Source organism: Bacillus sp. SRB_331 (assembly GCF_003264175.1).
Taxonomy (GTDB): domain Bacteria; phylum Bacillota; class Bacilli; order Bacillales; family Bacillaceae_G; genus Bacillus_A; species Bacillus_A mycoides.
Genome location: NZ_NADV01000076.1, coordinates 1 through 53,907, shown reverse-complemented (window position 1 = coordinate 53,907; position 53,907 = coordinate 1). Strand labels below are relative to the sequence as shown.

The following is a 53,907-nucleotide window of genomic DNA, read 5'->3' as shown; positions in this document are numbered from 1 at the left end:
TGCGATTTTTGCACCAGAACCCTCATTACGTTGATATACTGTATATTTTGTAAAGCACCTATTATAACCATGAAATACTACCTTTGTAGCTCGATCCTTTAATTTGTTTTAACTTATTACTCCCAACAATTTTTTAGCCACTTAATCCTGAAATTCAATCTCTCTATGCCATTTCATATATTGACGCTGCATTTCATTCATTTGGATCTGTAACTTATCATGTATATTCAAGAAGATTTTTAAAGTTTCGTCTAAACTGTTCGAAATTAAAATTCTCCCGTCGTCTCCAAAACTAATAAAACCTTTATCAAATAACGCATCATGGTTAGGACAAAGTAGTAGTCCATTGTTTATATCTAACCTTTCCCTATGATTAGATTGGCTCCAAGGTTTAATATGACTTGCTATTAGAAAACGTTTATCAGAGACTCCACATAGTTTACATTTCTCTTCATTCTTCAACAAACTCTTTTTAAAAATGGATTGTCCAATTCTAGATTTTATAACTTGTTCTTTTTCAGTTTGATCTAATACATACGACAAATCCTTCTCTATTTCTTCCAGAATAGTTTCTTCATCACTACCCCCTATGTTTGATAGCTTGTTCCAAGTATCCCTATTTTTTTCTTTAACTATTGTTAATAAATAATCAGCAAGTTCTAGAGTTACTCTAAACAGGTAACCAGTATTACCACGCCCAATCTTATTAAATGGAGCGTATTTTTCACCCTGTAGCTTTAATATGTTTTCTATGAAATTTTTATATATAATAGGAATCTCCAAATCATGGTATTCCACATTTACAATCCATCCTTCTTTTTCCCAGAGCTCAGTCTGTTCCAGTCCAATTGGCTTATCATGAACCTTATAATCTTCTTTTGCAACCAAAATTGATACTAGCCTTCCTTTAAAACTATTAAAAATGATGTCACCTTTTCTTATCATTTTCATATCTGTCCAGTGATGAAATGTTTGTCCCTTGTTATTTTTTTGTGGCGCCCAGAGAAATCCTCCCTCCCTCTCCTCCTTATAACTTTTATTTTGAAATACAAGAAAATAATTCATTTTTCTACTCCCCATATATTAGATTGGAAACTTATCTTATCAATATTTAAGTAACTGTTTATATTCAAATAAAATATTATCAAATCTAGTACTCTTTTTCACATGAAACATCTAAATTATTCCTTATTGCTTTTTATGGTACTTCATCCCATGCACAAAATAATTTAAATCATCTTGTCATAGACAATAACGAAGTAACAAATTTGAAATTAGGACTAAGTGAAGCAATTGCTGTGAATGGGAATGTAGATTCTTTTGAAGTTACCAATAACAAAATACATGATAACAACAACATCGGTATTGTTCTTATTGGACATGAAGGAGTGTCTCCAGTAGCTGCTTTAGATCAGGCACGGAGTGGAATTGTTCGTAACAATATCGTTCATCACAATTCATCATTCAATAATACTAGTTATAATGAATATTCAGCTGATGGTATTTACGTGGATGGTGGGAAGGAAATTATTATTGAGCAAAATCAAAGCTATGAAAACGCCCTCGGTATTGAAGTAGCAAGCGAACATGCAGGAAAAAGCGCAAGTCAAATTATTGTTAGAGACAATACAATATCTAACAATATTATGAGCGGCATTGCAATTGGTGGATATGACAGTCAGCAAGGATATACCGAAAATAACACGATTATGAACAATATTATTTATAAAAACGATACAAAAGATTAAGTGAGTGGAAAAATCGAATTAAATTACGATACCCGCAACAACGTAATTACCAATAATTATATCTATGCAAGCAATAGCCGTATTTTCATTAGCAATAATTTTAATAAAAACACCGGAAACAAACTTGATTACAATCATTACTATGGTGAATTTGATCAGAGTAATGGCTTATGGCAATGGAAAAGAAAAACGTATAAAGGATTTTCACCTTATCAAGCAAGTATGAACCAAGAAGGAAATGAACAAAATAGTGTATTTAGCAAACTCCTCCTTGATTCAAAGTAAATCTAAAATAGAGGAAATTCACTAAAACATCTCTACCTTAGTTCAATTCGCCTCCCTATTAAAGGTAAAGAAAAATTAAAAGTTGTAGTTTCAATTGAAACTACAACTTTTCCATTAATATAACTGTTTATGTGAAATAATATATTTCTTAGTTTATTAGGAACTTACTGTAAAATCCTCTAACATTACAATATAAACGCTTATGATAATAAAAGGGTTTATATTTACGAAAAACATAATTCGCCTTGTTCAAATAGATGATATTTTTTCTTATGCCAATTCTTTACCTAATTTTTCTTCATCAGGCTTCAAGATTAAATGCATATTTTTTTCAGTTTCAATAGAATAATTCATCCAATTTTAACTAATACATTTAATCTAGAACGATTCATATTCATTACTTCCATTACTTCTGAAGTTATTAAAATAAAACTCATTATATATAGAATCACATCTAATTAACCTTAATCCAGATATAGTCATCCTCATATTTAACATTTAATTTTAATCGAATCCCCTTCATATAAACCTCTAATTGTTTTATAAGGCCCTCATCAGCAGGTTGATCATATCTATCTAAGTCTAAATATAACTTAAACATATTTCCCTTCGTTAACTCAAACTCCCATTTTAGAAAGTTATGTAGCATATTTTCTTTATTCATATAATTGTTTGCTTCCATATAATCTAGTAATTCATATAAATTATAGTATACTAAGCTACTTGCTCTAAGACCTTCACATCTTGGGCAAAATTCTCTATATCTGTCTTGTAATTGCATAATCATTTCTGTTCCACATTGATTACAGTTATACATATAACACCCTCCTCTACTAGATAACTCAATTTCTCCCCCTTATTTCCTGTCCTTGAAATTATAAATTATACTATTTTGTTTAACAAATATTTTTCTTATGCAACTGAAAGTATAATATATTCTCCAGGTGAATTTCTATCTTAGTTTTTGGTTTTAATCCAAATATCAATATCCTGTTTGAGGCTTAAGTTACTGTGGTGTATAATTATCTAAAAATCTAGGGAGTTATATATATGGTTAATATAAAAATAATAGCTGAGGTTTTGAGGATAGGGTTACAAATTGATTTATTTTCAAAAACTGAAGTAATCGAGTGGGCTGATCATACAATTGAAACATTAGATAATCCTTCTATTGAAATTATAGAAGTTTCTTTATCCAGTAATGATAAGTTAGTTGATGTTGTATCTAAATTAAAAAACATAAAAGGAACGTATGATAAAAAATTACCCGTAAAAATTATACTAGGACTGTTATGGGAGAAATTTATGATAAATGAAGAAAATGTATTGAAAATAAAACCATTTATATCTAATTTGATATATTATAATTGCTGTGAGGGATTCGATTATGTAGATGAACAGCTGTATAACTTTAATGAAGAAATTAATTTAGCCGCAGATAATATATATGGGAATCTAGAAGATATTAGTCAAGAAATAAAAAGGTTTTTATCTGTTTATAAAGATTTTATTATATATTTTCATTTACCTTATGGTGGGCTGGATGATGAATAAAAACAACAGGTCTCAAAGACTCTTAAAACTTCTTGAAGCAAATAGAAAAAAGCATAAACCTACTCATGGTGCTTTATATGATGAATGCATCTGCGTGTTAGGTGCTGAAACTAAAGAATTATCTCCTGAAAGAGGATCAGAAATATACAAATTATTAAATGACTCTTACCCTTTTGAATGGTGGGGACGAATCAGTTGGAATAAGGTTTCCCTTAAACATGCCATTGACTCCATGGATCAAATATCTCATCTTATCCCATTGGAAAGTAAAGTCTATATCCTATGGAGTACTGGACCTACTCCTGTTCTCTATGCAAATTTAAACGATATATTACGTAATATTGACGATGTAACGGCGGTTGGTAGCGACACTTATCTTTTTTGTCCAAATAATTTTGTTATAGAATTTTACCATGAAGGTGAAATCATGATTGGTTTTGGAAAAGACCGTATTTAACAGCCAACATACAAAGAAATTTTTTTGTTTCTAGATATATTGATACTGATATTGATATTGATGTGTTATGTAAACTTAATATGAATACCTTATGCAATTAAAATACCTTTCATCATCTATATTTTTGATGTAGTACACTCTGGATAAAAGGTAGAGGGAGATAGACAATGAAAGAAATCATTAAAGAGATTGTTTCTACAAGTAAAAGATACAAAGTTCAAGTTATCAAACGAAATGATGGTTTTTACACTACAGAAGTTTTTGCGTGGTTTGAGGATTACGGATATGAGTATTGGGCTCCTATTAAGCAGGGGTTATCGTTAATTGATACAGAAAAACATGCCATATCTATAGCAATGGAACACTTAAAAGTGTATTCAGGTGAGAGTGATTAGTGGGGATCAACCGAGATTTATTTACTTTATCAAGGTTTACTTTAGTAAATAAAAGGCTAGTTAGCTCTTATAATGGACTAACTAGCCTTTTATTATTTTTTCCTTTTCACATATGTTTCTCATGCAATTTTCGTTCAAAGAATTCGATAAATTCTTCTAGCTTTTGTTTATCTAAAATCGATACGAAAATATACACTAACTAAATTTCGACAAAAAAGAATGGAATTGATTCTATTTTTAGTAAATGTTTTTATAAATATTACGATACACGAAATTACTATATTAATTTTAATAAAAGCCCCTGAAAGGAGCCACTTATTTTACAAGGTACTGTTCTACTTCTTTTATTAATAGTTCTGCACCTTCTGGACTTAATGTTATCTTACCGTTTGCTAATGATATGTTACGATTTGATACCTCTCCTGTTAATGCACAAACACCACCGGGCTGATATTTCTGTAAAATAATGTCTTCACCTTCTACAAAGATCTCTAATGGTGATTTTTCTTTAATACCTAGCGTATTTCTAAGTTCCTTTGGAATTACCACACGCCCTAAATCATCTACTTTTCTAGTCACTCCGGTTGCTTTCATCTAGCATCTTTCCCCATTTCATTATCAATTGTACCCAAGTTATTCTTTACTATTGTAACAAGCTTTTACCATATATGAAAATTCATTTACACTTACAAAAGAACAAGTGGAACAAATAGAAAATTATTGGCATGAAAATAGGCTAAGAATCAAAATGAAGCAATTCGTCAGCTCATAGAGAAAGGGTTAAGTCGTAAATAATGACTACCCTTTTTATTTTTCCTAAAAACCCTAAAAACGCATGTAAAGCCTGTATCCATCTTTACATGCGTTTTTATAATAAATAAGACCTATTGTATTAACTTCTTCATCAAAACGCAAAATAAACCGATTTGGAAAGCCGTTTTCAAATCAAACCTCATTTTTATACAATTCAGCCTTATTTACCGCTTCCCAGCGATTTTTCTGTCTTATATAATTGAATTAACAAGTCTTGGGAGGCTTTAAAATGAATAAACAAAACGTATCATCAGCACTCGACAACCCTAGATTGTAAAGATGTTTTATCTTCCTTTGTGTATTGCATTTCTAAGATTTCCATTGTCCTTTACCCCTTTATACTTTATTTGTACCAATACCTATTACTTCACCTTTTCTAAAACCATAAAGAACGTACTATCCGGTAGCGCAACTGCATTCCCAGACTCATCTTTAAACTCGATTTTCTCGCTAAGATGGCTAGTATATCCATCCTGCAAATAGTTCATAGCTTGAACAATGTTTACTTTATCTCCAAAGATACCCTTTACGAAATCCTTATAGTCGTTTGGCGTAAATATTCCAAACTGCTCCTGTACCTCATGAACAAAGGAATCTTCGCCCCAGGTATACGTATATAAGAACTCCATCGCATCGTTAACAGGCATTTTGACTGTATTGTCTGCAAGTACCTCATATTGGACTATACGACCCTTAAATTCATGTACATACTGCTCTAAGAACTTCATTCCGCCCACATCTTTAAAATGAATCACACGCATTAACCTTTTATCTTCGGTCATGATGCCATCACGAATGATAATACGACCTCCCTGCTTTAACACCTCGTAGGCACTCTGCAGACCCTTTTTAATTACTTCATGATTGAATTTCTTACCTTCATACTCGATATAAGAGAATAGTTCATGAAGGATAGAAGAATATACAATCGTATCAACCGATTCTTTATCAAACGAGCTGCTTAAGTTGATTGCATCCCCTTTAATGACGTCCCAAGAACGCCCCTCGGTCTGCTTCTTCTTTTTCAACGTTTCAATCACGTTTTCAGAAATATCGATACCGTAGATTCGTTTATCCTCGGTCTCTTCTTCAATCATGTCTAGCATGACACCACCACCGGCTCCGACATCTACAACCGTATCTCCCTTTATATAATCAAGAATAATTCGTTTATCATCAGCCGAACTATTCATATGCTCCAGATACACTTCTTCGTTATGGAATCTATCATACGCGTCCTTACGTAACCCGAAGAAATCAAACAACAGCACGTTTGCCCGAGCATGCATCATATCTACCTTTTCCGCCTCTACACAGAAGGTAATTAACGCCTCACCTACAGCAGAAAACTGAAACGACACATACGCAGTCTTCATATCTTCATCGACTTTAACCTCAAAGGAAACATGCGTTGTATCCGGCTTCTCGTTCTCACGGTACTCCCGTAGATACTTCTCAATAACCCGTTTACGATACACGTTGTCCTTCTTCTCGCCTTTAAAATCATAGTGCAACTGCTGCATCAATTTCTCGAAATGGATATGCTGAACCTTTCCAGTGCCTATTTCGTTCTTTAACATAATAAAAACTGTCCAGATATCCTCGAAGCTAAGAGCATGCATAGACGGTTCTACATACCATAAATCCTTATCAGATAAGAAGGTTTGAACGCCACTCTTCTCGCTCCCCATAATTATATCTTTTTCAAATGCTGACTCCTTATGTTTTGGCGTGAGTCTATGTATGCGAGAAGTAAATGGCTCCACATAGCCATCAAACAGACCATCAATTGTAATCTTCACATCGTTCTTCACTTCACTCCACAAGGATTTTGATACACCCTTAATAATACATTGGTTAAGATAGTATAGAATCTCCTTTAACCTATCCTCTCCGTACTCTTCTTTATACGTATTAATTAAATCAACATGAGAGTCCAAACGAGCCTCCCCGCGGATATACTGCCCGATTAATCCATGTGTTCTAATTAAATCTCGAACAAACAAATACTCAGTAGAGTTTAAGTTTGTTTCTATACGTTCGATAAACTGAATATCGCTAAAGATATCCGCAGAACCTTCGTTATGTACCAATAGATTAATCCCGTTTTTCTTCCATTGCTCCCGCTGTTTTAAAGAGCCTACCTTTGCAAGCTCACTATATGTTAATACCTGTTCAATAATGCGATACGCTTCTTCATCTAAAGACAACCCCTCTAATACTTGCAGCGTACGGTGTACATAGTACAACATCACATCTGTTTTTAATGCACCAAGTACCTGTACATTCTCATAGTTTTGATGTATCTCCTCTGCCTCGATTAGATGCTTTAACCATGTAGGGAGAGCATCAGAAAACCCTTCAATGTATGTATTTAGAACTTCAATGCTTTTCAACTTATTTACCCCCATATATAATCAATATCCTCGTATTACCCTAACGCCCGTAACACATTAAGTCCATTCTCTGTTAACTTTACCGCACCTTTTGGACAACCCCCACACCCTGTACTTTGCAATTAACCGTTTATTAAGCAGCGATTGTATCGTCCGTTTGTTGGGACCCCATAGCTCAGCAGGGAGAGCGCTACCTTGACAGGGTAAAGATCATGAGCCCGAGCCACCGGAGTCATACAACTACTTTCAAAACAGTTTATAACTTATAAAAATCTGTCTCATTATTTCTTATTTCAGACCTTAATTTTTAAACTTTAAACATAGAACTCCTACGGTTGGAAGATCCGCCGGGGCCCACTTTAACTCCAATAAATTATTAACATGAACCCATATCAACTCGGCATGCTCAAGCGCTTTAGGTATACCGGACTCTATGTATGCCTTATAAGTAGCAAGATGAACTATAATATTCTCATACTCATGATCCACTTCTTCTATTTTTTCACCAACAGTAATTAAACATCCTAGTTCTTCTTTGATCTCACGTATCAACGCATCTTGCGGCATTCCCCTTCATTAATTTTTCCACCTGGAAATTCCCAATAGTCGGTAATGACATTGCAGGAGAACGTAATGCACATAGTATTTCATTCTTCTCATTAAAAATGACCGCTCCAACAACCGATACTTTTTTCTTCATGAATCGTCACTTCTTTCACATCTTATTTAGTACATATACTCTCTATATCTCGTCTTTTTGCTTATATCGCGCCAGCTTTTTCTCTAATTTTGCAACATCTTCATGTAGATTTAAAACATGCAGCTTCCGATGACAATTCGCACATACTCCAACAGTATTAAAAATCGTATCTTCTCCATCCTCTGATAGCCATTTCACATGATGTGCTTCTAAGTATGGATTCCCTTTTTTATCTTGGAAAGGAGCATGCTGTTCACACAACTCGCATATACCTTGTGCACGCCTTTTAGCTAGCTCTGCTACATACTCATTTCGTTGATATGTTGTAGTTTTTGTAAAACGTTTATTATTACCGTAAGATATTACCTTGGTAGCTCGATCCGTTAATTTGTTATAACTTAACTCTCTTGCTTTTTTCTTTTCTTTCTCTTGACGATTTTGAATAACACTCTCAGAAAGAACCACATGCATATTTAATAAACGGATTGGAAAAATCCATACATTTCTATCTATTCCTTGTGTATCCTCTTGGATCTCTTGAAAAGGCTGCTTTACAAGCTCTACTCTCCCCATAAAGATGTGCTTTCCTGTTTCAAATGCTTCAAATAAGTAAACATCTACTCCATTTTCTGTAGATTCATATAGAGTCTTATTTTGATTCCCTTCTAAGACTTGATCTCCTTCTTGGCCCATCCCTGTGTAATATAATATATCCTCATCCCAGCGATCATCGTAAATACCTTTTGTATGATCAGAGAATAAAACTAGAGTGTTTGTTTTTTTCGATCGTCTCATCCCTCCCATATTCCCACATTTAAATATTCTAGAGATTTCTTTATTATCATATTCTTTATCAATGACCAGTGAATGAATTTCTTCTCTCATTCTTTGATACCATTCTTTTACTTGCTCTATATCATACTCTTTTTCACGATTTCCAATTCTCTTAAATGGAAGCCCCTCTTTTTCCATAGCAAGTAATGAATCTTTTGCTATATTAAAGTAGTCCATTAACTCTCTTTGGTTTACTATTTTTTTCTGTTCCAATTACTCTCAACCTACGTTACCAATTTTTTCATCTATTAATAAATAACCTATCTTAACTATAAACCGTTTTCAAGTAATTCCTATTATAAAGAATGTAAAAAGGAGTGGAAAATCCACTCCTTTTATCACGAGAACATATTTTTTCTTTTAAATAAAATCTAATCAAGTTAATACGAATAACCTTGATAAATATAATGCTTCTTCATCACTATTTGTAATTAAGTTCATTAATTTAGTTTTAATTGAATGCTCTATATCTAATGATAATTTGATTAATAAATATCTTAACTCCATATCTATAACTGCTAAACTTTTCAAACTAGCAAAATTCAAATTTCGGTATTTCTTTTCATCATCTTTTTCAAATTTTTTTCTATACGCTGTAAGCTTGTAGTAATACGAGTTTGTGGCTAAATAATTTTTAGCAGTACAAAAAAAGAACGTATGTTGATAACCTTTCTTTTAAACTCTATGTTAAGTCAATTTTCCCTAATTACTTTTATGATTTTAATGGTTATGTTTACAAAAGTTCAAGTAGATCGTATAGATGCATGTCTTGCTGGACCACGTTTATCCTTTCTTACAAACTGATGCGGTTATCTAATTTTATAACGGTGTAGTTTTAGTGTTAAATTATCAGAAAATACACTAAATAAGCACTCTACAAATAATAGTAAATTAAATCTCGTTAAAACAAAAAGGGATGTCCTAGTACCATGCCTAGGACATCCCTTTTACTTTACTTATCTACATTTCTAAATTCTATACAGCACTATCAATTAAACAATTATTAGATATATCTTCTACCTAAAACATCGTATTATCATTAGCTGCTTCACTTGGAATCTCTTGAATTACATCCCAATGTTCGACAATCTTACCATCATTTATACGAAATATATCCACTATAGCAACTCCCTTATCTTGAGAATTAGCTCGAGAATGTACATGAAGAGCAACCATATCTCCTTCAGCTACTACACGTTTGATCTCTGCAGAGGAATTAGGATTTTTAACAAAATCCCCCTTAAAGAAATCCATAAAGACTTTTCGTCCATCAGCAACAAAAGGATTATGTTGCTTATAATCTTGGCTTACATATTTAGGGATAATATCGATATTATGTTTGTTAAAAACTTCATTATAGAAATCAACTACCATCTTTTTATTCTTTTCATTTTCTGTCGCTTCTTTTGATACTGAGGCAACATTCTCACTCTTTATTGAGTTTCCTTTGTTATTACCGGTGGAAGCTTGAAATATCAAAGTCGACACAATTCCTAAAATAAACACAGAAATAATTATTACTATTAAATTTTTCTCTAATTTCATTTATGCCTACCTCTTCTAATCATATAAGTTATCTTCCATAACACGCTTGAGAAGTAGAAACCTTCCCAAAAATGTAATGTGAGGAAATTTCGTTTATCTTAACACTACCCCTTATACAAGGCATGTTAGAAACTAATAACTCTAACTTAATACCTCATTAACAGTTGCACTGTCCACAATTTGAATAAACTTCTTAACCTTATCGTTCTCATCAAACTCATACAGATGACAAAAATCTGCTATGAACGATTTCCCTGTATCTTTATATGTTCCACTATATTTTCCATAAACGATAACAGTATTGTTATTAAATGCATAAATTTCATCTTTAGCGCTATAGTTATCCCATTCCGTGCCAAGACGTTCATGTACATTTTTCACTACTTCATCTGGACCTATATAAGTACCTGCATATGGAAACCCAGCAGCTTCTGTCCATGATACATTTTCACTTAAATACGTTTTGAAAGCATCCAATTTTCCTTCGCCAGTTAACACATACGTTTCATGTAATAGTTTCTGATATTTATTCATAGCATTAACCCCAAGGCATTTCTTTTGTTACAACTTTTGCACTTAATTCTAATACACCTTTATTTGCATAGCCTGGATATGCTACATCAAGTTTCGCTACAAAATCTTTTGAAGTTTTACTTTCCTCAGAAGCTTGAATCGCAGTTCTTAGATAATCCATTGTCGCAGTAAGGGATTGATTATTTAAGGATTTTTCGATTGATCCATGGCTAGGTACAATTATGTCAGCATTTAATGCTTGTAATACTTTCAAGTTCTCAATCCATGCCTCCATAGCCGCTTTTGAGCTAGTATCCGCTAAGAATACATGTATTTCGTTAAATACATCAATACCACCAATTAATAATTTTAGCTCTTTATTAAATAAGCTAGTTCTGTAATGATCTAAGCCTACTAGTTCAAATGTTAACCCCTGAAAATCAATCGTTTTTTCTTTAAACACTTGAGGTAATACTACGTTGCTTGGTGCGTTTTCTCCTAGGGCGCCTTTCCAAACTTTTAATTTACCTAAGACAGAATGAACAATATGTTCAACAGTAGACTCTGTAGCATACGCTATGGCTTCTGGGTAAGCAGCTTTAATACTCTCTAATCCAAAGTAGTAGTCTGGATCTCCATGAATAATAAAAATTTTATCTAGAGATAAGCCGTTTTTTTTCAGATACTCAACAATTTCTTTCGAATCAGATTGAGTAAATTTTGAATTTATTAAAAATGCATGTCCCGCTTTCTCAACTAAGCTTGCAGTGACCATAAAACTTTTTTCGTCTGAACTAAACACCGTCAATTTCACATCTTTTTGATTTGTATCGATTGTTTTAAACATAGAATGTTATTCTCCTTTTGTTAAAGTTATTTACTAGTTAACATATTTTTATCTTGTTCCGACAGAAGCTCCCTCTTCAATTCACCTGAAAGTGTGATAGCACCAGCAAATAGGCGAGAGATGAATATCCGTTGGCTTAAGCTAACATGTTTGCTACTATAGCTGATAGTAAAATTAAATTTGGACTCTTTTAAAAAATAAATTGAAACCGACTGTTATAAAAAGGTTTAAGTCCATCCAATTCTAGTCTTTTTTAAAACGTTAAATGTTATATACTGTAACTTAAAATTCATTAATATAAATTTTTAAAACGCGCTTCAATTTTATCTGGCGTCATTACCCCACCACCAATAGGGATAATTTGATTATCCTTTTGTAAAAGTAATGAAGGATAACTATTAACACCAAGCTGTCGCACTTTATTGAAATCGTTTTGGACATCTATTATTGTTTCTTGAGCGTTTAAACGTTCTAGTACTTGTTCAGGGTCCAAACCATGCTCGATTGCAATCTTACGATATGTTTCAGGATCACTTAGACTTTGTCCCTCATAATAAAACGCTTTTTGCATAGCCGCAGTGAATTCTAACAAACGGTCTGGTGCTAATGAGCGTAAAGCTGAAAAGCCAATTGCAGCATCTTTCGAATTCATTTTAAAAGTCCCTTCTTCCACCAATTTTTGATATGAAGAACCAAATTCTGCACCTGTAAGTTGATTAATTCTTTTATTCCCCTCTTCTATATATGAGAAATTTTTTATTGGTAAATCATCTAAAAATAATCCTCCACATAAAACTGTTAACGGCATTTCAGTGTGTTCTTTGTAAAATCCTTTAATACTTTCTGAAAATCCATAGCACCATCCACAATATGCGTCCCATACGTATATAAGATTATCTTGTTTCGTCTTCATTTATATCTCCTACCTTTATTTTTATTAACCAGTCCAGCTATCACTTAAAATTCTCAGCTAACTTTTTGGTTTATATAAGTACATCTTTTTTATATCTTGTTCTTTTATGAGCTACCTTACTATATTTCCCCAAAACTAACCCTTTCAAAAAAATCAACTAAGATTTTCAACAAAAAATAACGCTACACATTATTGCCCAAAAGCAGAAAATACTATAGTTTGGAATATGCATTACCTTTAATCTTTTAGTGACTTTCTAGACTGAGCGACAATGTGTGGGCCACCTTCCTTAAATAAATATACTAACCGTATTTTTACATAAAGCAGAATTAATCGTAACCACTTTAGTTACAACCTTTATGTAACTATAATAGTTACAACCAAAACAGAAGTCAATTCTTTTTTAAAAATTTAATAACATAAACATAATTATAAGCTCTATCGAAAATAAATAAGTAGACCTTATCTCATTACACTCCTTTCAAATGTACAGAAATTCTATGAGCAATATTTTCTTATTTACACAGTAATCCTTATAAAATAAAATCATTATATATAAAAAAGTCTCCTGCTTTATAACAGGAAACTTTTTTGCATATTATTAACCTACAGACCTAAAATTCCTACAATCTGACGAGCTTTAGCATTATCAATATAATAATGCACCTCTAATCCTCTTCTTTCTGTACGGAGTACGGTTCTTCTCAATTTTGATAAATGCTGTGAAACAGTGGATTGAGGGAGTCTTAATATTTCCGTTAAATGTGTAACATTGCATTTTTTATGATGCATTAATTCATTTACAATTTGTAATCGTACTGGATGCGCCATAACCTTTAATAAATCTACGTTCTCTTCCGAAATTTCTTTTACATTTCGATCATTTTTTAATGCTATCATTTCACATTCTCCTTTATTATTTATTTCTATTTTCCTATTATCCTTATACATAGTACTTATAGATGAATACCTTTTATCCTGTTGAGAAAATAAATTACCTTTTCAAAACAAAAAGGGACACCTATCCCTAAAACAACTTTAATTACTGCTTCAATGAATTGGTGTCCTCTAGTTTTCTCAGACTATATTTTGTTTTCAAGGGATTATTTTTTCAATTTCTCTCTTAATTATTTGCAATTAAATCACTAAAATGCTCTACTTTATTTTTTTCTATAAACTTCATTATTTCCTTCAGCTCTCCCCATGTCCCCTCCTACATGTGTTCTTTTAATCCCACAATAATCTTTAACAGCATTACATGAACCACCTCTACTCTTTCTTTTATAATAAATTAAAAATCTGCACTACATAGAGGATGTTAATTTCGACTAAATTATTTACTATTTAAATCATAAATAGTAACAGCTTTTAAAGCCGGAAAATAATTAAAAACAGTAGTTAAATAATAGATACATAACAAAAAAGGATCTGCTCCTTTTTTGAATCGGTGTACATTTGTTAACTCTTACAAGCATTTAATGTGTTACATTTTTTACGTGCTTTAATTTCAGCCGGTTGAGCACCAAGCCAATAAGTTGGAAAGGCAGTCCCTTCAGTAACACCTCCATCACGATGCATGTAATAACGGTCATCATAGTCATTTTTAAAGTTCCCTTCAAGTGCAAGTTCTACCCATTCTGCACCAAAACGGAAAATTTCCGCAGCTACTCCACCAAGGGGATGAAATTCATTCTCATAGACACGCAGCTCCTTTGGTGCTTCTACAAGCTCATAAAGACTTAGTGCTTCTTCCAAACGGGTTAGTTCATCAAATTCTCCTATTCCCATAAAGACTGGACAAGTAATCTTTGGAACCAATTTCCATAGGTTCATCTGGTTACTCAGCTCGTTTTCAAAAGCAACCTCATCAGTGTAGCCAGACATGTACATAAAGTTTGCTTTGAAACTCGGCTGTGCTCGGTTGAAGATGGTATCAAATTCACCATAAACACCTTCAAAGGTTGCTAAAGCGTTTATACGATTATCGCTTGCAGCAGCCCGCATCCCCCAATACCCACTCATACTGATGCCAAAAAATCCAATCCGATTTGAATCAACTTCAGGTCGCTTGGAAAGAAAATCGATATAACAACTAACTGCACGCTCATAATTAGTCAAATCAACTTTTAGACCTCCTGACACAGATTCGCCTTGACCAGGACCTTCAATTGATAGAGCTACAATTCCACGAGACGTATAATAACGTTGCGCAATCTGTAAATAGTCCTCCTTAATCATATCCATACCTGGACCTAATATTACTGCTGGTGCATTACGAATTTCGCCTGAAGGTAAATGAAGCAATGCATATATCTTTTTTCCTTCAAAGTCTAATACTACACGTTGTACCGTTCCTCCTCCAAGTGACGAAATAGCTGCCACACATTCGTTACAACGCTCTCGAAACGCCAATTTTCGGGGATCATCATTAAAATATGAGTATTGCGCACGTCCCCACATAACAGCAGCTCGCTGATACAGGTCACGAGCAGTCACAGCGAATCCTTTTTGTTCATAGTGCTTTGCTCGTTCTTGAGCCTGAGCAGCAACCGTGGCCCATGCTTTTGGTATCATTGCCCCACTCTTTACTTGGGAAAAAACCTTATCAAAATCAGTATGATCGTGTCCTAACTGTTCCATAGTTGCCTTTGCTTCAGGGTGCAAAGCATCAAATCCACCAAGCGCAAGAGCTATGTCTAATGCCCATCCTTGAGATATTGAACGTTGAGTCATAATAATCATCCTTTACTATATCTTTAATAGTTAAGTACTTAATTATTAAGCACTTAACTAAAATAATGAAGTATACTATATGTTTTTGTCAAGTCTATAATCTAAGTATTTTATCTTTTTATAAGATAGCTCCAGATGATTAGATATACTATCGCTTGGAAAAAGAACAGTAAATTCCGCCTTAATTTGACTCTATTCTTTTCTATATGTTAATGTTATTTTTATATAATTAAGTACTTAACTAATGAGAAAATGGTGATTTTATGACAAATTCTGCAAATAAATTAAATGCAATAGACGTACTTAGTCAGGCTATATATAGCCTGACTGCAGCCGATGGACGTTTAAGAGGGCGAGCTACTCGTACATTGGGAGCTGTTTCAATGGTCCACGCTCGAACCCTCAAAGTATTAGCTGAAGAAGGTGAATTATCAGTCAAAGATTTAGCTGACCGAGCAGAAACTACCGCCGCGGGTGTTACCCAATTAATCAATGGACTGCAACAGGCTGGCTACGTTGAGCGTGTTCGTTCAAATAATGACCGGAGAGTTGTCAACGTCCGACTTACACCTAGTGGTTTAAATTGTCATTTAGAAAGAGAAAAAAAACTAAAGCATATTCTTAATTCGACCCTTTCAGACTTTGATGCGGAACAACTCGAGCAGTCTGCGGAAATAATAAGACGTCTAGTTCGTGTACTTGACCAATTGTAATATATTTCTAAATACTCCTTGATTTCTCCCATCATCAAGTTAAGTGATTTATTACTCTATAAAATAGAAAAATGAATTTAACGACCAAATATATCTGCAATGATATAAAATTTTCGTTATGGAGGTGTAATGTATCTCATAAAAAGAAGGCACTTTTTCAGTGCCTTCTTCTTATGAGGTAAAAATTATTTAGCTAGTTATGAAATAATTATTCTCTCAAATAGACTATATTTATATCAGAAGATATCATCAACTTATTGAAATTGTTTTCCATCTAATAAATAACATGTTATATAACTATATAAAAACTCTACCAAGTTACTAAAGGAATCTCCTTTCCCCTATCGAATTATTGTAAAGGGAAAGGAGATGAATGTATGGAAATTCTAGGATTAGATACTCGCGCATTAGCGACTTTAGGTGCACTTGAATACACAAATCGTCGCAATAAATTAGTCGAAGACTCAGACAATAACATATACGAGTGTAAAGAAATGAAAGAAATACTACAATCACTTCCTAAAGAGAAGCAGATTGAGATTCTTGAGAATCAAGCTTATTTTGAAGCAGTGGCAAAGATGATTGAACAAAACAATTTAATTCTTTTAGAACAGATGAAAGCTCTACAACTAATCCAGAAATAACAAACTTATGATTGATTAATCTTACATACGATCCCATAAATTATCTATCTTTATCTAGCATACTAGCCTCTGTTTTTACAGGGGCTTTTGTTATACTCTTTTTCATCTCTTAAATTTGAAGGGTTTCTTTTACATGTATAAATAAATTTTCTAATAAACCTGGTGTAGATTCTAATCCCTCCTTCTCACTCTCTTCTGTTACAGCACTTACAAACTCCCACATTACTTGTGGCCTAATAGTTCTACAAATCGTTTTTCACGCATTTCAAATGTTTTTATCTTCATTTTGAACACCGCCCTTATTTAATACTTTTCTTTCCTGCTAATGGTAATACCCGCGTTATTATCGCTTGTCAGTAGATTACAATATTATGTATAATGAAAATATCATTTTTCCAACAAATGTTAATAAAGAGATGCTATACGTACATACAAAACGTATCATCAGCAATCGATATATTAACAGATTTATTCTATGTACACTCAGATACATACATGGGAATCAAAACTATGGAATTTTATGTACAGATTGAATTAATACAAGATGGAAGATTGCTAGCAAATGTACTCAAGGAAAAAAGAGTGTTCGATTTGATTAATGTTATAAAACTACTTGAAGTGACATCTACCGAACAAATTGAAAACATATTCAGGGGGAATTTCAAATGAAAACATTTGGTAAAGTATTATTAGCAGGAACATTGGCTCTTGGCGGTTTAACAGCAATGAACGTGGAAACACCCAAAGCTCAAGCAGATGGAGCGAGCGAATTTTGCCGATACATTTGTGGTCCTAAAGAAACGTTGAACAATTTCACAATTCAACTTTCAAATACAGAATACAAAATGGGACAAAATATTATCCTACGAGCAACAAATGATAATGCATATGATGTACATTACCAAGCATCTGTAGAAAAACAATACGATACTGGTTGGGATTATTATGACGCTGATTTTCGCTATGGTTCACTATTACCAGCTGGAACAAACGTATATGAAGATTTTGATGCTGAGACTGGCAATGGTGGAGCAATTTCTGAACCAGGAACATATCGCATGATAATTGAAGTAACGCATGCTGATGGCCACGTTGACACAATGTACACAGCGCCAATTACATTAGTAAATTAAATAAGGAGTTCGCTTCACATCTTATAGTATATTTTTTAATAATGTCATTAAATATTTACATGGACATAATGGATAATGAAAGGAAGGTTTATACCTTCCTTTTTCTTATATTTTAGAATAAATAACGTATCCCCTCCTGAATGTTGTATATAAAAAAACAAGGCAACATCTGTCATGATAATTAAAAATACTTGATAATAATCAATCATCTGTAATACCCCCTTCATACAAAAATAAGCTCAACAAAATATTCACTTAATACACATGTAATAAGGTCAAAAAATGTAAAATTCAGCTACAATCTCATTCATAATTTTTAAAATTAATTCTCTCCTTCTTTTAAGAATACTTCTAAACTTGATAGATTACGTTATATCGCTACTCTTGTATGCAGAATTACATATCAAACTCTGTTGAAAATAATTCTCATTGTAACTATAATAGTTTCAGGAAGTGTTATTTTTATTTCCTTTTCAAATCTCACAATATATTAAAGGAGGAACTAACATTATGAAAAAAGTTATTTTAGCAGGGGCACTAGGAATTGCAGTACTATCAGGTATGAATTTACCAGGGGTAGAAGCACCAAAAGCGAGTGCAGCAACTACGAATTTAGAAATTCAAGAAGTTACAAAATATTACTCTATGAGTTCTTATGAAATGTCCCAAAAGGAAACATTTAATCTCAATAAAGGAGAAGAACTTACAGTCTTTGTACAAAATTCTGGGTTCCCAATTTCTTATACGGTCTTTGATGCAGATAATCAAATAATGGGCACCTACAATGCTAATTCACCATATGGTCGCGTATTCAAAGCACAAAAAGATGGTAATATTTCTGTACAATTTCAAGCAGGTGCAAATTCTTCGTACATGAAGAAGATGAATTTCACAGCTAAATTTGCAGTTTCTAAGCTTAACTAACAATCAAAATTTCATTATCCTCTTTCAAAAAATTAAAAAGGTATATCCCTTCAACGGGATATACCTTTAACTTTAGTGAATTTTATATTGACCAGATAATTGCTCTTGCGCCATACGCACTAAACGTTTGGTAATTTCTCCACCTACTGAACCATTCGCTCGTGCTGTTGAATCCGGTCCAAGTGTAACACCAAACTCCTGAGCAATTTCATACTTCATTTGTTCAATTGCACTTGCTGCAGCTCCTACCAAAATCTCGTTTGAATTATTATTTTCGCGAATTTGCATTCCTTACACTCCTCCACTGATTTTAGTAATATTATGTTTCATTCACAACAAAATATGTAAATAATCTCCAAAACAAAAAAGACACCTTAAGATGCCCTTTTTCAATATGTTCATGTAACGCTTAATTTGTTTTTAATTGTTAAAGCAAGTAAAGGGTCCACTGAAGTACTTTTCTCCTCATGATATAAAGTTACTACAATGTTCTCCAAGGTAATCATAGTTCAAAGATCTGTGCTTTTATAAGTCTAGAATTCCCATAACTTCTTTAGTAAATAGCTTAAAGTCTTTTAGATGTTTTTCAATAATTTGACGAACAATATCTAAGTTTACACTTTGATAATCATGAACAGCAATATTTCGAAACCCAACCATTGCTTTTAACTTACTTGCCAGTTCTGTACTAAGTAGATCTGCATCAACCAACAAATCAAATGCCTCTCTACTAGATTGAGGTAGTCCCAACTTCTTCCCTGCAACAATATGCATTGCTAAATCAATACTTGCTTTGCATACTCTTTGAATATTTAATATTATAGAATCTTGCTTTGTATAATCCTCTAAATTATCAGGGTTATTTCCATATACCTCTTGAATTCTTTTTATACAACGCTCTATTGTAGCAATTTTATTCAAAATTACTTCATTCTTCATATATAGAACCTCTTTTCTTTATATCCTCAAATACGATTTTGCGTTCCTCATTCAATTTTGAATACATTTGTGAACTACCCGCCACTTAACGTCCTAACGGACTGTTTGAAGTGAGGGCTTCTCGGTTAATCATTACTTTTGATAGCTAACGAATTCGTCCTAAGACAGCCGAGCTAACTCCCTTGTTCCAAAGGTTATTTTATTGCTATTTATGCTAACGCTAATAGGCGTATTGCTTCATTTTTGATATTGATAGCTGCGTTATAATCTCTATCGAGATTTACACCGCATATACAAGAATAGACTCGTTCAGACAATGTCATATTTTTTACATTTCCACAACTGCTACATGCTTTTGTGGAAGGAAACCATTTGTCTATTTTCACAAGTTGTTTTCCTTGTTCGTTTAGTTTATAAGCTAAGAAAGAAGTGAACATACCCCACCCATTATCAGCAACACTTTTTCCAAAATGAAGTGCTTGCGACATTCCTTTCATGTTTAGGTCTTCAATAGCTACAACATCAAAATTAGTAGCCAACTCTTTAGACTCATGATGAAGGAAATTCTTACGTTGGTTAGCTACTTTCTCATGTAACTTAGCTACACGAATACGTTGTTTATTCCAACGCTCAGAACCTTTATTGCGTCTTGCTAATACTCGTTGTGCCTTTGCTAATCGGTCTAACATGTTACGATAGAACTTAGGATAATTGGCTTTCTCACCCTCAGAACTAACATATAATCCATTCATCGCAAAGTCTAATCCAACACATGTTTCTACTTCTTTTTTTACAATCTCTTTTTCGTATTCAGTCAAGACGGACACATAGTATTTACCGGTAGGTGTCATGGAGATCGTACATGACTTGATCATATAGTCTTGTGGTATTTTTCTATGCTGTTTGATACGTACCATTTTCAGTTTTGGTAATTTGATATGACCATTTAGCAACATAATATTTCCGTTTACTACATTCGTTGTATAAGACTTTCTGTCTTTTTTACTTTTGAATGTTGGGAAGTCATTTTGACCACTAAAGAAATTCTTATAGGCAGTTTGCAAGTTTAGTTGAGCATTTGCCAAAGCTAATGAATCAACTTCTTTTAACCACTCAAATTCTGCTTTGTATTTCGCAGGAGTTGGAAGCTTTTCTTTCTTTAGTTGTTCCTTGTCATCTTTGTATTTTTCGTACGCTTCTTTCCGTTCTGCTAACATTCTGTTATACACGAAACGTACACAACCGAAGGTTTTACGCATAAGGTATGCTTGTTCTTCTGTTGGATACAAACGAAATTTATATGCTTTATTATGCTTTGTCATATCATTTCACCTCACTTTTCACCTTGGTTTTCAATATATTTCTTTACTACATCTATTGGAGAACCACCAGTAGTTAGTAAGCAAAAACTTCTTGACCAAAACATCTCTTTCCAAAGTTTCTTTTTCACTTGTGGAAAGTCTCTCTTGATTAGTCGAGAACTTGCACTTTTATAAGCATTAATAAATTTTGTCATTTCTGTATTCGGATGTGCCTTGAACAAAATATGAACATGGTCTACATCATGATTCCACTCTATCAGTGTTATGTTGTAATTCTCGGATAACCTGACAAACATGTCTTTTGCATAGTCTGATATATCATCATCGAACACATTTCTTCTGTATTTTACGACCAACACAAGATGATAATACAACAAGAACACTGAATGATTATTGCTATCTAATTTCATTCGTATACCAACCTTTATTCTTTATAAGACTGATTTTATCAGAGGCAAAATAAAAAGCAAAGCCTTTTGGCTACGCCAAACCGAAATTCATCTCCCACCTACCGCTGGGCTACGCCCTTCACGCGCTTGAGGAAGGAGAATTCTTTCGAGGAATTCGTTAAAACAAAAAGAACTTGTAGGAATCTCTACAAGTTCTTTTTAGTATCAGGTGAATATACGAGACAAACTATCTTACAGATTCATCATAGAAACTACAGGGGTAATGCTTTGACAAATATATTATATAACAAATATTAACAGCCATAAATTTCAATTTTGAAAATTATGTGAATTAAGAACGAAATTAGCTTTTTTCTTAACTATTATTAATTTCGTTTACTACTAACTTCTTTTTCCTTAAATAAACTGCTCGATCCGATTTTTTTGCAACTTCTTGTGAATGCGTAACTACAATTACACATTTATCCTCTTGATGAGCGAGCTCCTGAAACAACTCAATAATTTCATTTGCTGTTTCTCCATCAAGGTTTCCTGTTGGTTCATCAGCAATCAATAAATCGACATTGCAAGATAGTGCTCGAGCAATTGCTACACGTTGTTGTTGTCCACCACTTAGTTGCAAGACATTTCGTTTCGCTTCTATTTCTGTGAGTCCTACCTTCTCTAATAATTCTAATGCTCTTGCTTTTTTATTTTGTACCTTCACACCTGTAATTTCCATTGCCGTTAGTACATTCTGAAGAGCGGTCATATAGGTAATCAAATTATACGATTGGAAAATTACGGATACATTTTGATTACGGTATCGATCCAAACCAATTTTTCGAATATCCTTGCCATTATATAGTACATAACCGTTTTTAGGTATGTCCAGCCCACAACCTAAGCTAAGAGTTGTGGTTTTGCCAGATCCAGAGGGCCCTAAAATCGTGTAAAAATGCCCTTTTTGAAAAGAAAAATTAACATTATCTAGTATCGTTACTTTTTTCCCGTTACTTTCATAATAATAATCTAAGTTTTTAAATTGTAAAATCGTCTCCATATCGAGCCTCCTTATTCATCTTTTAAAAGAATTTGTTTTGGATTTAAGCGTAGAATAGATAATGCTGGAAGAAGCGTTGCTAATATAGCAATAGCTAGTCCAATTCCCCCCATTTTTCCTACATCCTCTCCCGTTACACTTACATCAATTTTATCAATTGGCTCCTTTTTTTGGTCTTGTAGACTCCCACCAGATCCAGCCACCATTACAGTACTATTTTGTGAGGTGTCTGTTTCTTCACTTGCTGTAGCAATTTCACTCGAAAGTAAGTTATCCCCTACGAATTGAGAAACTTTAGCTCCTGTTGTTAGGGATAATCCTAACGCTAAAATAGCAATACATACTACTTCTACTACGAACTGCGCCATCAGTTTCCATTTTTTCTCTCCAATGGACAATAAAATCCCCATTTCCTTACGACGTGCTTTAATCGATAACATAATGATTAATCCTAAGATAATCGCACCTGCAATAGATACCATATAGATAATCATTTGAGACGTAGAAGCGATATTTTCGATAGGACCAATCATTTGTTTGTACAATGAATCTTGTGCATCTAACTTAAAATAATTAAAATCAATATCAGATTTTTTTGCTTCTTTTTTAAATGCATCAATGTCTTGTGGATCCTTCAATAAGTACACAACTTGAATACTACTACTCATACCTTCATCTGTTTCTAATTTTTTCAAAGTAGAGTAAGGCATATATAGTTTATTAGCTGGATTCATCATAGGAGGGGGATTTTGACCCATTGGTTGCTCATTCGTTTCGTAAATACCGATAATTTCAATTTCAAGAGTTTCCTTCTTATCCCCTGATTGAACTTTAACTTTATCTCCTACTTTCAAATTGTTTTGTTCCGCTAATCGTTTTTCCATTAAAGCTACATTCTGATCTTGCATCTGTTCTGTAATTGGTTTTCCATCAACGATTTTACTTTTTCCATTTTTAAAACTTTCTTGTAATAAAGTCTTGCGAACTCCTTCTATCATAAGAGAAGAATTCATATCTATTTCTGAACCTGAACCTGATCCTCCCACCATTGCAACGTTACCTTTTCCTTCTCCTTCTGAAGCTCCTACTAATTTAAACCCATCCGCAATTCCGAAATTATTGGTTATATAATTATAGTCTTTTACATGCTTGGACTTCGCTAATTGGTCTGCTTCTTTTGTGTTGAGCTTCGGCGGCTTAGGCATCTCGCCAGTTTCCCTAGCTTGTTGACCTAATTTGTCAAAATCAAGACCTAAAGTAACATCTGCACCTAGTTTTTTTCTTGCTGCATCAGCAGCTTTTTTTGATGCATTTTGGATTGTGAATCCTGCCAGCACTAAATTTGTAACAATCAGGAAGACTGCCATCAAAATTAATGATGTTCCTATTCTTTTTTTCATACTGAGAATTGCGCGTTTTATAAAATTCATTTTTCCTAACCTCCTTGATAGCTGTTATTCTATATACGCTATCTAGAGTTTGTATGGAGTTACTCAGTAGTTTATCTAGAGATATATGGAGTTTATGTGTACTTATTCATTGACCTTAGCAAGAAAAACTGGAACACAAATTAGAATACGTAATCGATTTTGAATATTGGTAGAGAGCCAGTCCATTAATGTGGAGTGAGGGCGAATGGAATGATCGTACATATAAAACTAGTAAAATAGAAAAAACCACCGCAAGGTGGCTGTTAAGCGGTACGTGTTTGTTCCATTAATTTCACGGTTTTTTTTAGTTTTTCACCATTTCGATAAACTGTTACTTTAATTGTATCCCCCAATTTTTTCTTTTCATATAAATATTTACGGAATTGAACGACATTTTCTATTTTTTGTCCATCTAATGCAATCACAACATCATATTGTTGCAATCCACCTTTTTCTGCTGGTGATTGGTTTGAGATATTCCTCAATACTGCACCATTTGATATCTCTTTTGGTAATTTTAATTGATTGCGTGCAGAATCTGTCATTTTCTCCACATCTAATAACTGTACACCCATCATCGGACGTTTAACTGTTCCATCTTTCTCAAGAGACTCTAGGATCGTTTTGGCTATATGAATCGGAATTGCAAATCCAATTCCTTCAACAGCTTGTTGTGCAATTTTACTCGAATTAATTCCAATGACTTCACCCTGTTCATTAAACAAAGCTCCTCCACTATTCCCAGGATTAATAGCTGCATCTGTTTGAATTACCTGTGCTTGCCAATCAACTTGTTGATCTCCAAGGGTACTAACAGGTATTTCTCGTTCCTTGCTACTAATAATCCCCTTTGTTACACTACCTTCTAGCCCCAATGGATTCCCAATGGCTATTACCGTTTCCCCTGTACGAATTTTTTCTGAGTCTCCAAGTGTTGCGACTCTTTTTACATCTGCCCCGTCAATTTCTAATACCGCTAAATCTAATAATGGATCTGTCCCTACTACTTTAGCGGGAACCTTTTTACCATTATTCAATTTCACTTCTACTTTATTCGCACCGTCTATCACATGATTATTTGTAACAATGAAAGCCTTATTGCCGTTTTTTTTATATATGACCCCTGATCCCGAACCAGCTTCTTCTGATTGATCTTGCGTATTAAATGAATCTGCATTTTGTTTATAGTTAATGACACCTACGACAACTTCTTTTGCAGATTCAATCATATTTTGAGGATTGCTCACATCTTCTGGTTTGTAAGAGATCGGCGTAGCCTGATTTACTTCGTTATGCTTAGGAGATTGGTCTGCACTCCCTTTAATTTCATTTATATAAGGGGTGGTCAATCCAATGGTAATTGCACCAATCACTGCACCAATTATTCCTGTGAAAAAATACCCTGTTTTTTTATAAACTTTATTCCTATTGCTTTCTGTTTGATTTATATCATAGTGTCCCATTGTGAATATCCCTTTCTCCTTTAATTTACAATTGAATATTTTTATCTTGATATTTGAAATACGATGTATGAATGTAATATTTAAGAATCACCATTTCAAAAAAAGAAAATTTTACCTTTAGGCATGGTTTAAACATAAATCAACTGTTTTTTCGTAGGGGTAACATTATATTTGAAATTTCCTATGAATATATGTATGACGATATTCAAACCCACTTCGAGCTTGTTTCTAAAAAAAGAGCCTATTCGGCTCTCAACAAATAGGGTATTCAATGTACAAAGTAGCATGCGTGTTTATACAGGTGTTTTGCAAAAAGTGGAAACAAGGGACAATAAACATCCATTAGCTTATTTATTCTTTTGTTATAACCTTAGAGCCTAGCATTCTCGTGAGAATGGATGGTAATAGGTTTGTGTGTAAATAAGAAGGAAGGGATAAAATTTGATAGATTGTGTAAGTCTTCAACATCATGTATCATTCCTTTCTATTTGGTACATGTATCATACAAACTTAATCTGTATTCTATATGGAGTTAATCTAGAGTTATAGTAAAGATTTTCAGTACCTAATTATTGAATACAAAAATAGAGAGAATCATTTTGATCCTCCCTATTTTTGTTCACTAGACTTATATAGATTTCTTTTATTTACACTTGTGTATTTATTTAAGAACGGTGCTGATTTCAATTTTTGTTTTTTCTCTTTTATGCGTCTATTATTCGAATGAGGGGCCATCCACAGTTGTACATCCAATAAAGAAAGAATGATGTTTGCTTCTAGTGACATCTTAATTACCTCCCTCTGTCTTGTTATGTATATAACCTATCTCATGCATCTGGAGCTGATTTGAAATACATGTAGTTTTCTTGTGAAGTTTTTATAGTGTTTCTAATACGTCTCCACATCAACTCCAGATTGGAAGGTTATAATGACTACAAGAGGTGATATTATGAAGAACTATCACATTCTGGTGGTAGAAGATGATCAAGAAATACAAGAATTAATCAAACAATTTTTAATGACACAACAGTATAAAGTTATAGTTGCATCAGATGGATTAGAGGGCATGAAACAATTTAATAAGCAATCCTTCGATTTAATTCTTCTAGATGTGATGATGCCAAACCTGAATGGATTTGAAGTTGCCAAAATGATTCGTAGTCAGTCAAATATACCAATTATTATGCTAACCGCGCTAGAAGAAGAACAAGATCAAATGAAAGGATTTGATCTTGGAATCGATGATTATATTACGAAACCTTTTTCTTTTCATGTTTTGATGAGGCGAGTCGAAGCAGTACTGAGAAGAAGTAATAATCAAAGTACTGATAATCATTTTGTATTTAGAGAACTACATGTCGATGGCGATGCATATAAAGTATATGTAAATAAAGTTGAAGTTCCCTTAACGACAAAAGAATTTGAAATTTTGCAACTACTACTTCAAAATGAAAAAAAGGTACTCACAAGAGAAAATATCGTAGAAAAAATTTGGGGATATGAGTATGCCGGAGACACACGAATGATTGATACGCATATGAAAAACATACGAAAAAAATTAGATATACCCTATATTAAAACAGTAAAGGGCATTGGTTATAAAATCGATGAATAGGATTGTAAAAATCATGAAGATGAAGAGAATTACCTATAAACTCTTTATGACTACATCCCTCATTTTGTTAGCCTTTGCAACCTTAATTTATGTAACTTTATACTTCTTTCTCCCTAAATTTTATGAGCAATACAAAACAGATCAGCTTCAAACGGGAATCGAAGAAATAATTGATAAATCTAAAGATCTTACGTTTCAAAATGCCATACCACTTTTTGATGAATACGCACAAAAAAATAATGCAGTGATCTATCTTCAAAATAATGAGGGAAGGCTTATTTATTCTCCTACTATTACTATTCTTCAAAGCACTATTCAAGGAAGTGCGATTCAAAGAGGTACTATTCAAGGAGATACTCAGGCAACAGGTTATGTTAAAACAGTACCAGCAAGGAGTTTAGATAATCGTGGTAATTCATATGAGGTTAGCAAGCCAATACAATTCCAAGATGTTAACTTAACGCTTGTGGTGTTCGCAACATTTCAACCGATCGATGAAGCTTCACAGGTCTTGGTACGTTTTCTACCCTATATTAGTATCATTGTACTGGTTATTGGTTTAGGAAGTGCTTATCTCTATTCAAGGTTTATTACTAAACCACTTATTTATATTAATGAAGGTGCACAAAAGATGGCAAACTTGGATTTCTCCGAAAAAATTGAGGTTCGTTCTATGGATGAATTAGGGGAATTGTCCAATAGCTTGAATGATATGTCCATAAATTTACAACAGGCAATTTTTGATTTACAAAAAGCGAATCAGCAATTGAAAAGTGATATTGAAAAAGAAAGAGAAATAGAAACAAAGCGAAGGGAATTCTTTGCCATTGTAGCACATGAATTAAAAACTCCTCTTACTGTTATGAAAGGTTACTTAGAAGGGATGATATATAATATCGGCCCTTATCAAAATCGTGACCAATATTTAAAGAAAAACCATCAAATAATTGGAAATATGGAACAGCTGGTTCGCGAAATTTTAAGCACGTCAAAACTAGAACAACATACCTTTAAACCACAAGTAGAAGAAGTAAATCTTTCGAAGTTAATAGGTACAATCACAAAAGACCTCGAATTTTTTGCTTCTCAAAAAGGCATTCAAATAATAAAAGAATTCGATTCTGACATTTTTGTTTATACGGATTGTGTTCTTTTAGAAAAAGCTTGTAAAAACATCATTCATAATGCGATTATGTATTCACCACTTAACGAAAAGGTCTATATTAAGTTAAACCAAGAATCTGAGCAAAACCATATCGAAATGCAAATCATTAATACAGGTGTCGAAATTAAAGAAGAGAATATACAACACATATTCGAACCCTTTTATCGAATCGAAAAGTCAAGAAATCGAAATACTGGAGGGAGTGGCTTAGGATTATATATTGTAAAACAAATTTTCGAATCCCTTTCTATCACGTATTCTATGAATAATACCAAACAAGGCGTACAATTTTTAGTTACCATTCCATTATCCAGCAAATAAACAACAAAAGAGTCTCAATCTCATTTCCTCCTATAGAAATAAGATCGAGATTTTTCATATAGGATACCGTCACATTGATAAAAAGAGTTACTTAAAATATAAGTTATATTCTAATATTTTATTGTTGATAACTGACGGTATCATTATATTTCATTCTGCAGCTTATTTAGAAGAGTTATGTACATTTCGAAGAAGTTCTTCAATAAGTTTTGTTTTTTCATTCACCTTTGTGGCATATGTGAAATCACCATAACAATATGGATACCTAAAATTATTTTTATTTCCACCACAAGTGTACATCGCTGGATTTTGATCAAATTTCATCTTAGAAAACTTTTTAGCCGAATCTTCCGAGTGTTGTTTAACTTCTTGACTGGCAATAAAATCAATATACCCTGGTCCCATATTATAGCTTTGAATAATTGCATCCATGCTAACATCTTTTTCCGTTCCATATTTGTACATTTTAGCAAAGTGTTTTACCCCTTGTTTAATGCTCAAGCTTATCTCTTGAAGTTCATTTGGCTTTAATCCCAGTGATTCAGAAGATTGCATAGGGTCGTTGCCCTCACCTCTACTCTCTTGGTACATAATTCCTAATAAAACTGCTGTTTTCTCTCCTAAATTATATTTTTCTAATTCTTTTTTCAAGGTGGGCTCATATTGCAAAACACGTTTTTCGGTTGCGAGCGCTTTATTTTGTTGAATATTGTTTTTCTGATTAAGATATAGTATTCCAAGCATTGTTCCTAAACCTAAAATACTAATAAACAATAATATAATAATTCGTATTTTACTCGTATTCTTCATATATTCCTCCTCGTATTAGAAATTCTATTTTTCAAAGGTAAATGGTTATTTACAAAATATGTAATGAACATCTATCTCCCGCTCCTTTTTAGACTCAAACATCAATACTTTAAGGTTTAAAGTTTAATATAAAAATTTAAAGATAAGGTAAAGATAAGATAAAGATAAGATAAAGGACATTTTTTATGCGTACATTAAAAAAGGTATTGGTACAAACGGATATGTGGGACAACTTGTTGATATGAATGGATTTAGTGATAATTGAGAGGTTATCGTACAAGTTATTAATTTTGGAGGTATCATTCCAGAAGAAGATTTACCCTATCTTTTTAATATACTTTATATAGAAAAATAAGAGATAAAATATAATAAAAAAACGGCTAACCCTCCACGTAAGAGAATCGGCCGTCACAAGTAATTAATTATTTCATACTTGATGTATTATCACCTTTAGCGCTATACAATGAGATATTCGCTTAACCATTGAAAATTATTTAAAGGATTACTTTCTTCTTTTTTTACTATTTCATAACTTGCTTCAAATTTATTCTCCTCATTTATCGAATTCTAACAATCATCATCACACATAACTTAATGCATTACTGAAAAGAAAAAAGCTCTGCACTATGCAGGCTTTCTTTATGATTTCACCGCTAAATTATTCATAAAACTCTCTATAGAATTTGCTTGGAATATACGGAAATAAGGAGATTGAACATTGTAATGTTTGTCAGTAATGATAAGGATTGATGGAAAAAATTTAGAAGCTTTCGGTTGCCAATATTCATTATGCCATTCTTGGCTATGGAAGTATAACTCATATCTATTTATCTTATCTTGCATTATCTTTTTACTGTACACTGACTTTTGAACTTCAATAAAGAATGGCGATCTACGCCATATTGTAAAACCATCCGGCTCCATATATTCTTGCCCGTACTTTGGTTCAACTTCGAATAGTTTAGGATTTTCATAATGAACGAGTTGTTTGTATACGTCCACAATACCAAGGAAATGAGGAATTTTTTGACTCGTTTTTCTGATAGAACTGGGTTGCGGAAAATAAACGTATGGGTGTTGCAATACGTTAGCATCAACATGACCATCTCTTCTTAATCGTTTCATAACCGTATTACAGCAAGTTACCGCATTCTTTAAGCCTTGAAAATGCAAGTCAATAATATCGTCACGGGACATGCATCTAAATCGCTTCAAATCATTCAAAATCCCTTTATCTCTACTCTTCATCATCTAACACCCCGAATAAAGGCATTTCTTTGTGCAGAGTGTTTTTGGACATTTTCTCCTCTTTGGCCATACGATATGGCTCAACAATTTGTTTCGCTTTACTTAATGCCAAATTAGGAGCTTGCACTTTCTTTAATCCATTTCTTTTAAAAATCATTTGGCCAGATTGCTCTAAATACTCTGAACCAGGAGTACCCATGATATTACTATTAATCACACTATCACATTTAAAACCGATTCTTACAGTCATATTAAGTTTTAACTTACCATCTAACACCTTGGCATCTGGCCTCTGCATGCTAAGCATAAGAAAGACTCCAAGTGATCGCCCGACTGCTGAAATTTTTTCAATTGTAGCCATACACTCTTTTTCATCTTTAAGCATAGCCACCTCATCGATAGCAAGTAGGATGTATGGTTTTGGATGATTAGGATTTAATTTGTTGTACGCATCAATATGATCAACTTCATATTCTTCCATAAGTTTTCTTCGTTCTCTGATTTCCTTCCATAACTTTTGAAGCATTATTTTCATTTCGATTTCTTCCATACAAACTTCTTTTACATGCTTCACTCTACGCAAAAAATGAAATTCAGAGTTTTTTAAGTCACCAAGGTACAAATGCAACTTTTCAGGAGACATATATTGAATAAGTGTGGATAATACAACACGTACCATACTACTTTTCCCACTTCCCGTTTCTCCTGCAATTAATAAGTGCGGTGAATTGGAATCAATCATATCGTATGAAATCATCTTTCCGAATTGGTCTCTGCCGACCACAACAGGTAAACGGAAATCTTTTAATAGTGGCTGCCATTCTTTATAACAATAATTGTACGATTTTAGCCCAGCATTTGAACGGAATACATGTAGGACAAACTTTTTCACATCCCCTTCAATGGTAATATTCCGCCCTAATATTTGCTGGAAACAAAACCACTTCTTTTCAATCTTCTGTGGATCTAATCCGTTGGGTATGGTAAATACATATCTCACGCTTTCTTTTGAAGAAGAAATATTATGTACCTTTGGATAAATAGACACTCTCCCCCCGCGTGTTTGATGTTCCGTATATAGACCTGCTTTTCCAAATACCTCTATAAGTTGATTCCTTAACCTTTGTGTATGAAGCCACTTCTTAATCAGTTTCATATACTCCCCCCCTAAAACATGATTACGATGCGAATAAATACATATCCAATTAAACAAACTCCCCCAATTCGTATGCCGTGATAAATTCCTTCACTCACAAATTTAGCTGCGGATATATAGTCATTTCGCACCAAATACTTTTCTAACATGACTGCCCCGATTAAAACCGTTCCCATTACTCCTAATGCAATGTAAGTATGTAATACCTGATCCGACATATGAAGGAATGCAAAAGGACTTAATGAATTGTATTTACGGATTTTCTTTTCTTTATCTTTGTATAACTGATCCATAAACTCGCGAAAAGGAATTGTTTCTTTCCTAGCACGCATTTAAATGCCCCCTTTATAAACAGAATTTAGAATGTAGATATTACATAGCTTCATCTACTTAATACCGTGGTAGTTTTACCTTGGTAGAAATCTTGATAAATACTGTGGTAATCATTCGCAACTTACTTTGGTAACCTCGTATTCTTCTACCATAATAAATACCGTGGTAGCTGCTTTGATACATCATATTGTGGACAGCTTGTACATTATGTAAAAAACTTTTTCCGTCTATGTGAATAGTTTTTTACATTTATGTCCACAATGTTGAAAATAGGTTCAGGAGGGATTTAAGTGTTTTGGAAATTCGGAGGTAAAAACCGAACGAAATTAGGTGATTTTTTAGATCGGAATGGCTTCACCCAAAATGATTTAGAAAAGACCGCGAAATTAAGTCGTCCTACAGTTTCAAAGGCGTGCAATGATAAAGAATACATACCTAGTCCCACTGTAATGAAAAAGATTTTAAAAGTTATTAGGCAAATAAAACCCAGCGTTAAATCCACCGACTTTTGGGATATGTAAAAACTGGCTAACTAGAGTCAGTTTTATTTTTTTATAAAAAACCCTTTATAAAAGAACGTATATTCGTATATAATAAGAACGGACGTTCTGTTATTTAAGGGGGAATAACGGTGTATGACTACTCAATATTGCCAAATCGAATTGTTTTATGTGTAGATCTTCGTAGCTTTTATGCAAGCGTGTCCTGTATCAAGATGGGCTTAAACCCACTTCATACCAAATTAGCTGTAGTAGGAGATGTAAACAGAAGTGGTTCCATTGTTTTAGCTGCAACGCCACCACTAAAGGCATTAGGTGTTAAGAAAATGGCAAGATTGTACGAAATACCACGACGTAAAGACATTCTTGTGGTAAACCCAATTATGGGAACTTATATCAAATGCTCAAATTACATAACTAAATTAGCTTTACAATACGTTCCGATTGAAGATTTCCACCAATACAGCATCGATGAATTCTTTATGGATATTACAAATAGTATCCATCTGTTTGCGAATGAGCCATATGAATTCGCGTTGAAATTCAAACGTGAAATATATGAGAAAACAAGAATTGAATGCACGATTGGGATTGGGCCTAATCCTTTAATGAGTAAGATCGCTTTAGATGTGGAAGCGAAGAAGACAAAAGACTGCATCGCATATTGGAAGTACGAAGATGTACCCATAAAATTATGGCCGATACGACCACTTAGTAAGTTTTGGGGGATTTCGGGTAAAACAGAAGCAAAGTTAAATCGAAAAGGAATATATTCAATCGGAGATTTAGCGCAATACCCGCTCAAATACTTAAAACAAAGTTTTGGGGTTATTGGCGAAGAATTACACTTACATAGCAACGGCATTGATTTTAGCCGCATTGCAGAAAAATACATACCAGCAACAACTTCAATTGGTAAAAGCCAAATACTCATGCGTGATTACACAATAGAAGAATTTCCGATTATCCTTCTGGAACATATCGAGGAGGTTTGTTATCGGATGAGAAGACAAAACAAACTAGCTCAAACAATCCATTTTTCCATTGGTTATAGTAAAAATTACGCTGGTGGTTTCAGAAAAACTCACACTATGAACCGACCAACCAATTTAACAATGGATATCTATCATATTTGTACATATTTTTTACATAAGTTTTATACCGGGGAACCAATTAGATCCATCAATGTTTCTTTAACCAACTTAATCAATGAAGGTGAAGAACAAATATCTCTTTTTGACAATGTAATACAACGAGAAAAAGAAATGAAATTAACGAAGGTAATGGATGAAATACGCACTAAGTTTGGTAAGAACAGCATATTAAGAGGAATTTCTTATACAAATAGTGCTACAGCAAGATACAGAAACACATTGTTAGGAGGACACAAATCATGAACAACGCTAATATGCCAAAGGGAAGAGGAATGGTGAAATGGACGCCATTTGCTGCAATGACAGAACAATTTGATGGTATACATGAGATTATTAAGGAAAAGAATAAAGTAGCACATCCAATCTTAACTTCTGAAGAAAAAGAACTTATCGAGAACATGTTATTATGCTCATTACTATCTGAAGAAGAGGTGTTGATTACATATTACGAAGATGGCTATTTGCTTACTAACTATATGACCGTAACTGATATTGATCCATTGAATTGTTCTATACTATGTACAGATGCTTTTTATAACAGGATTAATCTTAAATTTATGGACATTATTGATGCAAAATAAAAGCATTCCATGCTAAGTATAAATATTAAATGTGATGATTGCGCTCCCCCTTGAAATTAATGAATACGAAGCTAAGGATATGAAACTATATTTTAAAGATATAATAAATGAAACATGAGTCCAAAATATCTTATAACAAAAGAGACTCCATTATAGAGTCTCTTTTGCTAGTATACTCATATGGAAGTATCTACTGTAGAATGAAAATAAAGTTGTTTAATTTTTGATGAAAAATATTTCACCAAACGAAAAAATAACAATAAAGTCGTTTGAAAATCTAAGTTTTATAGAAAACTAACTGTACAATAAGCAAAAGAATCCAATCCAAACGCATTTAAAATTCTTTGATCAAAGAGATAAAGTATCGCATCATTTTTATAAACATCGCAACTTTGTTCAAAGCTTCGCGTCTTTCTTACAAACATCGTGGATTTATTTCACACCCACAGAAAGAACATTATCAGAGAGATTTTGGTATAGATGTAAAACTACTATATTTCCAAAGAACGTGTATAAACTGTGACAAACAAAAGATATATTGTTAATAGCAATAATATTAATACACAAGTAAAATACACGATAGAAATACGCTTTCTATTCACTTTCCAATTACGTATACTGGAAATCATAAAACTCACTATCACCATGCAACAAATCCCTACCAAAAACACCAATACATACTCGTGAATAATAACACCACAAATTAAAAATATAACTGCTAATATTGCTAATAGTGAATGTAATACACGCAAAAATAACCTCTCCTTATCTCATTGGAAACTCCTCTAATATATTATTATTTAGCAAACAGATGGTTTCCAATTTGTGCAACGGTTTGACGTGTTGTAATCCATTTATCAGTCGAGGTTTTGGGATTGTAGAAATAAACCCAATCAGAATTAGTTCCTTTTGAAGTGATAGCCTCTTCTACTGCCATTCTTGCTTCCTGTGTAGTAGGCTGATTAATTCTACCGTCTGTAACAGGAGTAAATGCATAACCATTTTTAATGGTTTCATAAATTACGTCTTTAATTGTATTTGGAAAACCATTTGCGTTAACCCGATTTAACACTACCTTTGCCACTGCAACCTTTCCTGCATGCGGTTCTCCTCCTGCTTCTGCATTTACTAATCGAGCCATTAAGTCCACTTCTTGTAATGAAATACCAGTATCAATCCTTAAGTGCTGACCGATAAAAATATGGTTTTCGTCTACGTTATTGTTTTGTTTTATTGACTGTATTGAAACCTTATATTGTTCTGATATAGAACTTAATGTATCCCCGCTTTTCACTTGGTAAATTGCTTGATATGTATTAGTTGAAACTGTTGAATTATTTTTTTGAACATATTCGTTTGCAGTTGACGATCCTGGAATTGTTAAGCGTTCTCCAATATTAATTTGATCATTTGCTTTGTTATTAGCTTGTTTTAGTGATTGTACGGACACCTCATATTGTTTACTTATTGCTTCTAGGGTATCATTCTTTTGAACCGTATAAACCGTTGAAGCCGCAGCCCCTACTGGATTTGATACTATTGTAATCATTGCAGCAGATAATGGTAACCAGGTTTTCAACTTACATAACTTCATTCAAAAACTCCTCCTAAAAATTATTAAGTACTCTTAATATTTTCAAGTTAAAAACAAATCAAGCTATATATAGCGTAACAAAACATAAAATATAAGTCATTGAATTTGTATTTCTATATAATAATTGAATTGCTGTTGATATTGAAAATGAATTATTATAGGTAGGTTTCAAAAGAATCGGATAATTCAATTCTCAAACAAAATTTTTGGAAAGTAGAGGCTTACTTTAATTGTTTAAAGAGAAACTAAAAACCTACCTTGAGGCTATAAGGATTTAAAGTCAACTCGAATAGTGTTCTTTTATTTGATTTTCCATAAAACATTTTTAAAATTCCGTACCATTGGAAATACCTATATAAAAAAATAATTAATTATTAGGAGTGCCATAAATGCCTGATGTGATCCGTATCTGTATTGGGATAGTCATTGCCTTATTTTTATTTTCCTCCATAGTAATGGAGTTTAATAAACCTCAAAAAGATATGTTTTGGTTTTCGATTGAAGTCTTATCTCTCCTCGGAGTTTTACTGCTAATAAAAGAGTTTTTAATTAATCATATAACATAACCTCTTGAATGAAATTCAATATTCCGTCAATACTGTATATAGGCTGTATGCCACAACTCATTTGAAGTAGTTTTCTCTGTATCTCCTTGTAAGGAGCAGTTAGCTTTTGCTAGCTGCTTTTTGTTTGTAAAAAGCACTCAATTAACTGGGCACACATATAATATTCTGTGTTCCTCTCTTTATAAATTGAAATAGTCTTTACAAATGAATTATCTTGTCATGAGAGCACTTTATTAAGTGCTCTTTTTCATGTTTTAAATTAATACAAAATGAAATTTTTATTATATTTATTAATTCGGATATCCCCCTAATCAATGTATGAAGAATATCACTTCTTTTTTAAGCATCTTTATGAACAACATTTATAACTTTTACTCCACTTGGATCTATATTAAAAGTAACGGTTTCTATGCCATTCGGAGGATTATGAGCGCCTGTATAAGTTTTATATTGAACTGTAACGATAAAACTAAAATTTTCTTTTGGAAACCGTTCAACTTTTAAAATTTTTGTGTCCGTTAAACTATACTGATGATTTGGCCCAAGCTTATTTCTGATAGCTTTGCTTGCATATGTTGCTAATAAAGTATTGTAAGAATCATAAAAATCTTGATTATCAATATTAACTGCTTTGGTATCTAGCGGCTTTAAAAATAAAACTGCTATTATAATTCCCAAAAGCAAAATAACCACTTTACTTTTCAACATATAATCACCCTTAATAAATTTGGATATCCGTTAACCTCCCCAGCATAAGAGATGACTATTCTTCCCCGTATTGAACTTCTTTTTATTCAAACAGCATTTTTGTTTAAATCCACTTTTTTTAACTGTGGCCTTACTAATGCTTATGTGCTAAAATCCACTAGGTTATTTATATTAAAATTATTTTTGGAGGCTTTATGAATAATCAAAACAACAATGAGACAAACAACAGCAATAGACTATTGGCAATTTTTCTAATAGTATCACCACTATTAATACCTATCGCGCTCCCTACAGCAATAATTGTAGGAATGAAACAATGGATGCCTGATGACGTTGAATACCCTAGTATAATTTCACTATTAACCCTATGTATTGGATTTTTCATAGTTGGGATTATCTTCTCTTTCATATTACACGTATTTAAATTATCTGAAGAAAAGCTAAAAGAATTAGGTTTCTTAGGATTTACAATTTCAATTGTTAGTACATTCCTGACAATGTATGTCGGATATTTTTGGCTAGCAAACCTTAATTTCACAGCAGTACAATTATCACCACATGCTGTATTAATCTTTGCGATTTTATCTACAATTCTTTTAGAAGCAATCTTTAAGTTAATTGATAAATTTGATACCCCTAATACAAAAGAAACAATTTAATAGATTTTAAAATGAGTATTTTATAGCACATATCAACTTGTGCTCTTTTTCTTTTAATCAAATAACGATTTTGTTCACTTTTTGATACATTTATGAAACATTCATGTGTTATCTTCAGTAAGTTCTTTTCTTTTTATAATATCTTGTGAGATATACCAACACAGGAAGCCCTAGCCCCCCTAACCCTAGGGCTTCTTTATTCAAATAAGGATATTGTTATACGCAGGAATAATAATATTAGTTTCTGAGATTTTAATTTAAATATGTATCTCACATTGAATAAAAACTCAATATTCCGTTAATAATGTAGACAACATTATATTTTCTCCATTCCCCCTTGGAGATGAGTAGTTAGCTTTTGCTGACTGCTTTTTTGTATTTTTCTTATCCAGTCTTTATTTGGCAACATTTTTTCTGTTTATCCAATTTCATCAATCAAATTCATATCCTGTTAGAATCTTAAAAACTACTGTTTTTGAGACGTTAGCCTTTCTCTATTTTCGTTCGTTGAGTTCGTTTGTTTTGTTGCCCCCATATAAGCCACCCTGTTCCTAATCAAATTAATAAAGTGATAAATCATATCCCAATGATTTTTAATATAGCTTTCAAAACAATTTCACCCAATCCGTTCATCATGTAGCCATCATCCTTATCGTTCCTTAACAACAAACAAGACGCCACCCAGATCACGGAAGCGCCTACAATACTTGCTATAAACTTAACAAAACTTATTTACCTTCACGTCATTTATTTCTTTGTTTCCATACCCCATTCTCTTTACGATAAGTATTCTTTCCATTCATGAATCCCGCTGCATTACCAGGAATGCTATATTTCTTATTCTTAGCCTTCTTCTTCATCCTCTTTTCTTCTTGAACAGCTTGCAAATCCACCTTCCATTTTTTCAACAAATCCTTTTTACGTCGCATCGAATCTGTACCCCTTATATTGAAATATGAATCCAATAATTATATTATATATATTCAGACATTCTTTCAATAAAAAAAAGCACCCTCAATATTGGATGCTCTCAATGTGAATTGGGTTTTATCCTGAGCATTGAATAGGACACGAAGAACTCGTCCTATTACATAATATGCTTGTCCTTATCATAATGTGCAATAAAAAAAGCACCCTCGCCCAGGCGCCAAAAGATACATATACGTTGAGGTAACTAACACGTTAGAAAAGGCCCTTCCATATCATTGTATGATTATCGCTTATCTTTATACCTAGCAGACTCATTAAATACGTTTAATGTTTAATTTCTATTGATTTAACCATGTCTAATTCCATCCAATTCATGGTTAGTATTCTAAATAGGCCAACGATGTATTATAATCCTTTATATACCCAAGGAGGTTTACCATGCTTAATTTTCATAAAACATTCCCCATCTTAGGATTCTTTTGGTTTTTATACAGTTTCATCGGTCTCATCTTTTTATTACTATTCCTTAGCGTGTAGTAACAACGCTTATAAATATATGTTTAATGTTTAATTTCTATATAACAAAGAAAAAAGCACCCGTTATGGATGCTTAATGTATACTAATATTAATATTGAATAGCTTTATTGATAGACTTTCTAGAACAATAAATATACTAGCTGAAACCGATCTATATCCGATATTCTTTCCTGTAACATTAATAGTAATCTCCGCTAAATGGGTTTGCACATCATCTTTTTCAAAAATTTTATCTTCAACCTTTTCAACTATTGCTACATTATCCACTTCTTTAAAAGTTTTCAGCAATTTTGTTTCTAATAAAGTAAAATCAAATTTTTCATCTTTAACCACATTAAATTTAATCTTCATTTTTATTTCCCCATTTTTAACTAGTTAATATTTTGAAATCAGTATAATTTTATATTTTTGTATTGAATAATTCAAAAGTTATGTTTTATTGATTTCCCCATAATTCACATATCTAATAGAGCGAAATTTTAAAAAACAAATGGAAAAGTTCCTCTTCAAAGGTCAAGATTACTCTGAACCTTCTCTAAGCCACCGCTTCCCCTAGATTAATTGATACAATAAGTCTAGTAAGTCGCCGAAATTGTTTTAATTGACATGAAATTATATAGATTTTGACAATATGTATCAAAATCTAAAGGGGTCTAAGACGCTTTTTGGGCTACCGAGCCATGCTTAGCATGGTAAAAACAAACCTTTTTTTTGCCCAAACCCACTGTGGAACTCTTCTCCATCTCCCATAAAAGAACACCCCCACCCTCATTTTTTAAGGAGGCTCCCTCACCAGTAGGCAGGGGCAAACTGGTACAGTTTGACAACCACGAGAAGGTTTGGGAGTAGTGAATTTGTTGACTCGTTTTTATCCTTCTTCCTTATGCGTAACTCCCTTAAATATTCGATTCCATATTTCATGATTTTGATTTCCATCCATAGGAATCCCTATGCTACATGTATATTGCAAATTCCAATTATATTCAATTACTTCATATTCAGATATCGGATTTAAAAGTAAAATTCGAAATTCACCTGGTATCATACTAGATAAAACTTTTTCTAATAATTCCGCTTCTTCATAAGTACCACCAATTCGAACAAATAAAATTATATTAGATGTTTGTAATTTATTTAAAAATCTTTCTATTCTTCGATTTATTTTTATTTTAAATTCTGGATACGTAACCCAGTTCTCTGGAGTATTATTTTCTACTGAGAAATCATGTGCAGATTTTATATTATATCTTATATCTGTTAATAATAATTTAGTTCCATAAGCATGGTAACCATCAAATTTCATTGTTTCCTTTTCCATAAAACCTTCAAATTTATTTTGTAATAAATGAATTACATCCGTTAAAGAAAATGATATCATCCAATCTATTACACCTGCATATGGTCTTAAATTATAATGATTTAATTTTCCAGCTACAAAGCATTGATTACCTAAACTAAAAATAGCATCATAATTTTGTTGAATATCTATTAATTTCATTATTTATTTCCTCCTAAACTATTTTATATTTATATAATGAAAACTTTTTTTGTTGATGTATCAAATAATACATATTTCCCCCCATTTATGTGTTCAAAATTAAAAATTAAATATTTATAACTAAAAATTTCTACCATACTATTTTCACAAAGAATTTCAAATATTATAACACCCCGATACTCCATCCATGTTATTAATTCACCACATATCATTATTTATAACCTCTTTTAAATTTTATTAACTGCCAATTTATAAATAACTAGTAATATATTTTATGCAATATCCTATTAAATGTTCTTAAAGGGGGGTAGTGACAGGGTAGTTGTCATAGACCGCAAAGTAAGGTTAAACCAACAGTAGAATTAAAACCACCTATTATCATAATTCATAAGGTTGGTTTACCAACACCAATTGGTCTAGATAATCACCTATTAATCAATTTTGAAGTGGGGTTCTTACTGCCTGTTAATGAGGGATAATCTTTTTGTAAAAGTATTTGGTAATACTTCATTCCAATGAAATCAATCGCTATCAAAAAAGCTTATGTTTGTTACAAAAATGATGGCTTTTGGTAACCAATTCACTTATTTTATATAATTTGAAGCGTTTACTTTGCGGTTCATAGCAAGAACCCTGTCATTACCCCTTTAAGATTTATTACGATAGATAATAGTTTACAAATAAAAACTACAAATGTATTAAAAATTCTGTGCACATAAAGTACAAAGTCCACTAGTAGGTTGAAATACAACATTATCAACAAAAACTGTTGCTCCTTCCCCCTGTAGCAATATTTTGAAAAGCAATACCTGTTGTAGTCACACCAGCAGGTATACATACAAAAAGGGTATAATGTTGGAATAAAGATTGAAGTTAATTCATAATTGGTAAAATATTAACAATATTTAACGGACTAATAGTTCCAAGAAGAGGAGGACACTCATGTCCAAGTTCTGGAAAAGATACAGAAGCTATAAGAATTGCACCATCCCTTACATCCACAGTAAAAGAAAACGTATAACAACAACCTTCGTCAACCTCAACCGATTGATTAATGCTTCCACTGGGTTCAATTGACACAGATAAGAGACTAAAAACCTCGTTTGAAAGAATACGACCACTATGTACGTTTGGAAAACCTACTTCTGTAACATTTCCAAGTTAATTCCACCCTGGAACTAGATCGCTTACCACTGGTGGTTCATCAAATCCAGGATTTTCAAGAATATTAGTAAATGGGCAACACCCTATTGCAGTTGGTCCTGAAGGTCCTGTTGGTAAAATGAATGGCGGAATAGGCGGGAATATTGGACCAATTAAACTTGGTTCAACAGTAACTCAACATAAAACAAAAAATTCTTCGTTCATACAATCATCTCCTATAGATACTTTTCATAGGAGGTGATTAGCTGTGGGTTTTCTTATTAATAGCTTAAACAAACCTATGTTATAAATGCTCATAGCATTATACGTTAGATTTCAAATAGAATGTTGGACTTTAAAATTTCAAATAAATGTTTTACTTTGAGTTTGGTTCTGGTGCAAATATATGAAGAGTAACTTAAAGTTACACATCATTACTTGTAGGGCCTAATTTCTTTTGTAAAATATGTAGTTAGTTAATTGAGCTAGCTGCTTCGTTGTGTTAAATTAAGTTTTGGTTCAAAGAATTCACACCTTTTGAAAAACACACATACGATATCACATATTCTTTTACAATAAGGGTGTTGGTCATTAGAGCATCCTCAAAGGTTGCTCTTTTAAATTTAAACTTCTATTTAATCTGTTCACTATTTTATGAGGTGGACATATACTAACACGACAAGACATAGTCGTTATACGACAGTGCACAAAAAACTTTGTACACTATGTTTCATTTACATTACTTAGTTAAAAAATAGTGTTTTGGTTCATATTTTAATTTTTTTCGAATAAATTAATATTAAACCTATGGAATGCAAGACTTTCTCTGGACCAGTTAAGCCTTGTATTCCTTGTATTCCTTGTATTTCTTATATTCCTTGTACACAGATCCTGTTAGTTATAACAGGTTCTTTTATTTGCCTTATAATCTAAAATCTTCTTAATCCAATAATGAAAGAAGAGGAAAATGAACTTTTATCAAGGTATATTTACTTTCGAAGAGATCACCAAAGTAATTCTATCTAGCTGTGAATTTGAAGCAGTAGGAGATTATTTAATCGGAGTTATAAAGTATGAAGATATACACGATATAGTAGTTTAAGAAAAGAGTGCATGTGAAAAAATTGAAGTTGAATGTATCGGTGTCCTTGTTTATAACATGTTCGAAGAAACACTGTGTATTATAGTCAGATTAACAAACAAAAAAATTATTTTTTAGATAATATTGGTCATAATGCGTTTTGGAAAAATAAGGTGAATTTTGGCCGCATAGAAATTTTCGAAATATACTTTTTGAGCGTGTTAATATTCAGGAAATCATAAATTTTGAAATAACACTTGATATTCTGGAATTAGTCTAAGGTTAGTAGTTGAGGTTGCAAAGTGTATATAATTTTTTTCTAATTCATCCAGTGTCGCTAAATGATGAGTACCTAAGCCATGCTGAATGCTATGCGTAGAAAGAGTAGGACCAATTTGCAATTTTCGATTTTGCATAGATTTGTTCCATGGACTGTAAAAGAATTTTAAAACGAAAGCAGGATACATGTAAATGATAAATGGATGAAATGACCAATGCCTTCCTGCTGTATAGTTACCATAGGAATAATTGTGGAGTAATCTACCACCGATGTAAGGGGCTGGCGGATTAGGATGGAGCATTATTCCATGATAACGTTGTTTGACAAGCGGAATTCCATATCTTGGATTGGTATAACCGTGATTAGGATCATCGACCATCAGGATAGTCCTAATGGAATACATGTTTTGTCCTAAAGCAGTAAGAGATGAAAAAAAAGCTTCCTTATTAAAACAGCAAAGAAATTCAGTAGTATTTAAAGCCATTTTCCATCCCGTAATTTCTTTTTCGATTTCCATAACTTCTTGATCAACCAATAAGGCATCAAAATCTAATACTTTCGAATCTCGGATTTCCCAATGAGGTGCAAATAATCTACATATTTCAACTGAACGATCAGTTGACCCACGATTAATAAGAATACCGTGATTAAATAGTTTTGTGTGGTGCATTAACCACCACGGAAGCAGATACTCTTCGTTGTAGAAATGAGAAATTAACGTTGTATTAATAAAAAGTCCCCCTTTAAACATATATAGCATTTCTCATTCTAATAGGATATGATGTTTGTCCAAAAAGTATGACAAATTTTATACATTCCCGTATAGAAAAGTTATGCCTTGTCTATATAAATATACGTTCACTTCATTCAAGTGGTGCATATATTTAAACTAAAATGATATTTTAGTAAAAAAGGAGAATGGAAGAAATATTAGTACAGGAAAAGGTACTGGTGCAAAAAAACATAGACTCTCGTAGGTAATTTTCTAAACTTGGGCATACCGATAGTATGACTGTAACAAATGTGTGCGATTAGTATGGATAAGTAAAATTTGTTTAAATGAATGCATTATCAGCCTGAACTAATCTTATTAACAGTGAGATGGTACCTACGGTATAATTTGAGCTTTCTTAACCTGGTGGAAATGATGCGAGAAAGAGGGGTATCATTTACTCACACAACGATTATGCGCTGAGTTCACCAATATGGGACTCAATTAGAGGAGAAAGTCCGACATCATCTTAAATCAACAAATGCTTGGTGGAGAGTCGATGAAACCTATATGAAAGTAAAATGGCAATGGATTTATTTATATCGTGCAATCGATTCAGAAGGTAATACAATTGATTTTTATCTTAGTCAATCAAGGGATAAACAAGCAACCAAGGTTTTTTGAAGAAAGCCTTGGCTTTTTCTTCTGTTTCTAAAATTCGTGTGATAACAGTGGACAGATAAGAATCCTGCCTATCTCGTAGTGATTCAAGAGTTAAAAAAGAGAAACACTTGCCTGAAGGCATACTTCTAAGGCAAGTTAGATATCTAAATAATATAGTGGAACAAGATCATCGTTTTATTAAGAAACGTGTGCGTTCTATGTTGGGATTCAAGTCATTTAAACCCGAAACTTCTATATTGAGCGGTGAAGAAGCCATGCATATGATTAAAAAAGAACAGATTAATTTACGGGACCCGCCTGTTCAAAATCAGAAAGAATTAAAGAAGTTAACCATCAATTACTTGGACTTACAGTATAAGATACGATTTCGTTAGGAATATATACACCTTATTCTCTTTTATTTTTGCAACAGACCCCTTCCTGGTTATATAGCCTTACCTCATTAATTGCTTCATAATAATCATTAAAATTTATACATACATAAACATTACCATTCTCCCCATTTTTCTTTTGTATCCTCTTTGCATCATAATCTATTTTAAATAACCTAACTGCTTTGCGAACACAAGCAATTTCTCCCATTCATTTTCTCGTGCTATATCCACATCTGCTATAGTCTGCTCTTGGAACTCCCTTTCAAAACTCAATTCATCTGACATATATATAACTGACCCTTTTGTTAAAACGGACAACCACGTTGCTATTGTATATTCAAGAAAAAATGGCTGATCCTTAAGATACCCAAAAGGTTCACTTAATCCTTCTTTTTTTAATAAGGGAGCTGTTAGTCCACCAATCCAATTTTGCCTTTGTAATATTGCACTTCCGCATTCTACCCCACTTAATTTTATATCATTTAAAAAATACTTATTCACACTTGAGTTTTGGATGAATTGTTCATTTTTATCAATTTGTAGCTGTGAAGAAGTAACTAATTGAATCGTATTCAATGAGTCAGATAAAAAATACTCCATCATCTTTTCTACCTTTGTCGGATAGAACGAGTCTTTTTCAAGTAAAAAATTAATATACTGGCCCTTTGAATCTTCTATTAAACTTTGTAGTAATTGTAAAGTTGTCATTTGGTTATCATTTTTTATATAAATTATCTTATTAGAATGCGGTAAAAACTCCTTTTCCATCATTGTCTGTATTTCATTTGTTGAAGTGTTATCTCTAACAATAATTTCAACGTTATCATATGTTTGAAATAACGCACTAATCAATGCAGTTTTTAAATATACATATTTTTCAGTTACAGGGATCAAAATACTAACTAATGGTGAGTGTGTAAACATTCTCTTCTCTCCCCTATATAGTTTTGACTAACTCCTTAATACGCTTTATTAAGCATATCGCATAAAATTTTAAAGTACGTTTTTTCGCTTCATCATACTCATTAGAAAACGTATCATAAATAAATAGAATATATTTAAGACATCCTTTCGCACTTTCCATTAATTGCTTTGGATCCCCCAAAAACCCTCGGCGTGGAGCAAAAAATATCATATGAAACCAGTCATGCGCAGAATAAAATTTCATATGTATATTTTTCCCAATATTATCTTCATGCATTCGTAAATAACTAAGTGTATCAGGGATATATAGTACACTCCCTTGAGCTGATAACGTTAACCAAGAAGCCATATCAACTGCAGAATGATACTGATGTCCATTAAATGTGCCAAATGCTCCTTGTAAATCTCTTTTCCTAAACAATGGTGTAGTAGGTTCTCCTATCCAATTACTATCTATGATCATAGAAGTTCCAGCTTCTATTCCATCTATAGTAGTAGGAGATAAATATCTTTTCCTTGTAAACTCGAAATCCGAAATAAAATTTCCTTTTCCATCTATCGGTTGCCTATATGATGTTATTAGTTTTATTTTCTGTTCATGATCTTGCAAATAATAGCGCATCATCTTACTAATTTTCTGAGGGTGAAAAAGATCATCGTCCATTAAAAAATTAATATATTCACCTCTCGCACGTAGAAAAGCGGCTTGAAAATTTCGTATTCCCCCTAAATTTTCATTATTTTTATAGTAACGAATGTTTGGGAAAGAAGTTGCTAAAGGAGCAGCTATTAAATACGTTTCATCATTCGTACTATCGTCGCAAATAACAATTTCAATATTCTGATACTTTTGAGCGAGTACACTCTCTAAAGCTTCCTTAAAGTAAATTGGGCGATTATATGTTGGGATTAAAACACTCACCAATGGTAAAGGCACTATTTCACACCCCTTTCTACACTTATAAATAACATATCGTAATATTTATTTTCGGAATATTTGTCGAAAAAGGAGGACATAATAATTTATCTCCCGATTTTGGTCCTCATTTAAATTCACCTGTCTTTTAACCATCCATAGAAATTTATAAATGTTTTTAATAGCTTTTTTATATTCACATTCTTCCTCTAAATAAGAATATTTTTTCGCATGAAATATAAGATGCATTAAATCTTGTAATGCATTTAAGATCATATGAGGAGATTTACTAATATTATTTGCATGTAAACGTAAACTACTTAATGGTTCTGGTATATATAATAAATTTCCTTTTGACAATAAATTGAGCCATGCTACTAAATCAACGCCAGAACGATATAATCTTCCTGAAAAAATACCGAATGGTTCTGTTAAATCTTTCTTTCGGAATAAAGGTGTAGTAGGCTCCCCTATCCAATTAAACTCTGAAATAATACTGTTACCAGCTTGCTTTCCATCTAAAGCAGTAATTTGTTGAAACCTCCTTTGATTATGTATTGTATCCGGAATACTATTCCCATTCTCATCAATAAATGACCGATACGATGTAATTAATGTAATTTCATGTGCATAATCTTCTAAAAAATACGCTAGCATCATTTCAATTTTATTCGGAGCAAATACATCATCATCCATTAGAAAGTTTATGTATTCTCCATTGCTTTTTTCAAATGCATGAATAAAATTGTGGACACCACCAATCGTATTTGTATTCTTATAATAAAAAATATTCCGATACTTTCCTAAGTACGGCTGTATACACTTATATGTTTCATCATTTGTACTATCATCTGTAACAATAATTTCAATATTTTTATATGTTTGCTTTATGACACTTTCCAACGCAATCTGAAAGTATTTTGAGCGATTATACGTTGGAATTAAGACACTCACTAGGGGCATTTGATTTCTCGACATGATATACTCCCTCATTCAATTTCTTTCTTCTCTCTTTTGAAGAACATTTCAAACCCTATTAAATTTTTATTTACTTGAAAAAATTCTTCTTTCCCAACATTCATATAAAGAGTATCATCCGTTCTAGTTTCCTCTTTAAAACCAATATGATTATATATTTGAATCGCTTTTTGATTATGAGCCAATACACTTAAATGTAAAGAGTTTAGTTTTAATACCTCAAAACCATAAATACATGTCAAAATCGTGGCATGTTTTCCAAATCCTCTACCCTTCATATTTTTTTGTGGAATCATTAACCGACCAAATTCCGCCATCTTTTTGTCTAAATCAATATGATATAGAGCTGTTGTACCAATGGATTTCTTATGTTTCGTTTTCATTACTATAATAAACATAATATCATCGCTTTTCTTTTTGTAACGTTTATACCACTCTTCTTGTTTTTGAGGGTCAATAGTGCTATTTTTGTGGAAATATTTTCTCATATCCTCTTGATTTCTCCATATTCTAATTTGTTCTATATCATTTTTTTGAATCTCTCTTAAGCATAAAATATCATTTTCTATTAAACTAAAAGACATTCCCTAATTTCCTCCCTTCATGTAATTAATAACTTGCTCACAAATATAACTAATATCAAATTTTGTTAAATGTAAATGAAGAGGAAGAGAAATAATTTCTTCTGCCATTTTATGGGCTACTGGACAAGAATTTTTACCATGAGAATACAAAGAATATTCAGTATTATCTCGATAATGAACCCCAGGATATATATTTACCTGATTTAATGCCAGTAATAATTCATTACGATTTTTCACACGTATTATATATAAATGTCGAGAGCTTTCACATCCTCTTGGAAGAGGAATTCTATTAATATAGGCACTATGTTTAGCAAATTCTTCATCATACCACTCAGCTAATTGCCTACGATACGCATTATCTCGATCTAAATATCTCAATTGCACTAACCCTATAGCTGCCATAATAGAATTCCCATGATATTTATAACCTAAATGGTCTACTTCATATAACCACTTGTAAGCTCCGGTGTCTCCCATACGTTCATACGTTGTTTTATCAATCCCTAACCATGTAAGTTTTCTAACCAAATTATCACATTCATTCTCTCGAAAACATATCATTCCTGAATCAGCTGTGGGTAGATTTTTTACCGCTTGAAATGAATAAACAACCGCATCCGCATCCGCACCTGGAATTTTACCGTGTAGCCTTGTACCAGCCATATGTGCTGCATCAAGGATTAAACGTAAATCATATTTTTTACATAATTGGACAATCTCTTCATATTGTCCTGTACTTCCTCCAATACCTACAAACATAATCGCTCTTGTTTTATCTGTAATTTTTTTTTCTACACTTTTAGGATCCAGGCAAAGATGTTTATCCACATCTGCAAATACAATCTTCATTTTCTCATAGGCAATTGCATGATTTGTAGAAACAAAAGTTAATGGTGTAGAGATGATTTCATCATCATCTTGCCAATTATTTAATAGTTTGAATACTTTAACAGCCAAATGAAGACCCGCAGTTGCCGAATTAACAAAATGTGCATGCGAAAAACCAGTGTACTTTTTCCACGCACTTTCTAATTCTATTGTTTTATATCCAAATCCCGTCCATCCTTTTTCTAAACATTCTCGAATCTCTTCCAAACATTCTGCGACTTCAAACCGTGGCACAAATAATTGTATAGACATTTCTTCCTCCTTTATAAACATTTTCCATCTCCCTCCTAATTGTATTTAAGAGGACAATGTTTTATGCTCCATATTATTTATTATCACTACTTTTTCATGTATTTTAATCTAAGTTCTACAGGTTTTGTTGAAAAGAAAAATAATGGGAAAGGTGTTACAAAACTAAATTTAATATGTAATATTGTAAATCAAAAAAACAAATGTACCTATAATAAATAGTGATTTTCCCTATACTAACGTGGATGTTCGAGGGTACTAAATTGCTCTTCAATTTTGCTGCGCTCTTTCAACAGTTGTTTTCCCATGCATGCGCGTACATAATTTTCCTTTTTTTGTTACAGATGAAGAAACTCCCCAAAATTAAATTTCTTATTTATATCCTCTAAATTTATATATATTAAATAAATAATTTAAGAATAACCCCCCCTTTCATTTTACATATTTTTCCCGTAATCAAACCGTTTAACAATACGTGCTATTCGAATCATCTCTTTATCACACAGCTTTACTCAAATATTTTTCATACTAACAATTCGTGTATACTGGGTATTTACCGTTCCTCATACCTCTAATTGGTACATATAACATTAATAATAATAAATTTATATACGGAGGGTTGAATTTTGACTTCAAATAACGAATTAATTATTTTTATTCATATTGCTAAAACTGGTGGTACAACATTAAGGGATATTTTAGACACACAGTATGGTCCTCATTCATTATTTATGTATGCACATAAAACCATTGAGCATCTTAATAATAAGGAGAAAATAATAAACATGCTTAGAGATCATATATATAGCGCTAAAGCTATTAGTGGTCATTATAGTTTCGGTATGAAATATGATGAAATAGAGGGACAACTATTATCTCTAATAAATCATTCAAGAAATATCACTTATATTTCTATGTTAAGAAAACCTGTGGATAGAATATTTTCTCAATACCATCATTATAAACGAAATAATTGGATAAATTCTGAATTAACGTTTGAACAATTTATTAAACATAAACTTTATGTTTGTAATCATCAAACTCTATGTATATCTGGAACAGATATTCCAAATTTAAATATTGCTAAAAAAAACATAATAAATCATTTTGCTTTAGTCGGAATTACAGATATGTATAAAGAATCTTTGTTTTTAATGAAAAACCATTTTAATTGGAAAGATTTAAAATACAATAAATTAAATAGTTTTATAGCCCCCTCAATAATAGAATCAATACCTAATGAATTAATAATACAGATAAATAATGATAATAATTTAGATTTAGAATTATATAAATTTGCAAAACGTTTATTAAAGGAAAAAATCAAATTATTAAGCGAATGCCAAAAAATAGAATTGCATCATTTTTCACCCTTTATATAAAATTTAGAACATCACAAAACCCATTGACATTCCAAAAAGAATGTCTAAAACAATTAGCCTTCTTAGGAAAATACGAGTACTATAAACTATCTCTAGAAAGAGCCAATACACTTGTATGATAAGTCCATTTTAGAGAAAATCGATTTCTTTTACACATTTGATTCACTTATATAGACGGCTTAATTGGTATGGGTACAATCGGTATTCATTGCACATTCAAAGAGACTAGAAGCTTGAAGTACACCCTAATTGTTAGACACAGTCTGATAATTGGAGTGCACTTTTTTATGACTAAACTTTCTTCAAATGAAAAAATACAAGCAGTCAAGCGGTATTTAGATTGCACTGAAGGCGGGGGAGCAATTGCTAAATCTATAGGTGTTGATTCTAGAGAACCCTATCAGTGGACTAAAACGAAAGATTAAGGGGCACCCATCCATGGAAAATGTATTTAAAAAAGTTGAATGCCTTAGTTCAAAACAAGGAAAGATCTTAAAACAAGGCAATCGTTTTAAATACAATCACAACTTGCTTTCCATACCAATTTGCTTTGTATTCCAACATATTTCTGAATTGTGACCAAGATACTTCACTAATTGCTTTGGAAAGTTTATTGTTTTTCAGCATATTACTTACTTGTAGTTCCTCTATACCGATTACATGGTGGTTTTTGATAATTTCGGTAGAAATTCTATCTAAGTAATCTTTTCTTGTATTTGCAATATGTTCATGAATTCGTGCTACTTTTATACGTTGTTTATTCCAGTTCAAAGAACTTTTTTCTTCTGGAAAGGATACGCTGTTCCTCTACCAACTTTTTTTAATGTGCCGAATAACATATCCTTTAGAGACAGTAATAAGAACATCACAGTTAGTTTAATTAGCTAGCCGATTTATTTGTTAACCATTTTTTCAGGACCGCAATTTATATGCATAATTTCTAAAGTGAAATCCATACTATATTTAGGTCTTAGGTTTTAAACTCTAAAACCCTTATTTCAGCCTTAGACCTAATAAATTCTCCCTCATCTTCTTTAAATCAGAATTTATTATCCATACAATGGATAAAATCAGTTTCTCCCTCTATTCACTTTTCCTAAGTACATTCCCAAAACGCAAAAAAGCCTTTCAGGATTACTTCGTTATTAGACATGCGAACAAAATATACACAATGCGTTAATAATGAGTAAAACCGAAAGGCTTAGATTAGTTATGGATTAGAAAAATTTTAAAATGATATGTTACCATTATATAGTAAAAAGAATTTTCAAACAATATTTTCCGATAGATTCATTTAATCATAAGGTATCATTTTCATATCTTCTTTAATAATTGACTTAACAATCAGATCTTGACCTACTATTAAACATGGATACCTTAATGAATTATTCTTCATGTAAATATGATTCTTGTTTTTTAATATGATTTTTGTATTATAAACAGAGGCTTCTATACATTCTGCTTCTCCAATACGATTATTAAAAGCATCACTTGCATGATCTGTAATAATTATTTTTCTTTTTTTGTTAAAGGTAATCACGTGCCTTTCTTTCAATTTCCTCTACCAATTAAATTGAAAGATCATAATTAAAATCATCTATTACCTTACCCATGGCCATTACAAAAGGTACAATTCCTTGCACCTTAATAAAATTTTCAATTTTCTTCTCAGCATCCTTTGAAATAATACCAACCCTTTGTGCAATTCTATCTTTAATCTCTTGTATGTCTGTTTAATCGTGAGTTTCTTCAATGTATTTTCGTTCTAATTTTAAATGCAAGGTTGAGAATGACAGGCTATCCTGGGTAACTTCTATTATTTTGAAGTTTTCAATTATATCTCCAATTTGCTAAAAATCTTCAATACGTTTAACAAACATGTTTTGCAACTTTGTAATATGCAATAAACCTTTACCTTTGTTTTCATCCTGGATCTGTACAAACACACCATATTTCACTACATTTTCAACCTTTACTGTAACTGTTGTATTTTTCTTATACAATTCACTGTAAGGTTTCGGCAACAAAGTTGTTTCTTCGATATATCTAGCAATATTCTTATCTAGCGTACCCTTATTTGACACATATCCTCACTCCTTTATTGGACCAATAGATACATATTTATTATCATTTTCTTCTACACTTCTTTTTAATCCTTTAAAAAGATACTAACTAAATTAATAATGGGTAACTGTTACCATTTGTGTAAACTCCTCTTCTCCATATACCAAGGCTTTATAGTAATGATACTTCTTCCTGTAATACCCTACTGTTAACAAAGCAGCTACTGTTAAAACCAATAATAAGCCGTTTAGAGTTGCTGTAAATATATCAACAAAGCCTTTTATAAGTAGTGCATCTAAAACCATTAAAATAATTACAGAAATACTTAACTTATATTTGTATCTTACTAATAATTTTTGACATCGATTTGAATCGTTCATTTCATGCACCTCCATTTTCTTTAGTACACTACAAATGACTGTTACCTGCTTTGCCTTTTAATCACAAAAAGCCGCCTCAGCATATGAACTGTACCCTATAAAATGGACAGTTTAATAAAAAAGCCCTGAAAAATCA

Annotated in this window: 53 protein-coding genes and 10 pseudogenes; 20 read left to right on the top strand and 43 right to left on the bottom strand. The window is 32.4% G+C overall.

What is annotated here, in order from left to right:
* Nucleotides 1–141: 141 nt before the first annotated feature.
* Complete coding sequence (locus B5P42_RS30560) at nt 142–951, bottom strand: HNH endonuclease (protein ID WP_113736006.1); 810 nt, start codon at nt 949–951, stop codon at nt 142–144.
* Nucleotides 952–1,190: 239 nt separating this feature from the next.
* On the opposite strand from B5P42_RS30560, the pseudogene B5P42_RS30555 reads away from it, so the two are divergent.
* Nucleotides 1,191–2,033: pseudogene (locus tag B5P42_RS30555) on the top strand (right-handed parallel beta-helix repeat-containing protein); the annotation flags it as partial.
* Between the two features lie 454 nt (nt 2,034–2,487).
* On the opposite strand, the gene B5P42_RS30545 reads toward B5P42_RS30555, so the two are convergent.
* Nucleotides 2,488–2,850 carry a hypothetical protein gene (locus tag B5P42_RS30545; RefSeq protein ID WP_113736002.1) on the bottom strand — a complete coding sequence of 121 codons (363 nt, stop codon included), beginning with the start codon at nt 2,848–2,850 and terminating at the stop codon, nt 2,488–2,490.
* Between the two features lie 233 nt (nt 2,851–3,083).
* Between B5P42_RS30545 and B5P42_RS30540 the strand changes: the two genes are divergently transcribed.
* The 3 genes from B5P42_RS30540 to B5P42_RS30530 all read left to right on the top strand — a co-directional run bounded on the left by B5P42_RS30540 (nt 3,084) and on the right by B5P42_RS30530 (nt 4,439).
* Nucleotides 3,084–3,587, top strand: coding sequence for a hypothetical protein (locus B5P42_RS30540; RefSeq protein WP_113736001.1), 504 nt, complete (start codon nt 3,084–3,086; stop codon nt 3,585–3,587).
* The gene (locus B5P42_RS30535) at nt 3,577–4,044 is read left to right on the top strand and encodes a CDI toxin immunity protein (protein WP_113736000.1); all 468 of its coding nucleotides are present in this window, start codon (nt 3,577–3,579) and stop codon (nt 4,042–4,044) included. The genes B5P42_RS30540 and B5P42_RS30535 overlap by 11 nt, the downstream gene beginning before the upstream one ends.
* A gap of 167 nt (nt 4,045–4,211) precedes the next feature.
* Nucleotides 4,212–4,439, top strand: coding sequence for a hypothetical protein (locus B5P42_RS30530; RefSeq protein ID WP_000658723.1), 228 nt, complete (start codon nt 4,212–4,214; stop codon nt 4,437–4,439).
* A 315-nt stretch (nt 4,440–4,754) separates the two neighbouring features.
* On the opposite strand, the gene B5P42_RS30525 is transcribed toward B5P42_RS30530, so the two are convergent.
* A complete protein-coding gene (locus tag B5P42_RS30525) occupies nt 4,755–5,033 on the bottom strand; it encodes an AbrB/MazE/SpoVT family DNA-binding domain-containing protein (protein WP_060750994.1) in 279 nt (92 codons plus the stop codon).
* A gap of 88 nt (nt 5,034–5,121) precedes the next feature.
* Between B5P42_RS30525 and B5P42_RS33575 the strand changes: the two are divergent.
* Nucleotides 5,122–5,234: pseudogene (locus B5P42_RS33575) on the top strand (ribbon-helix-helix domain-containing protein); the annotation flags it as partial.
* A 380-nt stretch (nt 5,235–5,614) separates the two neighbouring features.
* On the opposite strand, the gene B5P42_RS30520 reads toward B5P42_RS33575, so the two are convergent.
* The 10 genes and pseudogenes from B5P42_RS30520 to B5P42_RS30475 all read right to left on the bottom strand — a co-directional run bounded on the left by B5P42_RS30520 (nt 5,615) and on the right by B5P42_RS30475 (nt 15,733).
* Nucleotides 5,615–7,663, bottom strand: a complete 2,049-nt coding sequence (locus B5P42_RS30520) for a class I SAM-dependent methyltransferase (RefSeq protein WP_113735999.1) — start codon at nt 7,661–7,663, stop codon at nt 5,615–5,617.
* Nucleotides 7,664–7,948: 285 nt separating this feature from the next.
* Nucleotides 7,949–8,348: pseudogene (locus tag B5P42_RS30515) on the bottom strand ((deoxy)nucleoside triphosphate pyrophosphohydrolase).
* Between the two features lie 42 nt (nt 8,349–8,390).
* Nucleotides 8,391–9,395 (bottom strand): SRA domain-containing endonuclease, encoded by a 1,005-nt coding sequence (locus tag B5P42_RS33010; protein ID WP_258397569.1) that lies wholly within the window; start codon nt 9,393–9,395, stop codon nt 8,391–8,393.
* A 162-nt stretch (nt 9,396–9,557) separates the two neighbouring features.
* A pseudogene (locus tag B5P42_RS30505) lies at nt 9,558–9,788 on the bottom strand (Abi family protein); the annotation flags it as partial.
* A gap of 414 nt (nt 9,789–10,202) precedes the next feature.
* Nucleotides 10,203–10,727: a nuclear transport factor 2 family protein gene (locus tag B5P42_RS30500; protein ID WP_113735998.1), complete on the bottom strand. Its 525-nt coding sequence runs from the start codon at nt 10,725–10,727 to the stop codon at nt 10,203–10,205.
* Nucleotides 10,728–10,868: 141 nt separating this feature from the next.
* Nucleotides 10,869–11,261, bottom strand: a complete 393-nt coding sequence (locus B5P42_RS30495) for a nuclear transport factor 2 family protein (RefSeq protein WP_002084498.1) — start codon at nt 11,259–11,261, stop codon at nt 10,869–10,871.
* Between the two features lie 4 nt (nt 11,262–11,265).
* Nucleotides 11,266–12,087 carry an MBL fold metallo-hydrolase gene (locus B5P42_RS30490; protein ID WP_113735997.1) on the bottom strand — a complete coding sequence of 274 codons (822 nt, stop codon included), beginning with the start codon at nt 12,085–12,087 and terminating at the stop codon, nt 11,266–11,268.
* A gap of 292 nt (nt 12,088–12,379) precedes the next feature.
* On the bottom strand, nt 12,380–13,000 hold the full coding sequence (locus B5P42_RS30485; RefSeq protein WP_113735996.1) for a DsbA family protein: 621 nt from the start codon (nt 12,998–13,000) through the stop codon (nt 12,380–12,382).
* A 606-nt stretch (nt 13,001–13,606) separates the two neighbouring features.
* Nucleotides 13,607–13,900 carry an ArsR/SmtB family transcription factor gene (locus B5P42_RS30480; RefSeq protein WP_113735995.1) on the bottom strand — a complete coding sequence of 98 codons (294 nt, stop codon included), beginning with the start codon at nt 13,898–13,900 and terminating at the stop codon, nt 13,607–13,609.
* Nucleotides 13,901–14,458: 558 nt separating this feature from the next.
* Nucleotides 14,459–15,733, bottom strand: coding sequence for an alpha/beta hydrolase (locus B5P42_RS30475; RefSeq protein ID WP_113735994.1), 1,275 nt, complete (start codon nt 15,731–15,733; stop codon nt 14,459–14,461).
* 263 nt (nt 15,734–15,996) lie between these two features.
* On the opposite strand from B5P42_RS30475, the gene B5P42_RS30470 reads away from it, so the two are divergent.
* The 3 genes from B5P42_RS30470 to B5P42_RS30460 all read left to right on the top strand — a co-directional run bounded on the left by B5P42_RS30470 (nt 15,997) and on the right by B5P42_RS30460 (nt 18,223).
* Nucleotides 15,997–16,446: a MarR family winged helix-turn-helix transcriptional regulator gene (locus tag B5P42_RS30470; protein ID WP_113735993.1), complete on the top strand. Its 450-nt coding sequence runs from the start codon at nt 15,997–15,999 to the stop codon at nt 16,444–16,446.
* A 377-nt stretch (nt 16,447–16,823) separates the two neighbouring features.
* Nucleotides 16,824–17,090: a hypothetical protein gene (locus tag B5P42_RS30465; protein ID WP_113735992.1), complete on the top strand. Its 267-nt coding sequence runs from the start codon at nt 16,824–16,826 to the stop codon at nt 17,088–17,090.
* Nucleotides 17,091–17,755: 665 nt separating this feature from the next.
* A complete protein-coding gene (locus tag B5P42_RS30460) occupies nt 17,756–18,223 on the top strand; it encodes a hypothetical protein (RefSeq protein WP_113735991.1) in 468 nt (155 codons plus the stop codon).
* Between the two features lie 47 nt (nt 18,224–18,270).
* On the opposite strand, the gene B5P42_RS32210 is transcribed toward B5P42_RS30460, so the two are convergent.
* Entirely contained in the window at nt 18,271–18,432 is a 162-nt protein-coding gene (locus B5P42_RS32210; RefSeq protein ID WP_258397566.1) for a hypothetical protein, read from the bottom strand.
* Between the two features lie 301 nt (nt 18,433–18,733).
* Between B5P42_RS32210 and B5P42_RS30455 the strand changes: the two genes are divergently transcribed.
* Nucleotides 18,734–19,147 carry a hypothetical protein gene (locus B5P42_RS30455; protein WP_113735990.1) on the top strand — a complete coding sequence of 138 codons (414 nt, stop codon included), beginning with the start codon at nt 18,734–18,736 and terminating at the stop codon, nt 19,145–19,147.
* A gap of 72 nt (nt 19,148–19,219) precedes the next feature.
* Here the strand turns inward: B5P42_RS30455 and B5P42_RS30450 are convergent, their stop codons facing one another.
* From B5P42_RS30450 to B5P42_RS32205, 9 genes and pseudogenes are all read right to left on the bottom strand, one after another.
* Entirely contained in the window at nt 19,220–19,435 is a 216-nt protein-coding gene (locus B5P42_RS30450; protein WP_001167057.1) for an alpha/beta-type small acid-soluble spore protein, read from the bottom strand.
* 237 nt (nt 19,436–19,672) lie between these two features.
* Nucleotides 19,673–20,086 (bottom strand): type VII toxin-antitoxin system HepT family RNase toxin, encoded by a 414-nt coding sequence (gene hepT / locus B5P42_RS30445; protein ID WP_113735989.1) that lies wholly within the window; start codon nt 20,084–20,086, stop codon nt 19,673–19,675.
* Nucleotides 20,076–20,156 (bottom strand): annotated as a pseudogene (locus B5P42_RS30440) (type VII toxin-antitoxin system MntA family adenylyltransferase antitoxin); the annotation flags it as partial. The pseudogene B5P42_RS30440 and the gene hepT, both read right to left, overlap by 11 nt.
* Before the next feature lie 139 nt (nt 20,157–20,295).
* A complete protein-coding gene (locus B5P42_RS30435; protein ID WP_113735988.1) occupies nt 20,296–21,408 on the bottom strand; it encodes an RNA-guided endonuclease TnpB family protein in 1,113 nt (370 codons plus the stop codon).
* Nucleotides 21,409–21,419: 11 nt separating this feature from the next.
* Nucleotides 21,420–21,818, bottom strand: a complete 399-nt coding sequence (gene tnpA, locus B5P42_RS30430) for an IS200/IS605 family transposase (protein WP_070142913.1) — start codon at nt 21,816–21,818, stop codon at nt 21,420–21,422.
* 355 nt (nt 21,819–22,173) lie between these two features.
* Nucleotides 22,174–22,860 (bottom strand): ABC transporter ATP-binding protein, encoded by a 687-nt coding sequence (locus B5P42_RS30425; RefSeq protein ID WP_046960286.1) that lies wholly within the window; start codon nt 22,858–22,860, stop codon nt 22,174–22,176.
* A gap of 11 nt (nt 22,861–22,871) precedes the next feature.
* On the bottom strand, nt 22,872–24,290 hold the full coding sequence (locus B5P42_RS30420) for an ABC transporter permease (RefSeq protein ID WP_113735987.1): 1,419 nt from the start codon (nt 24,288–24,290) through the stop codon (nt 22,872–22,874).
* A gap of 263 nt (nt 24,291–24,553) precedes the next feature.
* A complete protein-coding gene (locus B5P42_RS30415; RefSeq protein WP_113735986.1) occupies nt 24,554–25,762 on the bottom strand; it encodes a S1C family serine protease in 1,209 nt (402 codons plus the stop codon).
* A 600-nt stretch (nt 25,763–26,362) separates the two neighbouring features.
* Nucleotides 26,363–26,539 carry a hypothetical protein gene (locus B5P42_RS32205; protein WP_181458855.1) on the bottom strand — a complete coding sequence of 59 codons (177 nt, stop codon included), beginning with the start codon at nt 26,537–26,539 and terminating at the stop codon, nt 26,363–26,365.
* Nucleotides 26,540–26,702: 163 nt separating this feature from the next.
* Between B5P42_RS32205 and B5P42_RS30410 the strand changes: the two genes are divergently transcribed.
* Together B5P42_RS30410 and B5P42_RS30405 are read left to right on the top strand one after the other, a co-directional pair.
* On the top strand, nt 26,703–27,368 hold the full coding sequence (locus tag B5P42_RS30410; protein ID WP_002150943.1) for a response regulator transcription factor: 666 nt from the start codon (nt 26,703–26,705) through the stop codon (nt 27,366–27,368).
* A 13-nt stretch (nt 27,369–27,381) separates the two neighbouring features.
* Complete coding sequence (locus tag B5P42_RS30405) at nt 27,382–28,854, top strand: HAMP domain-containing sensor histidine kinase (RefSeq protein ID WP_113735985.1); 1,473 nt, start codon at nt 27,382–27,384, stop codon at nt 28,852–28,854.
* A gap of 162 nt (nt 28,855–29,016) precedes the next feature.
* On the opposite strand, the gene B5P42_RS30400 is transcribed toward B5P42_RS30405, so the two are convergent.
* Entirely contained in the window at nt 29,017–29,664 is a 648-nt protein-coding gene (locus B5P42_RS30400) for a lysozyme family protein (protein WP_113735984.1), read from the bottom strand.
* A 217-nt stretch (nt 29,665–29,881) separates the two neighbouring features.
* On the opposite strand from B5P42_RS30400, the pseudogene B5P42_RS33005 reads away from it, so the two are divergent.
* A pseudogene (locus B5P42_RS33005) lies at nt 29,882–30,007 on the top strand (vancomycin resistance histidine kinase VanS); the annotation flags it as partial.
* A 296-nt stretch (nt 30,008–30,303) separates the two neighbouring features.
* On the opposite strand, the gene B5P42_RS30395 reads toward B5P42_RS33005, so the two are convergent.
* From B5P42_RS30395 to B5P42_RS30385, 3 genes are read right to left on the bottom strand one after another with little or no spacing between them, the layout of a single operon-like run.
* Nucleotides 30,304–30,879 (bottom strand): replication-relaxation family protein, encoded by a 576-nt coding sequence (locus B5P42_RS30395; RefSeq protein ID WP_113736004.1) that lies wholly within the window; start codon nt 30,877–30,879, stop codon nt 30,304–30,306.
* Between the two features lie 22 nt (nt 30,880–30,901).
* The gene (locus B5P42_RS30390) at nt 30,902–32,068 is read right to left on the bottom strand and encodes an FtsK/SpoIIIE domain-containing protein (protein ID WP_113735983.1); all 1,167 of its coding nucleotides are present in this window, start codon (nt 32,066–32,068) and stop codon (nt 30,902–30,904) included.
* An 11-nt stretch (nt 32,069–32,079) separates the two neighbouring features.
* Complete coding sequence (locus tag B5P42_RS30385; protein WP_060751041.1) at nt 32,080–32,400, bottom strand: hypothetical protein; 321 nt, start codon at nt 32,398–32,400, stop codon at nt 32,080–32,082.
* 291 nt (nt 32,401–32,691) lie between these two features.
* On the opposite strand from B5P42_RS30385, the gene B5P42_RS30380 reads away from it, so the two are divergent.
* The 3 genes from B5P42_RS30380 (at nt 32,692) to B5P42_RS30370 (ending at nt 34,636) form a co-directional block, all read left to right on the top strand.
* The gene (locus B5P42_RS30380; RefSeq protein WP_113735982.1) at nt 32,692–32,922 is read left to right on the top strand and encodes a helix-turn-helix domain-containing protein; all 231 of its coding nucleotides are present in this window, start codon (nt 32,692–32,694) and stop codon (nt 32,920–32,922) included.
* A gap of 110 nt (nt 32,923–33,032) precedes the next feature.
* On the top strand, nt 33,033–34,298 hold the full coding sequence (locus tag B5P42_RS30375; protein ID WP_000272612.1) for a Y-family DNA polymerase: 1,266 nt from the start codon (nt 33,033–33,035) through the stop codon (nt 34,296–34,298).
* Nucleotides 34,295–34,636, top strand: a complete 342-nt coding sequence (locus B5P42_RS30370) for a YolD-like family protein (protein WP_113735981.1) — start codon at nt 34,295–34,297, stop codon at nt 34,634–34,636. The genes B5P42_RS30375 and B5P42_RS30370 overlap by 4 nt, the downstream gene beginning before the upstream one ends.
* 796 nt (nt 34,637–35,432) lie before the next feature.
* On the opposite strand, the gene B5P42_RS30360 is transcribed toward B5P42_RS30370, so the two are convergent.
* Complete coding sequence (locus B5P42_RS30360) at nt 35,433–36,230, bottom strand: cell wall hydrolase (protein ID WP_113735979.1); 798 nt, start codon at nt 36,228–36,230, stop codon at nt 35,433–35,435.
* Nucleotides 36,231–36,619: 389 nt separating this feature from the next.
* Here B5P42_RS30360 and B5P42_RS32200 point away from each other — a divergent pair, with 389 nt between their 5' ends.
* Nucleotides 36,620–36,796, top strand: coding sequence for a hypothetical protein (locus B5P42_RS32200; protein ID WP_181458854.1), 177 nt, complete (start codon nt 36,620–36,622; stop codon nt 36,794–36,796).
* Between the two features lie 339 nt (nt 36,797–37,135).
* Here B5P42_RS32200 and B5P42_RS30355 read toward each other — a convergent pair whose 3' ends face one another.
* Entirely contained in the window at nt 37,136–37,504 is a 369-nt protein-coding gene (locus B5P42_RS30355; protein WP_113735978.1) for a DUF3888 domain-containing protein, read from the bottom strand.
* 194 nt (nt 37,505–37,698) lie between these two features.
* Between B5P42_RS30355 and B5P42_RS30350 the strand changes: the two genes are divergently transcribed.
* The gene (locus B5P42_RS30350; RefSeq protein WP_113735977.1) at nt 37,699–38,163 is read left to right on the top strand and encodes an epimerase; all 465 of its coding nucleotides are present in this window, start codon (nt 37,699–37,701) and stop codon (nt 38,161–38,163) included.
* A gap of 743 nt (nt 38,164–38,906) precedes the next feature.
* Here B5P42_RS30350 and B5P42_RS30345 read toward each other — a convergent pair.
* The 5 genes and pseudogenes from B5P42_RS30345 to B5P42_RS30320 form a co-directional block, all read right to left on the bottom strand.
* The gene (locus B5P42_RS30345) at nt 38,907–39,092 is read right to left on the bottom strand and encodes a hypothetical protein (RefSeq protein ID WP_113735976.1); all 186 of its coding nucleotides are present in this window, start codon (nt 39,090–39,092) and stop codon (nt 38,907–38,909) included.
* 611 nt (nt 39,093–39,703) lie between these two features.
* Nucleotides 39,704–39,982 carry a hypothetical protein gene (locus B5P42_RS30340; protein ID WP_113735975.1) on the bottom strand — a complete coding sequence of 93 codons (279 nt, stop codon included), beginning with the start codon at nt 39,980–39,982 and terminating at the stop codon, nt 39,704–39,706.
* A gap of 517 nt (nt 39,983–40,499) precedes the next feature.
* A complete protein-coding gene (locus B5P42_RS30335; protein ID WP_113735974.1) occupies nt 40,500–41,129 on the bottom strand; it encodes a DUF1796 family putative cysteine peptidase in 630 nt (209 codons plus the stop codon).
* A 698-nt stretch (nt 41,130–41,827) separates the two neighbouring features.
* A pseudogene (locus B5P42_RS33000) lies at nt 41,828–42,446 on the bottom strand (collagen-like protein).
* Nucleotides 42,447–43,589: 1,143 nt separating this feature from the next.
* Complete coding sequence (locus B5P42_RS30320) at nt 43,590–44,384, bottom strand: glycosyltransferase family protein (protein ID WP_113735972.1); 795 nt, start codon at nt 44,382–44,384, stop codon at nt 43,590–43,592.
* Nucleotides 44,385–44,696: 312 nt separating this feature from the next.
* Between B5P42_RS30320 and B5P42_RS30315 the strand changes: the two are divergent.
* Nucleotides 44,697–45,387: pseudogene (locus B5P42_RS30315) on the top strand (IS6 family transposase).
* 175 nt (nt 45,388–45,562) lie between these two features.
* Here B5P42_RS30315 and B5P42_RS30310 read toward each other — a convergent pair.
* From B5P42_RS30310 to B5P42_RS33465, 6 genes and pseudogenes are all read right to left on the bottom strand, one after another.
* A complete protein-coding gene (locus tag B5P42_RS30310) occupies nt 45,563–46,327 on the bottom strand; it encodes a glycosyltransferase family A protein (RefSeq protein WP_113735971.1) in 765 nt (254 codons plus the stop codon).
* Nucleotides 46,328–46,340: 13 nt separating this feature from the next.
* Nucleotides 46,341–47,264, bottom strand: a complete 924-nt coding sequence (locus B5P42_RS30305) for a glycosyltransferase family 2 protein (RefSeq protein ID WP_181458853.1) — start codon at nt 47,262–47,264, stop codon at nt 46,341–46,343.
* Between the two features lie 45 nt (nt 47,265–47,309).
* A complete protein-coding gene (locus B5P42_RS30300; protein WP_181458852.1) occupies nt 47,310–48,221 on the bottom strand; it encodes a glycosyltransferase in 912 nt (303 codons plus the stop codon).
* Nucleotides 48,222–48,232: 11 nt separating this feature from the next.
* Nucleotides 48,233–48,805 carry a GNAT family N-acetyltransferase gene (locus tag B5P42_RS30295; RefSeq protein WP_113735968.1) on the bottom strand — a complete coding sequence of 191 codons (573 nt, stop codon included), beginning with the start codon at nt 48,803–48,805 and terminating at the stop codon, nt 48,233–48,235.
* Nucleotides 48,806–48,808: 3 nt separating this feature from the next.
* Nucleotides 48,809–49,969, bottom strand: a complete 1,161-nt coding sequence (locus tag B5P42_RS30290; RefSeq protein ID WP_258397565.1) for a DegT/DnrJ/EryC1/StrS family aminotransferase — start codon at nt 49,967–49,969, stop codon at nt 48,809–48,811.
* Between the two features lie 147 nt (nt 49,970–50,116).
* Nucleotides 50,117–50,256, bottom strand: a pseudogene (locus tag B5P42_RS33465) (ISNCY family transposase); the annotation flags it as partial.
* A gap of 315 nt (nt 50,257–50,571) precedes the next feature.
* Between B5P42_RS33465 and B5P42_RS30285 the strand changes: the two are divergent.
* Nucleotides 50,572–51,327 (top strand): sulfotransferase family 2 domain-containing protein, encoded by a 756-nt coding sequence (locus B5P42_RS30285; protein WP_181458851.1) that lies wholly within the window; start codon nt 50,572–50,574, stop codon nt 51,325–51,327.
* Between the two features lie 287 nt (nt 51,328–51,614).
* Nucleotides 51,615–51,752, top strand: a complete 138-nt coding sequence (locus tag B5P42_RS32195; RefSeq protein ID WP_181458857.1) for a hypothetical protein — start codon at nt 51,615–51,617, stop codon at nt 51,750–51,752.
* A 76-nt stretch (nt 51,753–51,828) separates the two neighbouring features.
* On the opposite strand, the pseudogene B5P42_RS30280 reads toward B5P42_RS32195, so the two are convergent.
* The 3 genes and pseudogenes from B5P42_RS30280 to B5P42_RS30265 form a co-directional block, all read right to left on the bottom strand.
* Nucleotides 51,829–52,144, bottom strand: a pseudogene (locus B5P42_RS30280) (RNA-guided endonuclease TnpB family protein); the annotation flags it as partial.
* A gap of 1,033 nt (nt 52,145–53,177) precedes the next feature.
* Nucleotides 53,178–53,411, bottom strand: a complete 234-nt coding sequence (locus B5P42_RS32995; RefSeq protein ID WP_258397564.1) for a S1 RNA-binding domain-containing protein — start codon at nt 53,409–53,411, stop codon at nt 53,178–53,180.
* 93 nt (nt 53,412–53,504) lie between these two features.
* Nucleotides 53,505–53,771 carry a hypothetical protein gene (locus B5P42_RS30265; RefSeq protein ID WP_113735965.1) on the bottom strand — a complete coding sequence of 89 codons (267 nt, stop codon included), beginning with the start codon at nt 53,769–53,771 and terminating at the stop codon, nt 53,505–53,507.
* Between the last annotated feature and the right edge of the window lie 136 nt (nt 53,772–53,907).

Bases quoted from the DNA above. Each gene is read 5' to 3' on its own strand.
- B5P42_RS30485 (WP_113735996.1), bottom strand. From the start codon at position 13,000: ATGAAGACGAAACAAGATAATCTTATATACGTATGGGACGCATATTGT.
- hepT (WP_113735989.1), bottom strand. From the start codon at position 20,086: ATGAAGAATGAAGTAATTTTGAATAAAATTGCTACAATAGAGCGTTGT.
- B5P42_RS30540 (WP_113736001.1), top strand. From the start codon at position 3,084: ATGGTTAATATAAAAATAATAGCTGAGGTTTTGAGGATAGGGTTACAA.
- B5P42_RS30420 (WP_113735987.1), bottom strand. From the start codon at position 24,290: ATGAATTTTATAAAACGCGCAATTCTCAGTATGAAAAAAAGAATAGGA.
- B5P42_RS30340 (WP_113735975.1), bottom strand. From the start codon at position 39,982: ATGAAGATTAAATTTAATGTGGTTAAAGATGAAAAATTTGATTTTACT.
- B5P42_RS32205 (WP_181458855.1), bottom strand. From the start codon at position 26,539: ATGTCACTAGAAGCAAACATCATTCTTTCTTTATTGGATGTACAACTG.
- B5P42_RS30360 (WP_113735979.1), bottom strand. From the start codon at position 36,230: ATGAAGTTATGTAAGTTGAAAACCTGGTTACCATTATCTGCTGCAATG.
- B5P42_RS30435 (WP_113735988.1), bottom strand. From the start codon at position 21,408: ATGACAAAGCATAATAAAGCATATAAATTTCGTTTGTATCCAACAGAA.
- B5P42_RS32195 (WP_181458857.1), top strand. From the start codon at position 51,615: ATGACTAAACTTTCTTCAAATGAAAAAATACAAGCAGTCAAGCGGTAT.
- B5P42_RS30350 (WP_113735977.1), top strand. From the start codon at position 37,699: ATGAATAATCAAAACAACAATGAGACAAACAACAGCAATAGACTATTG.
- B5P42_RS30495 (WP_002084498.1), bottom strand. From the start codon at position 11,261: ATGAATAAATATCAGAAACTATTACATGAAACGTATGTGTTAACTGGC.
- B5P42_RS32210 (WP_258397566.1), bottom strand. From the start codon at position 18,432: ATGATTGATTATTATCAAGTATTTTTAATTATCATGACAGATGTTGCC.
- tnpA (WP_070142913.1), bottom strand. From the start codon at position 21,818: ATGAAATTAGATAGCAATAATCATTCAGTGTTCTTGTTGTATTATCAT.
- B5P42_RS30460 (WP_113735991.1), top strand. From the start codon at position 17,756: ATGAAAACATTTGGTAAAGTATTATTAGCAGGAACATTGGCTCTTGGC.
- B5P42_RS30470 (WP_113735993.1), top strand. From the start codon at position 15,997: ATGACAAATTCTGCAAATAAATTAAATGCAATAGACGTACTTAGTCAG.
- B5P42_RS30385 (WP_060751041.1), bottom strand. From the start codon at position 32,400: ATGCGTGCTAGGAAAGAAACAATTCCTTTTCGCGAGTTTATGGATCAG.
- B5P42_RS30310 (WP_113735971.1), bottom strand. From the start codon at position 46,327: ATGTTTACACACTCACCATTAGTTAGTATTTTGATCCCTGTAACTGAA.
- B5P42_RS30520 (WP_113735999.1), bottom strand. From the start codon at position 7,663: ATGGGGGTAAATAAGTTGAAAAGCATTGAAGTTCTAAATACATACATT.
- B5P42_RS30300 (WP_181458852.1), bottom strand. From the start codon at position 48,221: ATGTCGAGAAATCAAATGCCCCTAGTGAGTGTCTTAATTCCAACGTAT.
- B5P42_RS30475 (WP_113735994.1), bottom strand. From the start codon at position 15,733: ATGACTCAACGTTCAATATCTCAAGGATGGGCATTAGACATAGCTCTT.
- B5P42_RS30320 (WP_113735972.1), bottom strand. From the start codon at position 44,384: ATGTTTAAAGGGGGACTTTTTATTAATACAACGTTAATTTCTCATTTC.
- B5P42_RS30480 (WP_113735995.1), bottom strand. From the start codon at position 13,900: ATGATAGCATTAAAAAATGATCGAAATGTAAAAGAAATTTCGGAAGAG.
- B5P42_RS30290 (WP_258397565.1), bottom strand. From the start codon at position 49,969: ATGTTTATAAAGGAGGAAGAAATGTCTATACAATTATTTGTGCCACGG.
- B5P42_RS30390 (WP_113735983.1), bottom strand. From the start codon at position 32,068: ATGAAACTGATTAAGAAGTGGCTTCATACACAAAGGTTAAGGAATCAA.
- B5P42_RS32200 (WP_181458854.1), top strand. From the start codon at position 36,620: ATGCCTGATGTGATCCGTATCTGTATTGGGATAGTCATTGCCTTATTT.
- B5P42_RS30355 (WP_113735978.1), bottom strand. From the start codon at position 37,504: ATGTTGAAAAGTAAAGTGGTTATTTTGCTTTTGGGAATTATAATAGCA.
- B5P42_RS30405 (WP_113735985.1), top strand. From the start codon at position 27,382: ATGAAGATGAAGAGAATTACCTATAAACTCTTTATGACTACATCCCTC.
- B5P42_RS30465 (WP_113735992.1), top strand. From the start codon at position 16,824: ATGGAAATTCTAGGATTAGATACTCGCGCATTAGCGACTTTAGGTGCA.
- B5P42_RS30335 (WP_113735974.1), bottom strand. From the start codon at position 41,129: ATGAAATTAATAGATATTCAACAAAATTATGATGCTATTTTTAGTTTA.
- B5P42_RS30425 (WP_046960286.1), bottom strand. From the start codon at position 22,860: ATGGAGACGATTTTACAATTTAAAAACTTAGATTATTATTATGAAAGT.
- B5P42_RS30535 (WP_113736000.1), top strand. From the start codon at position 3,577: ATGATGAATAAAAACAACAGGTCTCAAAGACTCTTAAAACTTCTTGAA.
- B5P42_RS30400 (WP_113735984.1), bottom strand. From the start codon at position 29,664: ATGAAGAATACGAGTAAAATACGAATTATTATATTATTGTTTATTAGT.
- B5P42_RS30560 (WP_113736006.1), bottom strand. From the start codon at position 951: ATGAAAATGATAAGAAAAGGTGACATCATTTTTAATAGTTTTAAAGGA.
- B5P42_RS30370 (WP_113735981.1), top strand. From the start codon at position 34,295: ATGAACAACGCTAATATGCCAAAGGGAAGAGGAATGGTGAAATGGACG.
- B5P42_RS30295 (WP_113735968.1), bottom strand. From the start codon at position 48,805: ATGTCTTTTAGTTTAATAGAAAATGATATTTTATGCTTAAGAGAGATT.
- B5P42_RS30525 (WP_060750994.1), bottom strand. From the start codon at position 5,033: ATGAAAGCAACCGGAGTGACTAGAAAAGTAGATGATTTAGGGCGTGTG.
- B5P42_RS30530 (WP_000658723.1), top strand. From the start codon at position 4,212: ATGAAAGAAATCATTAAAGAGATTGTTTCTACAAGTAAAAGATACAAA.
- B5P42_RS30500 (WP_113735998.1), bottom strand. From the start codon at position 10,727: ATGAAATTAGAGAAAAATTTAATAGTAATAATTATTTCTGTGTTTATT.
- B5P42_RS30490 (WP_113735997.1), bottom strand. From the start codon at position 12,087: ATGTTTAAAACAATCGATACAAATCAAAAAGATGTGAAATTGACGGTG.
- B5P42_RS30545 (WP_113736002.1), bottom strand. From the start codon at position 2,850: ATGTATAACTGTAATCAATGTGGAACAGAAATGATTATGCAATTACAA.
- B5P42_RS30455 (WP_113735990.1), top strand. From the start codon at position 18,734: ATGAAAAAAGTTATTTTAGCAGGGGCACTAGGAATTGCAGTACTATCA.
- B5P42_RS30265 (WP_113735965.1), bottom strand. From the start codon at position 53,771: ATGAACGATTCAAATCGATGTCAAAAATTATTAGTAAGATACAAATAT.
- B5P42_RS30450 (WP_001167057.1), bottom strand. From the start codon at position 19,435: ATGCAAATTCGCGAAAATAATAATTCAAACGAGATTTTGGTAGGAGCT.
- B5P42_RS30410 (WP_002150943.1), top strand. From the start codon at position 26,703: ATGAAGAACTATCACATTCTGGTGGTAGAAGATGATCAAGAAATACAA.
- B5P42_RS30345 (WP_113735976.1), bottom strand. From the start codon at position 39,092: ATGCGACGTAAAAAGGATTTGTTGAAAAAATGGAAGGTGGATTTGCAA.